Genomic DNA, 57,671 nt, shown 5'->3' with positions numbered 1-57,671 from the left:
GATCTCCGCGGACTGGGCGAGATCGCTGGTCCAGCCACCCCACCGGGGCATGACCAGCGTGAACCCGGTGCGCACCAGGTGGCGGGCGAAGAACCGGCTCATCCGGCGGTACTCGGCGGGCTCCCGGGAGGCCGTGAACCGGGCGCGCCACCGGGGCAGCAGCGCTGCCAGGTCGCCGTTGGTCTCGCGGGCGAGCAGGCTGTCCGGCCGGTACCGGGGGAGGTGCTCGGCCAGGTCGGCTCCGAGCAGGGGAGTGCACAGGCAGGCGAGGAACCAGCCCAGGTCGTGACGTTCCCGCTCGCTCAGCAGCGTGTCCTTGCCGTACAGCAGGATGCCGACGCCGTCGATCTGCGGGAACTCCTCGTCCAGCCTCCGCCCGAGCACCTCGGCCGTGTCCCGGTCCTCGTCGGTGGGCTCCCGGTGCAGGGCCAGCAGCAGATCGAGGTCGGAGCGCCCCGGCCGGGCGGTCCCGCGCGGCACGGACCCGTAGAGGTAGGCGCTGTGCAGCCGGCTCCCGTAGGCCTCGGCGATCCGGGCCCGCGCGGCCGCGACGAGGTCCGTGAACGGCGCCCGCACCCGCCCGAGCGAACCCTCCCGCTCGAAGTACCCGTACGAGTCCAGCCCTGTGCGCTCCATGGCCCTTACTGTGCCGCCCGGACGCTGCCCCGCCCACGCGTTTACGGCCCCGTGGCGCTGTCCCCGGACATGCGGAAGGGGCCCTGCCCGGCTTGCGGGCAGGACCCCTTCACGACGGTACGACGAGAGCCGGCGTCAGCGCGAGCGCTTCGCCAGCCGCTCCACGTCCAGCAGGATCACGGCACGCGCTTCCAGGCGGAGCCAGCCGCGCCCCGCGAAGTCGGCCAGAGCCTTGTTCACGGTCTCGCGGGAGGCGCCGACGAGCTGCGCCAGCTCCTCCTGCGTCAGGTCGTGGACGACGTGGATGCCCTCCTCCGACTGCACGCCGAAGCGGCGCGACAGGTCGAGGAGCGCCCGGGCGACACGGCCGGGAACGTCGGAGAAGACCAGGTCGGACATCTGGTCGTTGGTCTTGCGCAGGCGCCGGGCGACGGCGCGCAGCAGCGCGGTCGCGACCTCGGGCCGGGCGTTGAGCCACGGCTGGAGGTCACCGTGCCCGAGGCCGAGCAGCTTGACCTCGGTCAGGGCGGTGGCGGTGGCGGTACGCGGGCCCGGGTCGAACAGCGACAGCTCGCCGATCAGCTCACCGGGGCCGAGGACGGCCAGCATGTTCTCGCGGCCGTCGGGGGAGGTGCGGTGCAGCTTCACCTTGCCCTCGGTCACGACATACAGCCGGTCGCCGGGGTCGCCCTCGTGGAACAGGGCGTCACCGCGTGCGAGGGTCACCTCGCCCATGGAGGCGCGGAGCTCCGCGGCCTGCTCGTCATCGAGCGCCGCGAAGAGCGGGGCGCGCCGCAGAACGTCGTCCACGAGTCTCTCTCCTATGTCGACCTGCTCAGGGGACCGCTCCCCATTTTGCCGGACGGCTCAAACAGTGCGATCAATCACAAGGATGCCGGACGTACGGGCGTGCTGTGCGGCGAGAGCCCCATCGGAGTGGTGTTACCTGAGGTCCGGGCGGGTGTCAGCGCCCGGCCTTAGGCTGGCCGGGTGTCCAACAAGCCGGTGAGAGCACAGGCCAAGGGGTCCGCGGCAGTGACCGCGCCCCATAATTCAGCCATGGGCGAACAGGCCTCCATGGAGCCGTCTGCGACGGTCCTGCCCGCCCCCCAGGGCAAAGCTTCGGCCAAGAAACCGAAGGCGGTGGCGTCCGCGAAGCCGGAATCCCGCCTCGCCATGATCCGCAGGGCCCGCCGCATCAACCGCGAGCTGGCCGAGCTGTACCCGTACGCCCATCCGGAGCTGGATTTCCGCAATCCCTTCGAGCTCCTGGTCGCCACCGTCCTCTCGGCGCAGACGACGGACCTACGGGTGAACCAGACGACCCCGGCGCTGTTCGCCGCCTACCCGGCGCCCGAGGACATGGCGGCGGCCCCTCCGGAACATCTGGAGGAGCTGATCCGGCCGACCGGGTTCTTCCGGGCCAAGTCGAAGGCCCTCATCGGCCTCTCGCAGGCCCTGCGGGACAACTTCGGCGGGGAGGTGCCGGGCCGGATAGAAGACCTGGTGACCCTGCCGGGGGTCGGCCGCAAAACGGCGAACGTGGTCCTCGGCAACGCCTTCGGAGTCCCCGGGATCACCGTCGACACGCACTTCGGCCGGCTGGTGCGCCGCTGGAAGTGGACCGAGCAGCAGGACCCGGAGAAGGTCGAGGCGGAGATCTGCGCGATCTTCCCCAAGAGCGAGTGGACGATGCTCTCGCACCGGGTCGTCTTCCACGGCCGCCGGGTCTGCCATGCGCGCAGGCCCGCCTGCGGCGCCTGCCCCATCGCCCCGCTCTGCCCGGCGTACGGGGAGGGCGAGACCGACCCGGAGAAGGCGAAGAAGCTGCTGAAGTACGAGATGGGCGGCTATCCGGGGCAGCGCCTGAACCCGCCGCCCGACTACCCGGGCCTCCCGGCCCCGCCGCTGGGAGCTCCTACGACGGCCTGAGCGCGGCACGACGGCCCGAGGGCGGCGCAGGGAGGCCCTCGGAACGAATCGGTACCCGGACCGCGTTCAGCGGTGTGGGAGAACACGGACAGGGGTGCCTATGACACGCGGTACACGGGACGAAACCACGGCGCCGGCCCGTGAGGGCGACGGCCTGACCCTCACCACCACAGGCCTGCCCGCCTGGCTCGACCCCGTGGCGGCCGCCGCGCGGACCGTCCAGCCCCGCCAGCTCAGCCGCTTCCTGCCCCCCGAGGACGGCCGCGGCCGCCAGTCCGCCGTGCTGATCCTCTTCGGTGAGGGCCCGCGCGGCCCGGAGCTGCTGCTCCAGGAGCGTGCGGGCAGCCTGCGCTCGCATGCCGGCCAGCCGTCCTTCCCGGGCGGCGCGCTCGATCCGCAGGACGGCGATCCGCAGACCACCGGCCCGCTGCGCGCCGCGCTGCGGGAGGCGCAGGAGGAGACCGGCCTGGATCCGGCCGGTGTGCAGCTCTTCGGGGTGCTGCCCCGGCTCTACATCCCGGTCAGCGAGTTCGTCGTGACCCCGGTGCTCGGCTGGTGGCGCGCCCCTTCCCCGGTCGGCGCGGTGGACCCGGCGGAGACGGCCCGCGTGTTCACGGTTCCGGTGGCGGACCTCACGGATCCGGACCACCGGGTCACCGTGGTGCATCCGAGCGGCCATCAGGGCCCGGCGTTCACCGTCGAATCGGCGCTGGTCTGGGGCTTCACCGCGGGCGTGATCGACCGGATCCTGCACTTCGCGGGCTGGGAGCGTCCGTGGGACCGCTCACGTCACGTCCCGCTCGACTGGCGCGCGTGAGACGGTGACCACGTGAACGTGCTGGACATCCTGTTGCTGCTCGCCGCCGTGTGGTTCGCGATCGTCGGCTACCGCCAGGGGTTCGTCGTCGGCATCCTGTCGGTGATCGGCTTCCTCGGCGGTGGCCTCGTCGCCGTGTCCCTGCTGCCTCTGATCTGGGACCAGGTGACCGACAACGGCACCGAGGCGTCCACCACGGTGGTCGTCATCGCCGTGGTGGTGATCATCATCTGCGCCTCGATCGGCCAGGCCCTGACCACCCACCTCGGCAGCCGGCTCCGGCGGTCCATCACGTGGTCACCGGCCCGCGCGCTCGACGCGACCGGCGGGGCGCTGGTCAACGTCGTCGCGATGTTGCTGGTGGCCTGGCTGATCGGCTCGGCGCTCGCCGGGACCTCCTTGCCGACGCTGGGCAAGGAGGTCCGTAACTCCAAGGTGCTGCTGGGCGTGTCGCGGGTGCTCCCCGATCAGGCCGACACCTGGTTCTCGGACTTCAGTTCGACTCTTGCCCGCAACGGCTTCCCACAGGTCTTCAGTCCGTTCTCGAACGAGCCCATCACCGAGGTGAAGGCGCCCGACCCGGCGCTCGCCCAGAACGGTGTCGCGGAGCGGGCCAAGCTCTCGATCGTGAAGGTCGTCGGCACGGCGCCCAGTTGCAGCAAGGTTCTGGAGGGCACCGGCTTCGTCTTCGCACCCGGCAAGGTGATGACGAACGCGCACGTCGTCGGCGGGGTCGGCGAGCCGACCGTGCAGATCGGCGGCGAGGGCAAGCTCTACGACGGCACCGTCGTGCTCTACGACTGGGAGCGCGACATCGCCGTCCTGGACGTGCCCAAGCTGAAGGCCCCGGTGCTGGAATTCACCGAGAAGGACGCGGTCGGCGGCAGCGACGCGATCGTCGCCGGCTTCCCCGAGAACGGCGCGTACGACGTCCGCGCGGCGCGCGTCCGCGGCCGGATCAACGCCAACGGCCCGGACATCTACCACCAGGGCACCGTCCGGCGCGACGTCTACTCGCTCTACGCGACCGTCCGCCAGGGCAACTCCGGCGGACCGCTGCTGGCGCCCGACGGCAAGGTGTACGGGGTCGTCTTCGCGAAGTCGCTCGACGACCCGAACACCGGCTACGCCCTGACGGTGGACGAGATCCGCGAGGACATCCGCATCGGGAAGACCGCCGACCGGCGGGTCGACAGCCGGGGCTGCGCCCTCTGACCGTACGAGGGACGCCTCCCACGGGAGCGTCGCCTACGCGTCTACATGCGGGGATGGCGCAGCCGGGCCGAAACCCAGCGGGCCCGGCGGCGCAGGATGCGTGGGATCCCGAGCCGGAGGTCGTGGGCGACCTGGTCGGCCCTGTCGTGATCGCCAGGCGCTGTGGCCGGGCGGCGTTCGCGTGCGGTGTCACGGTGGTCGTGCGTCCAGCTCATACAACGAGCTGTGCCCGGGGCCCAAGGTCCATAACCCCGTCCCGCGCGGCTAATTGGCCTATGCGCCGGGCAATTGAATGGTTGTAAGACAGGCGCATGACCAACCTGTCGGTCCATCAGCCGGTCCATCAGCGGTCCGGCTCAGGGTCCTTGAGCCAGTTCACCAGCTCGGTCGAGAAGGCGGCCGGATCCTCCTCGTGCGGGAAGTGCCCCAGACCGTCGAAGAGCCGCCAGCGGTAAGGGGCTTCGACGTACTCGCCCGAACCCGCCGCGCTGCGCGTACGCATCACCGGGTCCAGCGAGCCGTGCAGATGCAGCGTCGGGACCCGTACGGGCCGCTTCATCCGCCGGTTGAACTGCAGCCCGTCCGGCCTGGCCATCGACCGCATCATCCAGCGGTACGGCTCGATCGAGCAGTGCGCGGTGGACGGGATGCACATCGCCCGCCGGTACGCGGCGAGCGCCTCCTCGTTCCCGGCGTCCGTGTCCGCCAGCCGCCGGGGCCCGGACCAGTCCTGGATCAGCTCCCCTACGAGAGCCCCGTGGTCCGCGACGAGCTTGCGCTCGGGGATGAACGGCCGCTGGAAGCCCCAGATGTGCGAACTGGCCCGCGTCTGCCCGAAGTCGGCCAGCATCGCCGAGCGCCAGCGGCGCGGGTGCGGCATGGAGGAGACCACCAGGCGCCGCACCAGCTTGGGGCGCATCACGGCCGCCGTCCAGGCGAGGTATCCGCCGAGGTCGTGACCGACCAGGGCGGCGTCCGGTTCGCCGAGGGACCGTACGACCCCGGTGATGTCGAGGGCGAGGTTCGCGGGGTCGTAGCCGCGCGGGGTGCGGTCGCTGCCGCCCACCCCGCGCAGGTCCATCGCTACGGCGCGGTATCCGGCGTCGGCGAGCGCGGTCAGCTGGTGCCGCCACGTCCACCAGAACTGCGGGAAGCCGTGCAGCAGCAGCACGAGCGGGCCGTCACCCAGCTCGGCGACGTGGAAGCGGGCACCGTTGGCCGCGACGTCCCGGTGCGTCACCGCCCGCCCGCCGGGGATGGCGAGCCGGACCGCCGAGGCAGCGGTGGGAGGAGTGCTGGAGTCCGGCGTGGGCGCTGTCATGAGGACGAGCGTGCCACACCCACAGCCTTGTCACTCACCGGTCGCTGATGCGGTTTGACGGTCCCGACGAGCGCCGCGGTCTGCTTGACGGAGGCGATGGTCCTCTCCGGCGGCTTGACCTTCTTGATCTTCATCCAGGCAAAGAGCCCGAGCAGGACCGCGATCAGCACGAACGCCGCGCCGACGATCAGGAAGGAGGCCCAGAGCGGCAGCCCGAAATTGTGGATCCCGTACGCCGCGGCGAAGCTCAGCACCGGGAGTGCGAAGAGTACGAGCGCCCCCGCGACGACAGCTGCACCCCCGCCGATGCCCGCGCGCTTGACGTCCAGGCGGAGTTCCGCCTTCGCGAGGGAGATCTCGTCGTGCACCAGGGCGGACATCTCGGCGGTGGCCGAGGCGACCAGCTGGCCGAGTGTGCGCTCGGCTCCCCGCGCCTCTTGGTCCACTGCGCTCATCTCTGACTCCCTCTTTCGTCTGCTGCCGGCGGCTGTCCTCCGTCGTCAGTCAGATCATGCCGGACCGCCGCCCTCCTTGCTGGACCCGGCCGCGGCCATCTCGGCCTTGCGGCGGTGCTCCGCGGCCCTCTCCTCGTAGATCTTGGCCATCCGGAGGTGGTAGTCGGGCTGGTCCTCCTCGTAGATGTCCGGGATGCCGTCGTGGTCCTCGTCCCGCTCCTCCGCCTCGATGAGCGCCTTGTACGTGCGGTTGCGGAGCTTGAGCATGACGCCCGCCATCAGGGCGGCGATGAGGGAGCCGATCAGGACGGCGGCCTTGACCTCGTCGGTGAGGGTGGCATCCCCGGCGAACGCCAGTTCGCCGATCAGGAGGGAGACGGTGAAGCCGATGCCGGCGAGCGTGGCCACGGCGAGTACGTCGGGCCAGGCGAGGTCCTCGTTCAGTTCGGCCTTGGTGAACCGGGCGGCCAGCCAGGTGCCGCCGAAGATGCCGACGGCCTTGCCGACGACGAGGCCGAGGACCACGCCGAGGGTCTCGGGCCGGCTGAAGACCTCCCCGATGGACTCGCCGGAGAGGGAGACTCCGGCGGCGAACAGCGCGAAGAGGGGCACGGCCAGACCGGCCGAGAGGGGTCGGACCAGGTGCTCGATGTGCTCGCCGGGGGAGTGCTCCTCGCCGTCCTTGCGGGTGCAGCGGAGCATCAGGCCCATCGCCACGCCCGCGATGGTGGCGTGCACACCGCTGTTGTACATCAGGCCCCAGATGACCAGGGCGAGCGGGACGTAGACGTACCAGCCGCGGATCTCCCGGCGCAGCAGGAACCAGAACAGGACGAGGCCGGCGGCCGCGCCGCCGAGTGCCAGGAAGTTGATGTCGCTGGTGAAGAACACCGCGATGATCAGGATGGCGAAGAGGTCGTCGACGACCGCGAGCGTCAGGAGGAAGGCGCGCAGGGCGGACGGCAGCGAGGTGCCGATGACCGCGAGGACGGCGAGGGCGAAGGCGATGTCGGTGGCGGTCGGGACCGCCCAGCCGTTCATCGAGCCGTTGCCGAAGGTGTTGACCAGTACGTAGACCAGCGCGGGCACGGCCATGCCGCAGAGGGCGGCGATCACCGGGAGCGCGGCGGCCTTGGGGTCGCGCAGATCGCCCGCCACCAGCTCGCGCTTGAGCTCGATGCCGGCGACGAAGAAGAAGACGGCGAGCAGGCCGTCGGCCGCCCAGTGCTGGAGGGAGAGGTCCAGGCCGAGGGAGGCGGGGCCGATGTGGAAGGACCGGACGCTGTCGTAGCCGCTCGCGAAGGCGGGAACGTTCGCCCAGACCAGAGCGGCGATGGCGGCCACGAGCAGCAGTACGCCGCCGACGGTCTCGGTGCGCAGGGCATCGGCGACGAAGCGACGCTCGGGGAGGGAGAGCCGGCCGAGCAGCTTGCGGCTGGGCGTCGGTGTGCGCGTGGGCGTGTCCACGGTAGGACCTCCGGTTGGTCGACGGCATGACGAATGCAGTTGCCGACCAGACTTCCCGGCGCGCCCTGTGGGTATCGAACGTATCGAACGATCCGAACGTCAGTATTGACGAGTTGTTTACTTTACAGGGTGCGCGCAGTCGTATCGGGTGATCTTCACCTTAAACGGGAGGAGGGTGTCCGGCGCGTTGTGCGCCGGACACCCTCCAGGCCTGTGGCCCCGCTCCGTCAGTCCTCGCTGGAGGCGTCGGGCAGCTTGCTCTGGATCAGGTCCATGACCGAGGAATCGGCCAGCGTGGTGACGTCACCCACCGCGCGGTTCTCCGCCACGTCGCGCAGCAGGCGCCGCATGATCTTGCCCGAGCGGGTCTTCGGCAGCTCCTGCACGGGCAGGATCCGCTTCGGCTTGGCGATCGGGCCGAGCGTGGCGCCGACGTGGTTACGGAGCTCGGAGACCAGGGTGTCGGTCTCGGAGGCGCTGCCGCGCAGGATGACGAAGGCCACGATCGCCTGACCGGTGGTCTCGTCGGCCGCGCCGACGACCGCCGCCTCGGCCACGGAGGGATGCGAGACGAGCGCCGACTCGACCTCGGTCGTCGAGATGTTGTGGCCGGACACCAGCATGACGTCGTCGACCCGGCCGAGCAGCCAGATGTCGCCGTCGTCGTCCTTCTTGGCGCCGTCACCCGCGAAGTACTTGCCCTCGAAGCGCGACCAGTACGTGTCGATGAAGCGCTGGTCGTCACCCCAGATCGTGCGCAGCATCGAGGGCCACGGCTCGGTGAGGACCAGGTAGCCGCCTCCGCCGTTCGGGACCTCGTTCGCCTCGTCGTCCACGACGGTGGCGGAGATTCCGGGCAGGGCGCGCTGCGCCGAGCCCGGCTTGGTCTCGGTGACACCCGGCAGCGGGGAGATCATCATCGCGCCGGTCTCGGTCTGCCACCACGTGTCCACGATCGGGCAGCGGTCGCCGCCGATGTGCTTGCGGTACCAGATCCAGGCCTCGGGATTGATCGGCTCGCCGACCGAGCCCAGCACGCGCAGGCTCGACAGGTCGAACTTCGCGGGGATGTCGTCGCCCCACTTCATGAACGTACGGATCGCCGTGGGCGCGGTGTAGAGGATGGTGACGCCGTACTTCTGCACGACCTCCCAGAACCGGCCCTGGTGCGGGGTGTCCGGGGTGCCCTCGTACATCACCTGGGTGGCGCCGTTGGCGAGCGGCCCGTAGACGATGTACGAGTGCCCGGTCACCCAGCCGATGTCGGCGGTGCACCAGTAGACGTCGGTCTCCGGCTTCAGGTCGAAGACGGCCTGGTGGGTGTACGCGGCCTGGGTGAGGTAGCCGCCGGAGGTGTGCAGGATGCCCTTCGGCTTACCCGTGGTCCCCGAGGTGTACAGGATGAAGAGCGGGTGCTCGGCGTCGAAGGCCTGCGGGGTGTGCTCGGCGGACTGCCGCTCGACGATCTCGTGCCACCAGACGTCCCGGCCCTCGGTGAAGGCGGTGTCCTGGCCGGTACGGCGTACGACGAGGACGTGCTCGACCTGCGGGCACTTGGTGACGGCCTCGTCGATGGCGGGCTTGAGGGCGCTGGGCTTGCCGCGGCGGTATCCGCCGTCGGAGGTGATCACCAGCTTGGCGTCGGCGTCCTGGATGCGGGAGGCGACGGCGTCGGCGGAGAAGCCGCCGAAGACCACGGAGTGCGCGGCGCCGACGCGGGCGCACGCGAGCATCGCGACGACCGCCTCCGGGATCATCGGCAGGTAGACGGCGACCCGGTCTCCGGCCTGCACGCCCAGCTCGGTCAGGGCGTTGGCGGCCTTGGAGACCTCGTCCTTGAGCTCGGCGTACGTGATCGTGCGGCTGTCGCCCGGCTCACCCTCGAAGTGGAGGGCGACGCGGTCGCCGTTGCCGGCCTCGACGTGGCGGTCCACGCAGTTGTACGCGACGTTCAGCTTGCCGTCCGCGAACCACTTCGCGAAGGGCGGATTGCTCCAGTCGAGCGTCTCCGTCGGCTCGGTGGCCCAGGCGAGCCGCCGAGCCTGCTCGGCCCAGAAGCCCAGCCGGTCCGCGTCGGCCTGTGCGTACGCCGCCTCGGTCACGTTGGCGGTGGCGGCCAGATCGGCAGGCGGTGCGAACCGCCGCTCCTCCTTGAGCAGATTGGCCAGGCTGTCATTGCTCACGACATCTCCCTTTCCCAGGGTGTCCGTTGTGTCCCCGGGGCATAGCTCATCAGTTCAGACGCCCAGGTGACAAGGGGTAGCCGAGAATTGGTTTAGACCTATAGCACGGCTGGGCCTCGCGTGGGAACGGCGTACGAAGGCCCCTTCCCGCTGCAGGGTGCGGGAAGGGGCCAACAGCTTGCACGGATACGGGAGGGTATCGGTTCAGAGCTTGTGCGGATCAGGCGTTGTGGCCGACGCTGTCGAAAACCCGACAGTCGAAAAAGTCCTCTCCCTCGGACAGCAGATACGCCTGCGCCTCGCCCACGTGGAAGTACATGCCGTGCAGCTCCAGCGTGCCCTCGGCCAGCCGCCGACCCACCGATTCGTGGGCCCGTAGATGCTCCAGCTGCTGCACCACATTGGTCAGGCACAGCTGCTCCACGGCGTCGGCCGGGAGCCGTCCCGAGATCCGGGCCCAGGCGTGGTGCCGGCTGGCCATCCGCTCCAGGCTGGGCTGGCCGTGCCGCAGCCAGCGGCGCAGCGGGGTCATCGGGGCTCCCGGGCGGGAGTTCAGCAGGGCCTGCATGGCCCCGCAGCCCGAGTGGCCGCAGACGGTGATGCTGTCGACCTGGAGCACGTCCACCGCGTACTCGATGGCGGCCGCCACCGAGTCGTCCGTCGCCTCCGCGCCGGGCGGGGGGACCAGATTGCCGACGTTGCGGACGGTGAACAGGTCGCCGGGGCCGCTGGCCGTGATCATGCTGGTCACCAGGCGGGAGTCCGCGCAGGTCAGGAAGAGCTGTGAGGGCCGCTGTCCTTCGCGCGCGAGTCGGGCCAGCTCGTCGCGCACGCGGGGCGCGGTGTCCCGCTGGAAGGCGCTGATCCCGCTGGCCAGTTGCCCGGCCCCGCGCCGCCGGGCCGGGGCCTGCGCGACGCCTGCCGCGTCCTGCGTGCCGGGCGCGCCTGACTGCGTACGGTCGCCCGCGCCGCTGGGGCTGCCGTGGCCGCCGTGGCTCCCGTGGCCGCCGGAGCTGCCTGAGCCGCCGGGGCCGTCGGTGGTGCCGGAGCCGCCTGTGGTGCGCGTGTCGTCAGCGGTGGGCGTGGCACGGTGGGCGCAGTGGTTCTTCCAGGGCGTCCACGGGCGACAGCAGTGATGCCCTCCGCGCGACGCCCCCCGCTGGGCCGGGTGGTCGGTGCCGTCGCCGCCGAGGGAGCGGCCGGTGAGCTCCAGGGATCCGCCGTGCGCCAGATGGGACTCCTGCCAGTCCTGCAGGGTCTCGTAGGCGGCGTGGTCCATGAACGAGCCGTCGAGCTCGATCACCGCGTGCCCCTGCTGCGGAAGCTGGTTCAGCACCCGGCTCAGCCGGGGCACCGCGAGGAAGGTCAACTGCCCCCGGGCCCGTACCCGGTGGACGCCGTCCCGCTCCTCCACCGTGATCCGGGTCCTGGCCAGCCGGTGGAGGGACACTGCGACGGCCACCGCGATTCCGACGGCCACCCCCTCCAGCACCCCGCCCAGCACCACGGCCACGATCGTCGTCGCGTAGACCAGGGCCTCGCGGTGCCGGGTGACCGTACGCAGGTGCGTGATGCTGACCATCTGGACGCCGACGGCCATCACCAGGGCGGCCAGCGCCGCGAGCGGGATCATGTCGAGGACCGGGACGAACAGCCCGGCCGCGACCAGTACCCACAGCCCGTGCAACATGGCTGATTTCCGGCTGACCGCACCGGCCTTGACGTTGGCCACGCTGCGGACGGCCACACCGGTGACCGGCAGCCCGCCCAGCGCGCCGGAGACGATGTTCGCCGCGCCCTGGCCGCGCAGTTCGCGGTTGAGGTCGGCGCGGGGCGGACGGTCGGCCGTACCCCGCTCGGCGGCGATCAGCTTGTCGGTGGCGACCGTGGACAGCAGGGATTCCACACTGCCGACCAGTGTGATGGTCAGGACCGCGGCGATCAGCCCGAGCACCGGCCCCTCGGGCAGTTCGGGCATCGCGTGGCTGCGCCAGGACGGCAGATCGACGCGGGGCAGGCTGAGCCCCGCCAGGGCCGCGAAGGCGGTGGCCGTGGCGACGGCGGCCAGCGCGGCCGGGATCCTGCGCAGGGCGCGGCCCGTCCGTCCCGGCAGCCGGGGCCATCCCAGCAGCACGCACAGGGTCAACGCGCTCATCCCGAGTGCTGCCGGATGCAGGTCGGCCAACTGGGCGGGCAGCCCGGCCACATTGGCCACGACGGAACTCTGCGGGGTGCCGCCCAGCACGATGTGCAGCTGGGCCACCGCGATGGTCACGCCGATTCCCGCGAGCATGCCGTGCACGATCGCCGGACTCACCATGAGCGCCGACCGGGCGGTGCGCAGGAAGGCGAGCACGAGCTGGCAGCAGCCGGCGAGCACGGTGATGGCACACGTGGTGCGCCACCCGTAGTGCTGGATCAACTCGGCGGTCACCACCGTCAGTCCGGCGGCGGGCCCGCTGACCTGAAGGGGAGCGCCGCCCAGCCGTCCGGCCACGATCCCGCCGACGGCCGCTGCCACCAGCCCGGCCTGAAGGGGGGCTCCGGTGGCCAGTGCGATGCCGAGCGAGAGCGGCAGGGCGATCAGGAAGACGGCGATGGAGGCCGACAGGTCCGCGGAGAAGGTCTTGCGGGGGTCTTCGGTGCTCTTGGTGGCGGCGGTAAGGGCTCGGGCTGTGACGTCTGGGGCTGTCATAGGTTCCCGTCTCCTCTGGGGAGGGATGAAGCGGCGGGAGTCAACACTCAGTAAATGGACGGTAATGGAGAGTAAAGATGAGTGGCGGATAATTCGGGCAAATGGCCTACGAATTAGCACCCAAGGGTGATTAAGCATTTTGTCCGGCTTGTCATACCTTCCTCAAAGTCGACCACGTGGGACGTTGCGGAACGGAAGTCCGCGAGGGAACTGCGAGGGAGAGGTGTGCGGATGATCGCCGCCACGAAGAAGATCGCCGGCGGCCTGGTCGCCACGGCCCTGGTACTCGGTGCCGCCGGATGCGGCGGCTCCGAGCCCGCGAAGTCCGCAGGCCCTGGTGGCCAGAACGCCGGGGCCGGCGCCCCGGGGGCACCCGGCAGCGTCCTCAAGCTCATCGGCGACGGTTCGACCGCGTACACCGGCCCGCAGCCCAAGGTGGAGAAGCCGCAGAAGCTGAAGCCGGGCGAAAAGCCGCCGCAGTTCGTGGTGTTCTCGTGGGACGGGGCCGGCGAGGACAGCCAGAAGCTCTTCTCGCACTTCCGCGATGTCGGCAAGAAGTACAACGCCCGAATGACCTACTTCCTCAGCGGCGTGTACCTGCTGCCGGAGGAGAAACGTTCCCTCTACACGGCTCCCCAGCACGGCTCGGGCCGCTCCGACATCGGCTTCGGCGACCTCGAAGGCATCAAGGACACCGCCACCCAGGTCCGCGCGGCCTGGCTGGACGGCAACGAGATCGGCACCCACTTCAACGGCCACTTCTGCGGTCCCGACGGCGGCGTCGGCACCTGGTCCGTGGACGAGTGGAAGAGCGAGATCAACCAGGCCAAGGCCTTCGTCAAGAACTGGAAGACGAACGCCGGCCTGAAGGGCATGGAGCCGCTGCCCTTCGACTACGACAAGGAACTCGTCGGCGCCCGCACGCCCTGCCTCGAAGGGCAGAAGAACTTCATGCTGGCCGCCAAGGACATGGGCTTCCGCTACGACTCCAGCGGCATCAGCAAGCAGATCTGGCCCAAGAAGACGGACGGGCTCTGGGACATCCCGCTCCAACTGGTGCCCATTCCCGGCCGCGCCTTCGAGACGCTGAGCATGGACTACAACTTCATGGTCAACCAGTCGGGGACCACCTCGCAGGGCGACCCCTCGCAGCACCGGTACTGGGGCGACCAGATGCGCGACGGCCTGCGACAAGCCTTCGACCGCGCCTATCAGGGCAACCGCGCACCGCTGATCATCGGCAACCACTTCGAGTCGTGGAACGGCGGCACCTACATGCGCGCCGTCGAGGAGTCCATCAAGAGCATGTGCACCCAGAAGGAGGTCCGCTGCGTGCCGTTCCGCGAGCTGGCCGACTGGCTGGACGCCCAGGACCCCAAGGTCGTCACGTGGATGCGCACCCTCGACGTCGGTGAGTCACCGCAGCAGGGGTGGGCGAAGTTCCTCACCGCGGGGCCGCCGGCGCCGCCGGCCGCCCCCTCGGCTCCCGGCACGGTCAAGCCGGCTGCGGAGTCGGACGAGGACTGACGAGGTTCCGTCCCTCCTGAAGGACGAACCCGGGGTCGACCTGGTCCGCCAGGTCGACCCCGGTCTTGGCGTTCCCCCAGCTCTCCGCGTTGCGCAGGTGGAAGTGCACCATCTGCTCGGTGTACTTCGCCCAGTCACGGTCGGCGTACGAGTCCTCGGCCGCGTCCTGGAGCGCCTGCAGCGCGAGCCGGTTCGTGGCCTCCAGCAGCTCGAACGGAGCCGGGCGGCCCTTCTCCATCGCCCGCACCCAGTCGGAATGCCCGAAGGTGACCAGCAGGTCCTCGCCCACCTCGTCCTGGAGGAACTCGATGTCCTCCGGCCCCTGGACCTTGTTGCCGACCACCTTGAGCGCGACCCCGAAGTCCCGGGCGTACTCCTTGTACTGGCGGTAGACGGAGACGCCCTTGCGGGTGGGCTCGGCGACCAGGAAGGTCACGTCGAAGCGGGTGAACATGCCGGAGGCGAAGGAGTCGGAACCGGCGGTCATGTCGACGACGACGTACTCGTCCGGGCCGTCGACCAGGTGGTTGAGGCACAGCTCGACCGCGCCGACCTTGGAGTGGTAGCAGGCCACGCCGAGATCGGCCTCGGTGAACGGTCCGGTGGCCATCAGTCGTACGGGGTCCCCGTCGAGGAGCAGCGTGCGCGCGCAGGCCTCGTAGACCGGGTTGTCCTCGGTCACCCGCAGCAGGCGGGAACCGGCGCCGGGGGGCGTGGTCTTGATCATGCTGTCGGTGGACGTGATGCGCGGGTTGGACCCGCGCAGGTACTCCTTGATCAGGGGCAGGTGCGCCCCGAGGGCGGGCAGTGCGGCGGCCTCGTCGTCGGCGAGTCCGAGGGCGGGGCCCAGGTGCTGGTTGATGTCGGCGTCCACCGCGACGACGGGGGCTTCATTGGCTGCGAGGTGGCGGATGAAGAGGGAGGACAGCGTCGTCTTGCCGCTGCCGCCCTTTCCCACGAAAGCGATCTTCATGTTCACCAAGGGTAGTGGAACGGTAGCGTCCCGTGGTCAAGCCGAGTGAAGAAGACCACTCCAAGGAGGGGTCGGTGCCAAGGGTCCGCAGTGCGTAGGCTCCTTACTTATGAGTAGCGCTTCTGACCCGCTGGCCTCGCTGGCCGGGCTTCCGGGTGTCGCCGAGTCCGTGGATTCCGTACGCAAGGCAGTGGACCGGGTCTACGGGCACCGGGTGATGCGCCGGCGCAGCGGGGAGATCACCTCGGAGGCCGCGCTGCGCGGTGCTCGGGGCAGCGCCGCCCTGTCCGGGGCCGACTGGGCGCTGGAGGAGGTGCGCCGCCGGACCGACTTCAGTGCGGAGGCGGAGGCGCGGACGGTGGGCGCGGCCCTGCGTCTGACGGCCGAGGCCGGTCAGCTGCTGAGCATCTGGCGCCAGTCGCCGCTACGGGTCCTCGCGCGCCTGCACCTGGTCGCCTCGGGGTCGACCGAGGCCGGGGACGTGGTGGGCCGGCCGCGGCTGGCGGGTGAACCGGTGGACGAGCCCCTGGTGGACCTTCCGCTGCCCAGCGCGGACGAGGTCGCGGGCCGGCTGGACGGGCTGTCCCGGCTGATCATCGCGGGCGGTTCCGCTCCCGCCTTGATCACGGGGGCCGTGGTGCACGGGGAGCTGCTGGCCCTGCGGCCCTTCGGCTCGTACAACGGGCTGGTCGCGCGTGCTGCCGAGCGGATCGTGCTGATCAACAGCGGCCTCGACCCCAAGGCGATCTGTCCGGCGGAGGTGGGTCACGCGGAGCAGGGGCGCGCGGCGTACCTGACGGCCTTCGAGGGGTACGTCTCCGGCACCGCGGAAGGAATGGCGGCCTGGATCGCGCACTGCGGCCGGGCGATCGAACTCGGAGTCCGCGAGTCGACGGCGGTCTGCGAGGCGCTCCAGCGGGGCGCGGCCTGAGCCTGAGCTCCCACCAAGGTGGCCGGGAATGGGTTGCGGCGACACCGTCTTGCGTTGGTGTCGCCGCTGGCATTCACGCCGAGTTACCAAGCGTCCTCGATGGTTGCCCATCAGGTCGGGGACTTTGCCCGTCACCTGGTGCGGCTGGCCCGTAATCGACGGGTCGACGTCGCGTGGGTGCTCGGCGTTCATGCTTCGGTCCGTGGGCCTTACTGCGTTTTAAAGATGATCCTCTCGGATGTTCTTTGGTCTCGCGGGCCGTTAACTCATTTGTACTCCGCCGCGGTCCGGAGCGAAACCCCTGGCCTGAGTTCTTTACCTTTCGGGGCAAATCCAATTGAACGGGACATCCTGTATCCCCATGGGTCGGGACAGCCCCCAGGTGGTCGCCGGCCGGGAGTCGGGCAGATTCAGGAGGTCGCGGCGGCGATCATGGCCCGACGCCGGCTCGCGTACCAGACCAGTCCGGCGGTGGCCGCTGCCGCTCCGACCGCCGCGGCGGCGACGAGCGCGGGTCGCGCGGGCATCGACAGCCCCGGCAGCCGCTGCTTGAGCCGTACGGGCTTGTTGAACACCAGCACCGGCCACTCCCGCGCGACCGCCTCGCGCCTGAGCGCCCGGTCGGGATTGACCGCGTGCGGGTGCCCCACGGCCTCCAGCATCGGCACGTCGGTGATCGAGTCGCTGTAGGCGTAGCAGCGCGCGAGGTCGTACCCCTCGGACTCCGCGAGCTCGCGGACGGCTTCCGCCTTCGTGGGGCCGTAGGCGTAGTACGCGATCTCTCCGGTGAAGCAGCCGTCCTCGCCGACCACCATGCGGGTGGCGACGACCCGGTCCGCACCGAGCATCTCCCCGATCGGCTCGACGACTTCGGCGCCGGAGGTCGACACGATCACCACGTCACGCCCGGCGGTGTGGTGGGCCTCGATCAGCGACGCGGCCTCGTCGTAGATGATGGGGTCGATCAGGTCGTGCAGCGCTTCGGCGACGATCTCCCGCACCTGCTGCACGTTCCACCCCTTGCACAAGGCGGACAGGTACTCGCGCATGCGCTCCATCTGGTCGTGGTCGGCGCCGCCGGCCAGGAAGATGAACTGGGTGTACGCGGTCCGCAGCACGGCCCGCCGGTTGATCAGGCCGCCCTGGTAGAAGGACTTGCTGAACGTCAGAGTGCTGGACTTCGCAATGACCGTCTTGTCCAGGTCGAAGAAGGCGGCGGTCCGAGGCGAGGAGTGCGGCAAGGGCTGATTTTCCACGAGCCGAGCATATGCGCCCACCATTCGGCGTAAGGTGTGGCGCGTGGGTTTGCCTGAGAGGGCTCTCGGGTACACCATGGAAGTCACGGATCGTTCGCGACCGTGCTAACCCGGTCTGGCTCCTCCCCCCCCGAGTCGGACCGTGGGGACGACCCCCGCTCTCCCCCCCGGCGGGGGTCGTCGCATGTCCGGACGCGGTTTGCGTCCCATGCCTTCGGCCTTCAGAGACCATCTGCCCGGCCCTTCCCCTTCAGTGGGCCCGCACGGCGAAGGCCCTCACCCTCTCGAACTCGTCACGCTCCGTAGTGGTTCCGCCGCGCTGTGGAACTCACCTGATGGGGTGGCGAAGTTATTCACAACCGGCCTCTTGTCCACAGTTTTCGACCAAGATCCACTTCATTTTCCGGAACCCTGCACGGTGATTCCAGCCGCGAAGTCCGCGGCTCGTGGATTTGCGGTGAGAAGGGGGCGGAGATCGTGGCTGGATCGAAGTCGTGTGAAGTACCGGAGCCCGTGGTGGCCGGTGGGGGCGCGCTGTCGCCCCGTGCGGGCGGCGTGGGACCAGGCGGCGGGCGGCCGCTGATCATCACCGAGGATCCGCTGCTGCTGGACGATCTGCTGCGGCTGTGCGCCGCCGCGGGCGCCGAGCCGCATGTGCACCATGCGGTGCCCGAGCAAAGCGGAGCCGGTGGTGACCTGGGTTCTGGGGGTGACGGGAGCGGTCCGAGCGCCGCAGCAGCGCGCGGGAGCGTCGGCTGGGAGTCCGCCCCGCTCGTGCTGGTCGGGGACGACGCCGCCCGCCGGGTGCGCGGAGCGCCGCGCCGGGACGGGGTGTTCCTCGTCGGCCGTGACCTCGACGACCCCCAGGTGTGGCAGCGGGCGGTGGAGATCGGCGCGCAGGAGGTGCTGCGGCTGCCCGACGCCGAGAACCGGCTGGTCGACCGCATCGCCGATGTGGTGGAAGGGGCCGGGCGTCCCGCCCTCACGGTCGGCGTGATCGGCGGCAGCGGCGGGGCCGGCGCGTCCACGCTCGCCTGCGCCCTCGCCCTGCGTGCCGCCCGCGTCGGCGAGCGCACCATCCTCATCGACGGGGATCCGCTCGGCGGCGGCATGGACGTGCTGCTCGGCGGTGAGAGCGCCGAGGGGCTGCGCTGGCCCGACTTCGCCGCCTCGCGCGGCCGGGTCGGGGCCGGGGCGCTGGAGGAGTCCCTGCCCGAACTGCACGCGCTGCGGGTGCTGAGCTGGGACCGCGGCGACCGGGTGGTCGTGCCGCCCGCCGCCGTGCGGTCCGTGGTGGCCGCCGCCCGCCGCAGGGGCGGGGTGGTGGTCGTCGACCTGCCCCGCCGGGTGGACGAGGCCGTGGCGGAGGTGCTGGCCCAGCTGGACCTGGTGCTGATGGTGGTGCCGGGCGAACTGCGCTCGGTGGCCGCCGCCGGGAGGGTGGCGGCCGGGGTTCGGATGGTGGCCCGGGACGTCCGGGTGGTCGTACGGGGCCGCTGCCCGGACGGGCTCGACGCCGAGGCCGTGGCGCGGCTGCTGGGGGCGCCGCTGGCCGGTGAGGTGCCGGTCGAGGTGGGGCTCCCGGGGCGGGTGGCCGAAGGGGAACCGCCGGGAGCGCGGGGCACGCTGGCCCGGTTCTGCGACGGCTTCTGGCAGCGGGCGCTCGGCTCCGCCCAGGGGGTGCCGGCATGAGCGCGGTGCTGCTGGACGCGGTGCGCCAACGCCTGGCCGAGAGCGGCGCCGAGCCGACACCGGCCCGGGTCGCGGCGGCCCTGCGGGCCCAGGGCCGGCTGCTCGGAGACACGGAAGTGCTGGGCGTGGCCGCCGAATTACGCTCAGAGCTGGTCGGCGCCGGCCCGCTGGAACGCCTCCTCGCCGACCCGGAGGTCACCGATGTGCTGGTGGCCGCCCCGGACCGGGTGTGGGTGGACCGGGGTGGCGGGCTGGAGCTGACCGCGGTGACCTTCACCGACGCCGAGGCCGTGCGCAGGCTGGCCCAGCGGCTGGCCGCCGTCGCGGGGCGGCGACTGGACGACGCCAGGCCCTGGGTGGACGCCCGGATGCCTGACGGCACCCGGCTGCATGCCGTGCTGCCTCCGGTGGCGGTCGGGTCGGCGTGCCTCTCTCTGCGGGTGGTGCGGCCGAAGGCGTTCACGCTGGAGGAACTGGTGGCGGCGGGGACCCTGCCGCCGGGCGGCCAGCGACTGCTGCGGGCGATGGTCGAGGCACGGCTGTCGTTCCTCGTCTCCGGTGGGACGGGGACGGGCAAGACCACTCTGCTCAGCGCCTTGCTGGGGCTGGTCGGGCCGGGTGAGCGGATCGTGCTGGCCGAGGACTCGGCCGAGCTGCGCCCCGACCATCCGCATGTGGTGAGGCTGGAGTCGCGGCCCGCGAACCAGGAGGGGGCGGGGCTGGTCACCCTGGCGGATCTGGTCCGCCAGGCGCTGCGGATGCGGCCCGACCGGCTGGTGGTCGGCGAGGTGCGGGGCGCTGAGGTGGCGGACCTGCTCGCCGCGCTGAACACCGGGCACGAAGGTGGCTGCGGCACGGTGCACGCCAATGCCGCCGCGCACGTCCCGGCCCGGCTGGAGGCGCTGGGGACGGCTGCGGGGCTCGACCGCGCCGCGCTGCACAGCCAGTTGGCGGCGGCGCTGACCCTGGTGATTCACCTGGTGCGTGACCGTACCGGGCGCCGCCGGGTGGCCGAGGTGCATGTGCTGGAGCGGGATCAGGCCGGGCTGGTGGTGACCGTCCCGGCGTTGCGCTGGGCGGCGCGCGGCTTCGTACGGGAGCCGGGCTGGGCGCGGCTGGCGCCGCTGCTGGGAGGTGTCCGGTGAGCGCCGGGCCGTTCGGGTCGGTGGCGGTGTTCGCCGGGGTGCTGTGCGCCGGTGCGGCCGCCTGGGTGCTGGCCGGGGGTGACCACGTGTCCCGGAGGGCCCGGTTGGTGCTGGCAGGGGGAGGTCCGGTGGTGCCGGGTGGACCGGCGTACGGGCAGCGGTTGCTCGCCTTGGTGCGGGTACGGGCGGGGCGATCGCGGGAGTGGGCCGCTCTCCTGGCCGGGCTGGTGGTCGCCCTGCTGGGCGGGTCCGTGATCCCGCTGGTGCTGGGAGCGGCCTCGGTGCCGCTGCTGCGGCGCTGGCTGCGGGCCAGGGACCGGGAACGGGCGCGCGGCGCCCGTGCCGCCGAGGTGGTGGCGCTGTGCGGGGCCGTGGTGGGGGAGTTGCGGGCCGGGGCGCAGCCCGGCCAGGCCTTGCTGGCGGCGATGCGCCGTACGGCCGCGGGCCCCGGGGGCCCGGGCGCGGTGGAGGCGGGCGTACTGGCCGCCGCGGCGTTCGGCGGTGATGTGGCCGGGGCACTGCGCGAGGCGTCCCGGGAGCCGGGCGCGGAGGGACTGGCCGGGATGGCGGCCTGCTGGCGGGTATCGGTGGACGGCGGAGCCGGCCTGGCGGCCGGACTGGATCGGATGGAGGGGGCGTTGCGGGCCGAGCGGGACCGTGAGGAGTCCCTGCGGGCCCAGTTGGCGGGAGCCAGATCGACTGCCGTTGTGCTCGCGCTGCTGCCGCTGGTGGGGCTGTTGATCGGTACGGGGCTGGGGGCGGATCCGCTGCGGGTGCTGCTGCACTCCCCGGTGGGGTGGGGCTGCCTGATGGCCGGCGGGGTGCTGGAGGCGCTGGGACTGCTGTGGTGTCGGCGGATCGTACGGGCGGGGGAGCGGTGATGGGCGGGTCAGTGGTCCACAGGCTGGGGATGGCGTGGTGCCTCCTGGCGGCGGTGTGGTGCGTGGTGTCGGTGGTGTGGGCGCGGCTGCGCCGGCGGGCGGCGCGGCGAAGGCTCAGGGGACTGTTCCGGGCGGAACCGGTGCGGGGCGGGCCGGTGTGGGGGCGCCGGATACGGGCGGCGTCGGTGACGTGGGCCGGACCGTTCGGGGCGTTGCTGGCCGGCTGGGTGCTGATCGGCGGAGGGCTGGGGGTGCTGGTCGGCTGCGGTGCGGCCTTCGGAGTGCGGCGCCTGCTCACCCGGGCGCGGCCGTCGGCCGGGTTCGATGCGCGGGAAGCGGAGCGGCAGTTGCCGTTCGCTGCGGATCTGCTGGCCGCCTGCCTGGCGGCTGGTGCGGGGCCGGTGGAGGCGGCCGAGGTGGTGGGGGACTCGCTCGGTGGCCCGGTGGGAGAGCGGCTGGCGCGAGCGGGGGCGGAGCTGCGGCTCGGCGGGGAACCGGGCGCCGCGTGGGGGAGGTTGGCCGAGATACCGGGCGCCCGGGGGTTGGCGGAATGCCTGGAGCGGGCCGCCCGGACGGGGGCGCCGGCCGCGGAGCCGGTATCCCGCCTGGCGGCGGCCCTCCGGGCGGACCGGTCCCGGCAGGCGGGCGCCAGGGCGCAGCGGGCGGCGGTGCTCGTCACCGCGCCGGTGGGGCTCTGTTTCCTCCCCGCGTTCCTGGCGGTCGGAGTGGCGCCGGTGGTGATCGGAATGGCCTCCGGGTTGCTGTCGGGCAGCTGAAAGGCGGGGCACTCAAAAGACGTACTGATCAAAAGCTGAAAACACATCAAGAACGAAAATCCACAGGAGGTTGTCATGAGGATCATCTGGTTTCGGATGAGGGCGGCGCTGGTCGGCCGCAAGGGCGATGCCGGAATGTCGACGTCGGAATACGCCATGGGCACGATCGCGGCGTGTGCGTTCGCCGCGGTTCTGTACAAGGTGGTGACGAGCGAGGTGGTCTCGACGGCGCTGCAGTCGACCATCGGGAAGGCGCTCGATGCGCCGTTCTGAGCGAAAGCCGCCGGGAATCGGGGACGGCGGATATGTGACGGCGGAGGCGGCTCTGGTCATCCCGGCGCTGGTGCTGTTCGCGGCGCTGCTGGTGTGGGCGCTGATGGCTGCGGCCGCGCAGATCCGGTGTGTGGACGCCGCTCGGGCCGGTGCCCGGGCGGCGGCCCGCTCGGAGCCGGCGGAGGTGGCGCTCGGGGCGGCCAGGGAGGCCGCACCGCCGGGGGCGCGGGTGGAGCTGGAGCGGTCGGGCGACCTGTGGCGGGTCCGGGTGGCGGCGCCCGCGCCGGGCCCGGGTGGGCTGCGGGTACGGCTCGGGGCGCAGGCGGTGGCCCTGGCCGAGGACAGCGTGGGGCCGCCGCCGTGAACCGGGACCGGGGCTCGGCGACGGTGTGGGCCATGGTGGTGGTCACGGTGCTGGGAACGGTGTTCGGAGGCGTGCTGCTGCTCGGTCAGGCCGTCGGTGCCCGCCACAGGGCCGGTGCGGCGGCCGACCTGGCGGCCCTCGCGGCGGCGGCTACCTGGGCCCACGGCCCCGAGGCGGCCTGCGCCACGGCGGTCCGCGTGGCCCGGGCGCAGGACGCGACGGTGATCGCGTGCCGCGTCGAGGGGGAAGTGGCGGAAGTCACAGCCCGAGTCCGGGCGGGCCCGTTCGCCCCGGCTCTCCCGGCCCGCGCCGGTCCGCCGCTGCGGCCGGGCTGACCGGGGTGGCGGGGCGCCGTCACCCGAGCGGCCCAGCGGTCCTCAGCCGGCCGGTGGCTGCTCTTCGGCGGCGTCTGGATCCGGCGTCGCGGCGTCGGGGGCCGGGGCGAGGAGACGGGTGAGGAGACGGATGGCGCCGCGTTTGTGGAGGGGGTCGTTGCCGTTGCCGCACTTGGGGGACTGGACGCAGGAGGGGCAGCCCGCCTCGCACTCGCAGGCGGCGATGGCGTCACGGGTGGCCGTCAGCCAGGCGTGGGCCGTGTGGAAGCCCCGCTCCGCGAAGCCGGCGCCGCCGGGGTGGCCGTCGTAGACGAACACCGTGGGCAGCAGGGTGTCGGGATGCAGCGGCACGGAGACGCCGCCGATGTCCCAGCGGTCGCAGGTCGCGAACAGCGGGAGGAGGCCGATGGAGGCGTGCTCGGCGGCGTGCAGGGCGCCGCCGAGGATCTCCGGGTTGATCCGGGCCTCGTCGAGCTGGTCCTCCGTGACCGTCCACCACACGGCCCGGGTGCGCAGGGTGCGAGGCGGCAGGTCCAGCTTGGCCTCGCCGAGCACCTCGCCGGTGATCAGTTTGCGGCGCAGGTAGGAGACGACCTGGTTGGTGACCTCGACGGAACCGAAGCAGAGCCGGGCCGCGCCCCACGGGATCTCGGTCTCGGTCTCCAGGATGGAGATGGAGGTGGTGTCGCGGGCGGTGGTGGAGAACGGCGGATTCGATTCCTCGACGAGGGCGACCGAATCCTCCAGGTCCAGGTGTTTCACCAGGTAGGCGCGGCCCTGGTGGAGATGGACGGCCCCGTCGTGGACGGCGGTGTGGGAGGCCGCTTCGTCGACCGTGCCCAGCAGCCGGCCGGTCGAGGCCTCCACGATCTGCACGGGCCGGCCGCCCCCGCCCCGGATGTCGGTCAGGTCCGAGGCCCGCTCCCGCCTGGTCCAGTGCCAGGCCGTGGCCCGGCGGCGCAGCAGCTTCGCCGCCTCCAGCTGCGGAAGGAGTTCGCGGGTCGCCGGGCCGAAGAGTTCCAGGTCGGGTTCCGTGAGCGGAAGCTCCGCGGCTGCCGCGCACAGGTGCGGGGCCAGGACGTACGGGTTGTCCGGGTCCAGGACGGTGGCCTCCACCGGCTGCTGAAACAGCGCCTCGGGGTGGTGGACCAGGTAGGTGTCCAGCGGGTCGTCCCGGGCGACCAGGACGGCCAGGGCGCCCTGGCCCGAACGGCCGGCCCGCCCGGCCTGCTGCCACAGCGAGGCGCGGGTGCCCGGGTATCCGGTGATCAGGACGGCGTCGAGGCCGGAGACGTCCACGCCCAGCTCCAGGGCGGTCGTGGCGGCCAGGCCGAGCAGCTCACCGGAGTGCAGGGCCCGCTCCAGGGCCCGCCGCTCCTCGGGCAGGTAGCCGCCCCGGTAGGCCGCGACACGCCCGGGCAGCGAGCGGTCCACCCCCGCGAGCCGCTCCTGGGCGATGACGGCGATCAGCTCGGCCCCGCGCCGGGACCGTACGAAGGCCACCGTACGGACGCCCTGGACGACCAGATCCGTCAGCAGGTCGGCGGTCTCGGCGGTGGCGGTACGGCGTACCGGAGCGCCCTTCTCGCCCTTGAGGTCGGTCAGCGGCGGCTCCCACAGGGCGAAGACCACCTCCCCGCGCGGCGAGGCGTCGTCGGTGACCTCGATGACCGGCACCCCGGTCAGCCGGGAGGCGGCGGCCGCCGGCTCGCTCGCGGTGGCGGAGGCCAGCAGGAAGACGGGCTCGGAGCCGTAGCGGGCGCACAGCCGCCGCAGCCGGCGCAGGACCTGGGCGACGTGGGAGCCGAAGACCCCGCGGTAGGTGTGGCACTCGTCGATCACGACGTAGCGCAGGGCCCGCAGGAAGGAGGACCAGCGCGGGTGGGCAGGGAGGATCCCGCGGTGCAGCATGTCGGGGTTGGTGAGGACGTAATTGGCGTACTGGCGCACCCATTCGCGTTCTTCTACGGGCGTGTCGCCGTCGTAGACGGCGGGACGGACCGCGTTGCCGAGCGGGGCGGCCAGCTCGCGTACGGCGCGCCGCTGATCGGCGGCCAGCGCCTTGGTGGGGGCCAGGTACAGGGCGGTCGCGCCCCTCCCGTTCGGGGCCTGCGCCCCCTCCACGAGGGCGGAGAGCACGGGCGCGAGGTAGGCCAGGGACTTGCCCGAGGCGGTGCCGGTGGCGACGACCACGGACTGCCCGTCCAGGGCGTGCTCGGCGGCCGTGGCCTGGTGTTCCCACGGATGTTCGATCCCCGCGGCTTGGATGGCGGCTACGACATCCGTTCGGATGAGGTCGGGCCAGACCGCATGACGACCCTCCCGAGGGGGCAAGTGCTCCGTATGAGTGATGCGCGCAGCTCGGGAAGACCCCCGTGACAGACGGTCCAGGACCGTGCCGGGGGTGGGTCGTGGATCCGCGGGTACCGTGGGCCGACCGGGGCGGTGAGTGCTGGCCATTGGAACCGAGTGTGTCACTGGCGTGCGGGACAATGGCCCCAAGGCGTCGTGCGCGCCTGCCGGTAAGTGATTGAATGCCATCGCGGCAGCCGATCCCTCCCCTACCTTCGGGTGGGGAGGCCCCTGGGGGGCGCCGCTCGATAGCAAGGTGCTGGAGGATCCGTGGACCTGTCCCTGTCGACTCGCACTGTCGGCGACCGCACGGTCGTAGAGGTCGGTGGCGAGATTGATGTGTATACCGCGCCCAAGCTGCGCGAGCAGTTGGTGGAGTTGGTGAACGACGGCAGCTACCACTTGGTTGTCGACATGGAGCGAGTGGACTTCCTCGACTCCACCGGCCTCGGTGTGCTCGTGGGAGGCCTCAAGCGTGTTCGCGCGCACGAGGGCTCGCTGCGTCTGGTCTGCAACCAGGAGCGCATCCTGAAGATCTTCCGAATCACCGGTCTGACCAAGGTGTTCCCGATCCACACGTCTGTGGAAGACGCCGTCAGCGCCACCGACTGACGGCTCCTGGCGACGGCCGCCGAGGCGGCGCAGGAGCCTGGAGGAGCGGGGGTACCGGACCACGGGTGGTCCGGGCCCCTGTCAAGGCACGCCCGTAGTCCGAGGGGGACGCACATGGCCACCGTTGAACTGCGCTTCAGCGCCCAGCCCGAACACGTCCGGACGGCCCGCCTGGTCGCGGCCGCCGTGGCGCGCCGGGCGGGGGTGGAGGAAGCCGTCCTCGACGAGGTCCGCCTCGCCGTGGGCGAGGCCTGTTCGCGCGCTGTCGGGCTGCATCGGAGCAATGGACTGACCGCGCCCGTCCGGGTGGTGCTGACCGAGGAGGAGAAGGTGTTCTCCATCGAGGTCGCCGACGAGGTCCCCGGACCGGTCGGCGGTTCCTCCCAGGCCGTGCCCGGCACGGCCGCCGCCTTGGACCCGGATGGCGACGGCGAGGACGAGATGGGTCTGGCGGTGATCAGCGGGCTCGTCGACGACGTCGCGGTGACCGCGGGGGAATCCGGCGGAACCATCCGGATGAGCTGGCCCGTCGCCACGGCCTCGGATCCTTCGTAGCGCCGCGCCGGCACGTCCCCAGCGCCTCCCGTACGCCACCGGACGGCTTGGGTGGCGTTGCCTCCGTCATATCTTCCGATCTTTATCAAGGCCCTGCTGAGCAGGGCCTTTTCTCTTTTCCGGGAAAATTCTCTTGATCGCCGACCGGCCGGTGACTGATCGTCAATGCTTTTGTCCCATTACCTCTTTCGGGGGTAATGAAGTGACGCGATCTATTGCTGAGGAGCGAGTGCAGGCCAATTCCGTTTCACGCCCACTGTTTTGATCAGGTCGCGCTCCCTACAATCCGTCCACATCTTGAGCTCATCGCGTCAAGGAGGACGAATGACGGGGCTCTTCACCCCTATCGCGCCGGATCACGCAAATGATCTGGCAGCCGCAGTACTCACCGATGACAATCGGCTCATCGTGATCGTCATCGCGGCCGTCGCACTGGCCGCACTCGTCGTCGCGCAGATCCTGGTCCGCCAGGTCCTCGCCGCCGACGAGGGAACCGACAGTATGAAGAAGATCGCCGCGGCCGTGCAGGAAGGCGCCAACGCCTACCTGGGCCGCCAGTTGCGCACGCTCGGCGTCTTCGCCGTCGTGGTCTTCTTCCTGCTCTTCCTGCTCCCCGCCGACGACTGGACGCAGCGGGCGGGCCGTTCCGCCTTCTTCCTCGTCGGCGCACTCTTCTCGGCCGCCACCGGCTACATCGGCATGCGGCTCGCGGTCCGCGCCAACGTCCGCGTCGCCGCCGCCGCACGCGAGGCCACCCCCGCCGAGGGCGAACCCGCCAAGGACCTGACCGAGGTCTCCCACAAGGCCATGAAGATCGCCTTCCGCACAGGCGGTGTGGTCGGCATGTTCACCGTCGGACTCGGTCTGCTCGGCGCCTCCTGCGTCGTGCTGGTGTACGCCGCGGACGCGCCCAAGGTGCTGGAGGGCTTCGGCCTCGGCGCCGCCCTGATCGCGATGTTCATGCGCGTGGGCGGCGGCATCTTCACCAAGGCCGCCGACGTCGGCGCCGACCTGGTCGGCAAGGTCGAGCAGGGCATTCCGGAGGACGATCCGCGCAATGCCGCGACCATCGCCGACAACGTGGGCGACAACGTCGGCGACTGCGCGGGGATGGCGGCCGACCTCTTCGAGTCGTACGCCGTCACCCTCGTGGCCGCGCTCATCCTCGGCAAGGCCGCCTTCGGCGACCTCGGCCTGGCCTTCCCGCTGATCGTGCCCGCCATCGGTGTCGTCACCGCCATGATCGGGATCTTCGCGGTCTCCCCGCGCCGCTCCGACCGCAGCGGGATGACGGCCATCAACCGCGGCTTCTTCATCTCCGCCGTGATCTCCCTGGTGCTGGTCGCGATCGCGGTCTACGCGTACCTGCCGGCCACCTACAAGGAGCTCGTCGGCGTCGAGGACGCCGCCATCGCGAACCACCCCGGGGACCCCCGGGTCCTGGCCGTCGTCGCCGTCGCCATCGGCATCGTCCTCGCGGCCCTGATCCAGCAGCTGACCGGCTACTTCACCGAGACCAACCGCCGTCCCGTCCGGGACATCGGCAAGTCCTCCCTGACCGGCGCGGCCACCGTGGTCCTCGCCGGCATCTCCGTCGGCCTGGAGTCCGCCGTCTACACGGCGCTGCTCATCGGCCTCGGCGTCTACGGGGCGTTCCTGCTCGGCGGCACCTCGATCATGCTGGCGCTCTTCGCCGTGGCCCTGGCCGGCACCGGCCTGCTCACCACCGTCGGTGTCATCGTCGCGATGGACACCTTCGGCCCGGTCTCGGACAACGCCCAGGGCATCGCGGAGATGTCCGGCGACGTCACGGGTGCGGGCGCGCAGGTCCTGACCGACCTGGACGCGGTCGGCAACACCACCAAGGCCATCACCAAGGGCATCGCCATCGCCACGGCGGTGCTCGCCGCGTCGGCCCTCTTCGGCTCGTACAACGACGCGATCGCCAACGCCGTGAAGGAAGTCGGCGCCAAGGCCGGGGAGATGAACCTCAGCCTCGACATCGCCCAGCCCAACAACCTGGTCGGGCTGATCCTGGGCGCGGCCGTCGTGTTCCTCTTCTCGGGTCTGGCCATCAACGCCGTCTCCCGTTCCGCGGGCGCCGTCGTCTACGAGGTGCGCCGTCAGTTCCGCGAGCACCCCGGGATCATGGACTACACCGAGAAGCCCGAGTACGGGCGCGTGGTGGACATCTGCACCAAGGACGCCCTGCGCGAGCTCGCCACGCCCGGCCTGCTCGCCGTCCTCACCCCGATCGCGGTCGGGTTCTCCCTCGGCGTCGGAGCGCTCGGCTCCTTCCTCGCGGGCGCCATCGGCACGGGCACGCTGATGGCGGTCTTCCTCGCCAACTCCGGTGGCGCGTGGGACAACGCGAAGAAGCTCGTCGAGGACGGCCATCACGGCGGCAAGGGCAGCGAGGCCCATGCCGCGGTGGTCATCGGAGACACGGTCGGCGACCCGTTCAAGGACACCGCCGGCCCGGCCATCAACCCGCTGCTCAAGGTCATGAACCTGGTGGCGCTGCTGATCGCCCCCGCGATCGTTCAGTTCAGCTACGGCGACGACACCAGCCCGGTCGTACGGGCCGTCGTCGCGTTCCTCGCGATCGCGGTCATCATCGGCGCGGTCTACGTCTCCAAGCGCCGCGGCATCGCCGTCGGCGACGACAGCGAGGGGGCGCCCGCGGAGCGGGTGGGGCAGTCGGCCGACCCGGCGGTGGCTTCCTGAGGCCCCGGATTCCGGTGGCCTGACTCCGGGACCTGATCCTCGGCGCTGATCTCCAGGCCTGGCCTCGGAGTTGCGGTCGTGGGCCGACGGGATCGAAGATACGCCCGAACGGCGGACGGGCGGCGCGGACTGACGCGCCGTCTGTCCGCCTTTGCGCGTCCCCGGATGGAGGGCGTGTATCTTCCGGGCCGAGAGCCTTCGAAGGGACCAATCCGGTGAACAAGAAGCTTGCGGCCGCGGTGTCCGGCGGTGCGGTACTGATGCTCGTCCTGTCCGGCTGCGGCGGTGAGGACGACGGGGACAAGAAGGCCGAAGCCTGGGCCAAGAAGGTCTGCGACAAGTGGGAGCCAGAGCTCAACAAGATCAAGACGACCAACGACGAACTGAAGCGGGTGGCCACGCAGAGCAGTAAGCCAGAGGAGGTCCAGGCGACCGACTCGGCCGCCTTCCAGACCCTGTCCGAGGCCTACAAGAACATGGGCGGCGCGCTGAAGGACGCCGGTGTCGCGCCGGTCGAGGGGGGCAAGGCGGCCCAGGACTCGGTGGTGAAGAGCTACGAGGAGATCTCGAAGACCTACACCGGCCTCAAGACCAAGATCGACACGCTCGACCCCAAGGACCAGTCGAAGTTCGCCGCTGGCCTCCAGGAGGTCGCCGACGGCATGAACGAGGTCGCGGCGAACGAGACGGCGAGCAAGCAGCGGCTCAACTCGACCGGCCTGAAGGTGATCTACACCCAGAAGGGCTGCCAGATCACCGCCCCGGCGCCCACGATGAGCTGACCGCCGACGGCGCCCGTCTGCGCGCCGTCGCGCCGTCGCGGCGTCCTCGTCCAGGGCGGCAGGGTCTCGAACGGACCCCGCCGCCCTGCCGCGTGTCGCGCGTCGCACGGATTGTCGGTGTCAGCGGCCACAATGGACGGGTGAGTACCACCAGCCTTCCCTCGTCCGACCACGCCGCCGAATTCCGTGCCGCCCTGCTCGCCGCCGGCTTCACCGCCGACGGGTTGCTCGATCTGCTCGGCGCCCCCGCCTACGCCGCGCTGGCCCGCAGCGAGACGGTCCCCGCCCTGCGGGCCGCCCGCGGGCAGGGTGACCGCCCGCTCGCGAGCCTGGTCCGGCTGTTCCTGCTCCAGGAGCCCGTGCCCTACGCGCACGCCGCGGCCGCGCTGCCCGTCGAGGCCGCGATCGCCGACGGATGGCTGCGGCGGGAGGGTGACGAAGTCCACGCCACCGTCGACGTACGCCCGTACGGCGGCCCGGACGGCGAGGACTGGTTCATCGTCTCCGACCTCGGCTGCGCCGTGGGCGGGGCCGGCGGGGTCGGCAGCCGGGGGCGTCAGCCAGGCACAGCCGTCGTGCTCGGCGTGGGCGGAGCTTCGACCACCCTGGCCGGGATCACCGTGCGCACGCCCGTCGGCACGGCCCTGGACCTCGGCACCGGATCCGGGATCCAGGCACTGCACGCGTCCCGGCACGCCACCCGGGTCACCGCCACCGATGTCAACCCGCGCGCCCTGGAATTCACCCGGTTGACGCTGGCGCTCTCCGGGGTGCCGGAGGCCGAGCTGCTGACCGGGTCCCTGTTCGAGCCCGTCGGCGACGCGACGTACGACCTCATCGTGTCGAACCCGCCCTTCGTGATCTCTCCCGGTGCCCGGCTCACCTACCGGGACGGCGGCATGGGCGGGGACGACCTGTGCCGGACGCTGGTGCAGGAGGCCGGCGCCCACCTCAACCCGGGCGGATACGCGCAGTTCCTCGGCAACTGGCAGCACGTGGAGGGCGAGGACTGGCACGACCGGCTCCGCTCCTGGGTGCCGCGCGGCTGTGACGCGTGGATCGTGCAGCGTGACGTGCAGGACGTGACGCAGTACGCGGAGCTGTGGCTGCGTGACGCCGGCGACCACCACACCGACCCGGCCGCGTACGCGCGGCGCTACGAGGAGTGGCTGGACGAGTTCGAGGCCCGCAAGACCAAGGCCGTCGGCTTCGGCTGGATCACCCTGCGCCGCAGCGACGCCGCGGAGCCCTCGATCGTGGTCGAGGAGTGGCCGCACTCGGTGGAGCAGCCGCTCGGCGAGACCGTACTGGCGCACTTCGCCCGGCAGGACTACCTGCGCGACCACGACGACGCGGCGCTGCTGGCGGGGTATTTCCAGCTGGGCGCCGAGGTCGTCCAGGAGCAGGTCGGCGCGCCCGGCGCGGAGGACCCGGAGCATGTGGTCCTCCGGCAGAACCGCGGGATGCGGCGGGCGACGAAGGTCGACACGGTCGGGGCGGGCTTCGCCGGAGTGTGCGACGGCTCACTCAGCGCGGGCCGGATCCTCGACGCGATCGCGCAGCTGGTGGACGAGGATCCGGTCGTTCTGCGCGACCGGACGCCGGAGGCGATCCGGATGCTGGTGGAGCAGGGCTTCCTGGATCCCGTACAGGGGCCCACAGCGTCGTAGCGGAGGCCGCGGGGGTTCTCGTAGCCACGATGTAACCCGGGGTTCGCCTGCTGTATCCCCACGGCTGTCAAGCTCCGGGACACGGGGATCCGGGGGGATCCCCGAGCGGCTCAGGGGAAATGGGGAACGGCATGGAACGCGGTCCGGCGATCTTCGCGGCGACCGTGTTCCTGCTGTTCGGAGCCGCTCTGCTGGCCTGGACGGGGGCACGCGCACTGCACCGGGCACCGGTGGCTGATGGCGTGCGCCCCGTCGTGGCCGTACCGCTGGCGCTGCTGGTCGGCGCGGGGTCGCTGGCGCTCGGAGTCTGGTGCCTCGAGCGGTTCTGAGGCGACCGCCCGCGATGATCTCCGTAGGGGTGTGAAACCCGACGTCGCGACGGGTGCGGGAGCGGGGCCAGACGGCCCTTCGGCCACCCTGCCCAGTGATCGGGAAGCGGCCGCCGCGGCATCCGGGCGGCAGAAACGGCACTTGTCGGGTTACCGTTCGAGTGGCCGTTGCGGGCTTGTGCCGTTTGACACGGGGGCGGGTTGTACCGTCACACTCCGCAGCGTCGCCGTACTGCGACCGAGTGCCGACCGGAGAGAAGAGCCAAGTTGTCCCCGACTAGCGAGACCGCAAAGGGCGGCCGCCGACTCGTCATCGTCGAGTCCCCTGCCAAGGCGAAGACGATCAAGGGCTACCTCGGCCCGGGATACGTCGTCGAGGCGAGCGTCGGGCACATCCGCGACCTGCCGAGCGGCGCGGCCGAGGTTCCCGACAAGTACACGGGCGAGGTCCGTCGCCTCGGTGTGGACGTCGAACACGACTTCCAGCCGATCTACGTCGTCAACGCGGACAAGAAGGCGCAGGTCCGCAAGCTCAAGGACCTGCTGGCCGAGTCCGACGAACTCTTCCTCGCCACCGATGAGGACCGCGAGGGCGAAGCCATCGCGTGGCACCTGCAGGAAGTCCTCAAGCCCAAGGTCCCCGTCCACCGGATGGTCTTCCACGAGATCACCAAGGACGCGATCCGCGACGCCGTCGCCAACCCGCGCGAGCTGAACCAGCGCATGGTCGACGCCCAGGAGACCCGCCGAATCCTCGACCGCCTCTACGGCTACGAGGTCTCGCCGGTCCTGTGGAAGAAGGTCATGCCGAAGCTGTCGGCGGGCCGCGTGCAGTCGGTGGCCACCCGCCTCGTCGTCGAGCGGGAGCGCGAGCGCATCGCCTTCCGTTCCGCCGAGTACTGGGACCTGACCGGCACCTTCTCCACCGGCCGCGCCGGTGACGCCTCCGACCCCTCGACGCTGGTCGCCCGCCTGAACACGGTGGACGGCAAGCGCGTGGCGCAGGGCCGCGACTTCGGCTCGACCGGGCAGCTCAAGAGCGAGGTGCTGCACCTCGACGAGGGAGGCGCCCGGGCGCTGGCCGCCGCGCTGGAGGGTGCCTCGTTCGCCGTCCGCTCGGTGGAGTCCAAGCCGTACCGCCGTTCCCCGTACGCCCCGTTCCGTACGACGACGCTCCAGCAGGAGGCCTCGCGCAAGCTCGGCTTCGGTGCGAAGGCGACGATGCAGGTGGCCCAGAAGCTGTACGAGAACGGCTTCATCACCTACATGCGTACGGACTCCACGACGCTCTCCGAGACCGCCGTCACGGCGGCTCGGGCGCAGGTCACCCAGCTGTACGGGTCCGACTACCTGCCGGAGAAGCCGCGCGTCTACGCCGCGAAGGTCAAGAACGCGCAGGAGGCGCACGAGGCGATCCGCCCTTCAGGTGATCGTTTCCGCACCCCGGCCGAGACGGGTCTGAGCGGCGACCAGTTCCGCCTGTACGAGCTGATCTGGAAGCGGACCGTCGCCTCCCAGATGAAGGACGCGGTCGGCAACTCGGTGACCGTGAAGATCGGTGGGCGGGCGTCGGACGGCCGGGACGCCGAGTTCTCCGCGTCCGGCAAGACGATCACTTTCCACGGCTTCATGAAGGCCTACGTCGAGGGCGCGGACGACCCGAACGCCGAGCTGGACGACCGCGAGAAGCGGCTGCCGCAGGTCGCCGAGGGCGACGCGCTGTCGGCCGAGGAGATCACGGTCGACGGCCACTCCACCAAGCCGCCGGCCCGGTACACCGAGGCCTCGCTGGTCAAGGAGCTGGAGGAGCGGGAGATCGGCCGCCCGTCGACGTACGCGTCGATCATCGGCACGATCCTCGACCGCGGCTACGTCTTCAAGAAGGGCACGGCGCTCGTGCCGTCCTTCCTGTCCTTCGCCGTCGTGAACCTGCTGGAGACGCACTTCGGGCGGCTCGTCGACTACGACTTCACCGCGAAGATGGAGGACGACCTCGACCGCATCGCGCGCGGCGAGGCCAAGTCCGTGCCGTGGCTGAAGCGCTTCTACTTCGGTGCGGAGGACGCGTCGGAGGTCGTGCCGGCGGACGGCGACGCCCTCGGCGGCCTGAAGGAGCTGGTCACGGACCTGGGCGCGATCGACGCCCGCGAGATCTCCTCCTTCCCGGTCGGCGAAGGCATCGTGCTGCGGGTCGGCCGCTACGGGCCGTACGTGGAGCGGGGCGAGAAGGACGCGGAAGGCCACCAGCGGGCCGACGTACCGGAGGAGCTCGCTCCGGACGAGCTGACGGTGGAGTACGCGGAGGAGCTGTTCGCGAAGCCGAGCGGCGAATTCGCACTGGGCACCGACCCGGTGAGCGGGAACGAAATCGTCGCGAAGGACGGTCGCTACGGGCCGTACGTGACGGAGATCCTGCCCGAGGGCACGCCGAAGACGGGCAAGAACGCGGTCAAGCCGCGGACGGCCTCGCTGTTCCAGTCGATGAGCCTGGACACGGTCACCCTCGACGACGCGCTGAAGCTCATGTCGCTGCCGCGCGTGGTGGGCGTGGACGCGGAGGGCGTGGAGATCACGGCCCAGAACGGCCGCTACGGCCCGTACCTGAAGAAGGGCACGGACTCGCGGTCGCTGGAGAGCGAGGACCAGCTCTTCTCGATCACGCTGGACGAGGCGCTCGCCATCTACGCGCAGCCCAAGCAGCGCGGCCGGGCTGCGGCCAAGCCGCCGCTGAAGGAACTGGGCACCGACCCGGTGAGCGAGAAGCCGGTAGTGGTCAAGGACGGCCGCTTCGGGCCGTACGTGACGGACGGCGAGACGAACGCGACGCTGCGGCGGGACGACGACGTCGAGACGATCACGCCGGAGCGGGGCTACGAGCTGCTCGCGGAGAAGCGGGCCAAGAGCCCGGTGAAGAAGACCGCGAAGAAGGCTCCCGCCAAGAAGGCCCCGGCGAAGAAGGCGACGGCGACCAAGACCGCCGCGGCGAAGAAGACGACGGCGGCCAAGAAGACGACGGCAGCGGTGAAGAAGACCGCCGCCAAGAAGGTTCCGGCGAAGAAGGCGACGGCGGCGAAGGCCGCTGCGGCGGACGAGTAGTCGTCGGCCGTTCAGGATCGGTGGGACCGGCACAGGGGCCCCGTGCGCGCCGCACGGGGCCCCTGTGCGTCCGGCTGCCGGGGTACGGGCGGCGGGCCGGAGAGGGGTGGGTTCCGGGTCACACCCGAGGTTGTCCACAGGCCCCCGCAGCGGCTGAGCACAGCGGATAGGCTGGGCGGATGACGCGAGCCGAGCAGCCGAGGGTCGTGACCGCCTCCGAGACCCCGACCTACGACGAAGCCCTAGCCGCGGACTCCCGCGAGCGAGCGGTGCGCGCCCTGCTGCGCACGCCCAGGCTGCGCAGGCTGTGGAGCGCCCAGTTGGTGAGCGGCATCGGTGACGCCCTCGCCCTGCTGGCCCTCGTGCTGCTCACCCTGCAGGCTGCCGTGGCCTCGGCCCCGGCGGGGCTGTTCGGCGGCGGATACCGGGGCGCGGCCTTCGCCGTCGCCGCCGTCTTCGGGGTGCGGGTCCTCGCCACCGTGCTGTTCGGCGCGGTGCTGCTCGGCCCGCTGGCCAAGCTCACCGCCCCCGGCGGCAAGCTGGACCGCCGCTGGACGATGGTCGGCGCCGACGGGCTGCGGATCGGCCTCTTCGTCGTGGCGCCGCTCTGGCTCGACTGGATCCCGGCGCACGCCACGACCGCGCTCCTCGCCACCGTCTTCGTATCCGGCGCCGCCGAGCGGGTGTGGACGCTGGCCAAGGAGAGCGCCGCTCCCGCCCTGCTGCCGACGCCGCCGCCGGAGGGGGCGACCGTACGGCCGCTCCCGGACCACCTGGACACCCTGCGGCGCCTGACGCTGCGTACGGCCTTCGCGGCGCTGCCCGTCGCGGCCGCCGCGCTGCTCGCCGCGACGCTGGTCGGGCGGGCGCTCGGCCTCGGCGTGGACTGGTTCGCCGCGAACCAGGCGGCGCTGGGCTCGTACGTGGCCGCAGGCCTGTTCGCCGCGTCCGTCTCGCTGCTGCTGCCCCTGACACTGCCGGCCACCAAGACGCCGCGGCCGCGCTCCCCGCTGGAGGGCCTGCGGGCCCCCAGGGCGGGGGACCGGCCCGACAAGGGGCGTACGGGCGCCATCCCGGTGCTCGTCCTCGCCTGCGCCGCGATCGCCGGAGCGGTGGCTTCCGCCGCCTCCGTCGCCGTCCTGCACGCCTTCGACCTGGGCGGCGGCCCGTCCTCGTACGCCCTGCTGGTGCTCGCCCTCGTCGGCGGCACCGCCCTCGGCATCCGCGCCACTCAGGCCGGCAAGGTGCTGCCCGCCCTGTCCCGTCGCCGGCTGCTTGCCCTCGCCATGGCGGTGACGGGGCTCGCGCTGCTGCTCGCCGGGCTGGTCCCGGACACGGCGACGGTCCTGTTCCTGGCGCTGCTCGGCGGCACCGCCGCGGGCGTCGCGGCCAACACCGCGCACACGCTGCTGGACCAGGAGACGGAGGAGTTCCGCCGGGCCCGGGTCACCGAACACCTCCAGGCCGTCGTACGGGTCGCCGTGGCCGTGGGAGCGGTCGCCGCCCCGCTGGTGGCCGCGGCGATCGGCCCGCACCGGCTGGCCGGCGGCGGGGTCGTGTTCTCGCACGGCGGCGCGGCCTTCACGCTGATGCTGGTCGGGGCCGTGCTGCTGCCCGTCGCCGTGGGGGTCCTCGCCAAGGCCGACGACCGTGGCGGCGTACCGCTGCGCCGCGACCTGCGCGAGGCGCTGCGGGGCGGGGAGCCGCTACAGGCGGCGTCCACCACCGGATTCTTCATCGCCCTGGAGGGCGGCGACGGTGCCGGAAAGTCCACCCAGGTGGAGGCGCTGGCCGACTGGATACGTGGCAAGGGCCACGAAGTCGTCGTGACACGGGAGCCCGGGGCCACCCCGGTCGGCAAGCGGCTGCGCTCGATCCTGCTGGACGTGTCCTCGGCCGGGCTGTCGAACCGCGCCGAGGCGCTGCTGTACGCCGCCGACCGCGCCGAGCACGTGGACACGGTGGTCCGGCCCGCGCTGGAGCGGGGTGCCGTGGTCATCACCGACCGCTACATCGACTCCTCGGTGGCCTATCAGGGCGCCGGGCGCGACCTCTCCCCGACCGAGATCGCCCGGATCTCGCGCTGGGCCACGGGCGGGCTCGTACCGAACCTGACCGTGCTGCTCGACGTGTCGCCGGAGGCGGCGCGGGAGCGCTTCACGGAGGCGCCGGACCGGCTGGAGTCGGAGCCGGCGGAGTTCCACCGGCGCGTGCGGGCCGGGTTCCTGACCCTCGCCGCGGCCGATCCCGGGCGCTACCTGGTGGTCGACGCCGGCCAGGACCCGGGCTCGGTGACCACCGTCGTACGACACCGCCTGGACCGGATGCTGCCGCTCTCGGAGGCGGAGGTGGCGGCGCAGATCGAGGCCCGGCGACTCGCGGAGGAAGAGGCGCGGCGCAGGGCCGAGGAAGAGGCGGCGCGCAAGGCGGAGGAAGCCCGGCTGAGGGCCGAGGAGGAAGCCCGGCTGGCCCGCGAGGCCGAGGAAGCCCGGATCAAGGCCGAGGCCGAGGCCGCCCGGAAGGCGGAGGAGGAGCGGCTACGCGCCGAGGAGGAGGCCCGCGCCCGGGCCGAGGCCGAGCGGCTGCGCGTGGAGGCCGAGGAGAGGGCCCGCGCCGAGGAGCAGGAGCGGATCCGCCTCCAGGAGGCGGAGGAGGCGCGCCTGCGCGCCGAGGCCGAGCAGCGGAGGCTGGAGAAGCAGCGGCGCGCGGAGGAGGCCCTGCTGAGGGCGGAGGAGGCGCGCCGACTGGCGGAGGCCTCGGCGGCGGCCGCCGCCGCGGAGGCTGCTGCCGCCGCGGAGGCTGCTGCCCGCGCCCCCAGGGTGGAGATGCGCAAGGAACCGCTGCCGGACGATGCCGTCACCGTCGAGACTCCTGTGGTCAGGGGGGTCGCGCAGCCGGACGACGTGACGCAGACGGTTCCGGTGCCGAAGGCGGATCCTGCTGCCGGTCCGGCGGACGAGACGGCGGTACTGCCGCCCGTGCCGGGGCGGCAGGCGCCGCAGGCACCGCAGGCTCGGCAGACGCCGCCCGCGGATTCGGCGGGCCGGAGGGGCTCGGCGGCGCGGCCGACGGCCCGTCGCCCCGAGGAGAACCCGGCCGACCGGGTACCGCCGGGCATCTTCCGGGACGCCGGGAACGACGTGACCCGCGAGCTGCCCGTCGTCGGTGACGACGGCAGACAGCGCCGGGCCCGCCCCGACTGGGCCGAGGCGACGCCGATGGACGATCTGCCGACCCTGGCGGACGAGCTGCTCGGCCCGCGCCGGGACGACGAGGGCGACGAGGGCGAAGGCCGGCGCCGCCGCCGCTGAAGCGGTCGGACGGGATGTGAGGGGACGGGACTGTCAGCGGACGGGACTGTCAGTGGTGCGCGCCACAATGTGTGCGGGACGTGTCGACGGACAGCGAGACGACGAACAGCAGACGACGGACAGCAGACGACGACGGACAGTGAAAGGCGGTGGCGGGAATGCCCGTATGGGACGACCTGGTAGGACAGGAACGCGTGCAGGCGCAGTTGGCCGCCGCCGCCCGTGACGCCGACGCCCTGGTCACGGCCACCTCGGCCGGCACGTCGTCGCCGCCGTCGTCGAAGATGACCCACGCCTGGCTGTTCACCGGGCCGCCCGGCTCGGGGCGGTCCACCGCCGCCCGTGCCTTCGCGGCCGCCCTCCAGTGCGTCAGCCCCGACCGCGCCCTCGGCGGTGAACCGGGCTGCGGGTTCTGCGAGGGCTGCCACACCACCCTGATCGGTACGCACTCCGATGTGGAGATCGTCCGCACCGATCTGCTGTCCATCGGTGTGAAGGAGACCCGCGACCTGGTCCGCCGGGCCCAGCTCTCACCGGCTGTGGGGCGCTGGCAGGTCATCGTCCTGGAGGACGCCGACCGGCTCACCGAGGGCGCGGGCAACGTACTGCTCAAGGCCGTGGAAGAGCCCGCCCCGCGCACGGTGTGGCTGCTGTGCGCGCCCTCGCTGGAGGACGTGCTGCCCACCATCCGCTCCCGCTGCCGGCACCTGACCCTGCGCACCCCGTCGGTGGCGGCGGTGGCCGATGTGCTGGTGCGGCGTGACGGCGTCGAGCCCGCCGCCGCCGCGGCCGCCGCCCGCGCGACGCAGGGCCACATCGGCCGGGCCCGCCGGCTCGCCACCGACGAGGCCGCCCGGTCCCGCCGGGCCACCGTCCTGAGGCTTCCGCTCCGGGTGGACGACGTGGGCAGCTGCCTCAAGGCCGCGCAGGAGCTCGTCGACGCCGCCGCCGAGGACGCCAAGCAGATGGCGGAGGAGGTCGACACCAAGGAGACCGAGAACCTGCGGACCGCGCTCGGTGCCGGAGCGGGCGGCTCGGGCAGCCGTATGCCGCGCGGCACGGCGGGCGCGATGAAGGAGCTCGAGGACCGGCAGAAGCGCCGACGTACCCGTACCCAGCGCGACAGCCTCGACCTGGCGCTCACCGAGCTCACGGGCTTCTACCGTGACGTGCTGGCGCTCCAGCTCGGCTCGGGCCTGGCCATCGCGAACGAGGAGATACGGCCGGACCTCGACCGGATCGCCCGCGCCTCGGGCCCCGAGCGCACCCTCAGACGTATCGAAGCGATCATCGCGTGCCGCGACGCCCTCGACCGGAACGTGGCGCCGCTGCTCGCGGTCGAGGCGATGACGATGGCGCTGCGCGCGGGATGATCCGCTCGTCGTCGCCTGCTCGCTCCGTTTGACCGGTTCACCCGTATGAGCGATCCGGGGCGGGGCAGGGGAGGAGGCCGGTCGGGGCGGGGCGGCGGTTCCTTCCGGATCGCTCGCAGCCTGCCCGGTCCGGGCAGGCCGGACAGGGCGGCCGGACAGCACGTAGGCTCGCGGCATGGACACCAGTCGCCTGCTGCGTACCACCGGCATCGTGATCGCGGCCACCGGGCTGCTGCTCTCCGGATGCACCTCCGGCGGTTCGGGGGCCTCGGCCGAGCCGACCACGTCCCCGTCCTCGGCCGACCCGAGCGCGGCCGCGGCCGCGCTGCGCCCGTACTACGAGCAGAAGCTGAGCTGGCGCGAGTGCGGTGTCCCCGGGTTCGAGTGCTCGACCATGAAGGCGCCGCTGGACTACGCGAAACCCGACGCCGGCCAGGACGTCGACCTCGCGGTGGCCCGCCGCCTGGCCACCGGCCCCGGCAAGCGGCTGGGCTCCCTGGTGGTCAACCCGGGCGGCCCGGGAGGCTCCGGCATCGGCTACCTCCAGGCGTACGCGGGCATCGGCTACCCGGCCGCCGTGCGCGCCCAGTACGACATGGTCTCCTTCGACCCGCGCGGCGTGGAGCGCAGCACGCCCGTCGAATGCCTGTCCGGTCCGGCGATGGACGCGTTCACGCAGGTGGACCAGACGCCGGACGACGCGGCGGAGCGGGGCCGGCTGGTGGCCGCGTTCAAGGAGTTCGCGGCGGGCTGCCAGGCGCGTTCGCAGCGGATCCTGCCGCACGTCTCCACGGTCGACTCCGCCCGCGACATGGACATGCTCCGCGCGGTGCTCGGTGACGAGAAGCTGACCTACGTCGGGGCCTCGTACGGGACGTTCCTCGGGGCGACGTACGCGGACCTCTTCCCCGACCGGGTCGGCCGACTGGTCCTGGACGGCGCGATGGACCCCTCCCGGCCGGCGATCGACCTCAACCGCGACCAGACGGCGGGCTTCGAGACCGCCTTCCGCTCCTTCGCCAAGGACTGCGCGAAGCAGTCGGACTGCCCGCTGGGCCAGGGCGGGCCGGACGCGGTGGCGCAGCGCCTGAAGGAGTTCTTCCGCAAGGCCGACGCCCAGCCGGTGCCGTCGGGTGAACCGTCCCGCCCGCTGGGCGAGTCCCTCGCGACGACCGGCGTGATCGCGGCGCTGTACGACGAGAGCGCGTGGCCGCAGCTGCGCGAGGCGCTCGCCGACGCCATCGACGGCGACGGGGCAGCGCTGCTGGCGCTGGCGGACAGCTACTACGAGCGCCAGGGGGACGGTAAGTACGCCAACCTCATGTACGCGAACGCCGCCGTGAACTGCCTGGACCAGCCGGCCGCCTTCGCCGGGCCGGACGCGGTCGTCGCCGCGCTGCCGTCCTTCGAGAAGGCCTCGCCGGTCTTCGGCGCGGGCCTGGCCTGGGCCTCGCTGAACTGCACGTACTGGCCGGTCAAGGCCACGGGCACGGCCCGACCCCTCACGGCGAAGGGCGCCGCCCCGATCGTGGTGGTCGGCACCACCAGGGACCCGGCCACCCCGTACAAGTGGGCCCAGGCCCTGGCGGCCCAGCTCGACTCGGGCACTCTGCTGACGTACGACGGCGACGGCCACACGGCGTACGGCCGCGGCAGCGACTGCATCGACAGCGCGATCAACCGCTACCTCCTCCAGGGCAAGCCCCCACAGGACGGCAAGCGCTGCTGACCAGCACACCGCCCGACCGCACCCGGTTCGGGGCACCCGGTTTAACCCTGTAGACTGAGCGCCGCTGCTGATGAGAACCTCCCTTCGGGGCAGCTCTCGTCGTCCCAGCGGTGCCGCCTTAGCTCAGTTGGCCAGAGCAACGCACTCGTAATGCGTAGGTCTCGGGTTCGAATCCCGAAGGCGGCTCCGGAAAACCCCAGGACTCACTCGCCGTGACCTGGGGTTTTTCCTTTTCCTTGACTTTCTGCCCGAAGTCTCACCGGAGTTGTCAGACGGCTGCGAGGGGCTCCGGTGGACAAGCGTGCGTGACGGGTGCACGGGCGGTGACATGGGGCAGGCGACTTTGCTCAGGCGGAGTCTCGGCCGGTTGTCCGAACTCGACAACGCGTGCGCTCACCGGGGAAGGAAATCGACCCCGGCCGCTCATGACTCCGGGCACAATGAGCCCGTGCGTGAACGTGGTTACCCCGCCGGCCATCGCTCCGAGGAGCAGAGGAAGAAGGCCGCAGCGGACCCGCTGGGCTTCGACTTCGAGGGCGCGGCCGGCCGTGCGATCGCCCGACTGTCAGGTGAGACCGTCGTGATTCAGGACGACAACAGCGTTGACGGCATGCCGGATCTGCGGATCGACCTCGATCCTTCAGCTGCCGTGATCGCTTGATCGACGGCGCCCAGGGCCAGGTCGCCTCGATCCGCAGCCAGCTGCGGCGGGCGTGCTCGGTCAGCTTCGCCGGCGGATGGTAGGGGCGGAAGCGCATCGTTGCGGGCTCGGCGTCGAAAAGATCCCCGACGTCGTGCAGGGCCGGCAGACGTACCCAGGCATCGAGATCGGCGGCGATGTCCGCGGCGAGCATCCAGCCGCGGTTCACATCCCAGGCCTGGGAGGGGAGGTTGTGCAGGCCCATCGCCTTGTTCGTCCGCACCCGGTTCTGGACTTCGGCGTGGTCGCGGTGGAGGGCATCGAGGAACTGGGGCTGGGAGGGGAGCCGGCGATGCCCCACATGTGCCGGACGTTCGTCGCGGTGATGCTGCGGCGCCAGCCGGTCCGCCGCTCGAACGCGGTCAGCTTCTTGATCTGGCGTCCACAAGGGCGGACCTGCCGCACGATCAGGCGCATCTCCTGCCGCCAGCCCGCGCGGGTGTTCAGGTCGGTCAACTCGGCGACGAAGTAGCCCTCCTGGCGACCGCTGTTCTGCTCGTCGTCGGCGACCTGGTCGCCAACGCAGTGTTGCTGTGGGGGGCTCCGGTGGGGCTCCGGTGGTTGTCCTTCGGGTGCCGAGCCTGGGTGCATGGGCGCGGGACGGGGGGTGGGTGGTCGGGTGGGCCAGGGGTGAGGGGTTCCGGCGGGCGGGGCGGGGCGGCGGGACGCGGCGGTGAGGGAGGGGCTGAGCTGCGGGGACGGCTTCGGGGAGGGACCGGACTCACGAGGCGGGGGCGCCCGCGGGCGGCGGGAGCCGGGCCCGGCGGGAGCGGGCGTGGAGCCGGCTTCGAGCGGGCACCGCGGTCCGCGATAACCGCGCGATACGGGGCTCATATCCGGCGCCATCACAGTGGAGCCGATCTCGTTCATCCCCCTGCTGCCGCCCGTCCCCCGCCTGAGGACCCGCACACGTCGCCGGGACAGGCTGCTGATCCGAGACTTCTTCCCTAACAGAGGTGACAAGCCGTGAGCATTGACCCCAAGACGATCGTGCACGGGATCCTGGCCGACGACCTGGAAGTGGACCCCGCGGAGATCGCCGACAACGTCCTCTTGCGCACCCTTGAGCTGGATTCCCTCGCCATCGCCGAGCTGATCGTCCGCATCAAGGAGGAGACGGGCGCTGACCTCGGCGGCGACGAGAGCCGCATGGTGGACTTCACGGTCGGGGACGTCGTCGCCCTGGCCCACTCCGCCCTGGAAGCCGCGTGACCGGAGGACCCGTCGTCATCACCGGCACCGGCCTGGTGACTCCCGCGGGCACGGACGTCGACGCGACCTGGGACGCACTGCGCGAGGCCCGGTCGCCCGAGTCCGGCGACCCGGAGCCGCTGGCGGGTACGGGGGTGTGGCACAGCTTGAGGGTGCCCCCGCTGGGGGAGCAGCTGACCGGCCGGGGCACCGCGCGTACCGACCCCTTCATACGGTTCGCGCTGGTGGCGGTGGAGCAGGCGCTCGCCGAGGCGGGGCTGGATCCGCAGTCCTGGGACGGCAGCCGCATCGGCGTCGTGGTGGGCTGCGGGCTGGGCGGGGTGACCACCCTGGAGGAGGGTCACCAGCGGATGTCGCAGCGCGGCCCCGGGATGGTCTCGCCGTACCTGCACCCGCGTTCGCTGATCAACATGGCGGCGGGCACGATCGCGATGCGCCTGGGAATCACCGGGCCCAGCCACACGGTGGTCGCGGCCTGCGCCTCGGGAGCCGCCGCGATCGGCCTGGCCAAGACGCTCCTGGACGCCGGGATTTCTGACACGGTCATCGCCTGTGGCACGGACGCGGGGGTCACCCCGCTCGTGGTCTCCGGCTTCGCCCGGATGGGAGCCCTGTCGCAGCACAAGGGGCTGGACGCCTCCCGGCCGTTCGCCGAGGACCGCGACGGTTTCGTCATCTCCGAAGGGGCGGGGGCCGTGGTCATGGAGCGCCCGGCGACCGCCCGGGCCCGCCACGCCCGGGTGCTCGGCCGGCTGCTCGGCTACGGCAGCACCTCCGACGCGTACCACCCGGTCTCCCCGCATCCCGAAGGGGTGGGTGCCGAGGCGGCCGTCCGGCAGGCGCTCGCCCAGGCGGGCCTTGCCCCGAAGGACGTCGGGACCTTCAACGCACATGGCACGTCCACGCCGCAGAACGACCGGTCGGAGGCCCAGCTCATCGCCCGGGTGTTCCCCCACGGGCCGTCGGTGACGGCGAACAAGGGGCTGCTCGGGCACACCCTCGGCGCCTCCGGCGCCATCGAAGCCGTTCTGACGCTGCGCAGCCTGCGCACGGGAACGGTCCCGCCGATCGCGCACACGGTCCGGGCCGATCCGGACCTGCCCGACATCGACCTCGTGCTGGGGAGCGCGCGCCGCCACGGCGCGTCCGTCGCCGTGAGCACGTCCTTCGGTTTCGGCGGCAGCAACTCGGCGCTGGTGCTGGACGTCTGACCCATCCACAGATCCGTGCGACCCGACCCACCCCAGGGGAGTCATGACGCAACGCGAAGAGGAATTGGCCCGCGTTCTCGCCGGGCCCGAGTTCGCCATCACCCGACCGGTCGACCAGAGCGTCCGCGACTACAGTCTGCTGACCCTCCGCCGTGCGAAGCTCCTCAACCAGGCGGGTTTCACCTCGAATTCACACTGGCTGGGCCGCGGTGACAGTGCCGGGTTCCCCGGCTTCCTGCGCACCATGGGCTGGATCGGCGCGTACGACCTGTCCCTGCTCAACGTCCTCGTCTCCCATCAGATCGCCGGGGACGCGCTGCTCAGTCACGCGGGACCGGTCCAGCTGCGCAGTTACGGCCCGGAGATCGACAGCATGGGCAAGGTCTACTGCTTCGCGGCCTCCGAGCTGCACGCCGGGTCCGACCTGAAGCGGGTGCGCACCACCGCGACGTACAGCTCGCAGGACCGGGAGCTGATCCTCAGCACTCCAGGGCCGGCCGACAGCAAGGTCTGGATCGGCAACAGCCTGCACTCGGGCGACGTCGCCATGGTGCTCGCCCGGCTCGTGGTCGCCGGCCGCGACGAGGGCCACCACTGGATACGGGTGCCCCTGAGGGCCGGCGGGAAGGTGCTGCCCGGCGTGAGCATCGGGCGGGCGGAGCCGAAGGGTGGGGTCACGGCCAACCAGACCGGGGTTCTGTCCTTCACGGACTGCCGGCTTCCGGTGTCGGCCCTGATGAACCGGTGGGCGTCGATCGACGCCGACGGCACCTACAGTTCTCCGCTGCCCCGCCACCGGCGCTTCGAGGAGTGCCTGGCGACCTTCACCCACGAGCGGCTGTTCCCGTCGGTGGGCGCCGCGCACGCGCAGCGCCTCGCCTGCGCGGTCACCACCCGGTTCGCGGCCGTGAAGCAGTCCTTCGGGTCCCCGCTCCTCGGCCACGCCCACTACCGTACGCGGCTGACGACCGCGGTGGGCCGGGCGCTCGCTTCCCGGTACGCCTTGGAGGCGCTGGCGGACATCGCGGTCGCCCGCGCCTCGGACGGCCCGCCGGCCGGCGACCAGGTGCTGCACGCCCTGATCTCCTGTGGCAAGTCCGGGTCCACCGGCGACGCCCGGCACACCCTCGCCGAGACGCGCGAGTTGTGCGGCGGGCTCGGCTACCACGACGCGAACCAGATCGCCCCGCTGCTGCACGACTACGAGATAGCCGTCACCTTCGGCGGGGACAACACCGTCCTCGGCTATCAGGCCACCCGCTACGCCCTGCGGCAGCGCAAGGAGTTCGACGCGGCGCTCGACGAGGCCGTCGCAGCCGCCGGCGGCCTGGACTGCGTACACCGGCTGCGCGCGATCTGCGACGCCCTGCTGGACCACGTCGACGAGCACGGTCCGGGTGAGGCCACCACGCGGTGGACGCGGGCGGTCCACCAGCTCCTGGCGCTGGGGTGGTGGGCGGCGCAGGCCGGGACCCCGCTGGAGAACCGGCTGCTGGGCCAGTACGCGGCGAGTTGTGTGCTGGAGCACGCGCTGGCCGGCCTCCGGGCCGGGATCCTGGACCAGGACGACGTCCTGCGTCTGGAAGCCGAGCGCCAGGAGGCGGCCGGCGCCGCGTTCGACGCCGGTGAACTGCTGGAGCTGCTCGCGGTGCCCGAGGAGCTGATCACCGCTCCCATCGCCCGCCCGGACTTCGCGGAACGCCATGTGGCCGCGGCCTACGAGGGGCGGATGCTGTCCGCCGTGGGCTCGTCGGCGTACGGAGAGGAGTTCGTCCATGACCGGTCCGCATGACGGTGGCGGCGCGGTCATCACCGGTATCGGCACCTGTCTGCCGGATTCCGTGGTCACCAATGACGAGGTGTCACGGAACCTGGACACCGACCACGCGTGGATCCACAGCCGCACGGGCATCGCGACGCGGCGCCGGGTCGCCCCCGGGATCCAGACGGGCGACCTCGCGGTCGCCGCCGGCGCGGCCGCGCTGAAGTCGGCCGGGCGGGACCACTGCGACCTGGTCCTGCTGGCGACCACCACCCCGGACCGGCGCTGTCCGGCCACCGCACCGCGGGTGGCGTCCGAACTGGGGCTCCAGGCCGCCGCGTTCGACCTGGCCGCCGTCTGCTCGGGCTTCGTCTACGGGCTCTCCGTGGCCGGGTCGATGATCAATGCGGGGAGCTGCGACAGTGTCCTGCTCATCGGCGCGGACGTCTACTCCTCGATCGTGGATCCCGACGACCGGGTGACGGCCCCCCTGTTCGGAGACGGGGCCGGCGCGGTCCTGCTGGAGCGGGGCCGCGCGGACGAACCGGGTGCGGTGCTCCGTACGGAGCTGGGCAGCGACGGCACAGGGGACGGACTCATCACGATTCCCAAGGACTCCGCCTACCTGACCATGGACGGGCCCGAGGTCTACAAACGGGCCGTGACGACCATGGCGGAATCCGCCCGGTCCGTTGCCGGGCGGGTGGGCTGGGATCTCGCGGATATCGACGCCTTTATCGGGCACCAGGCGAACATTCGCATCCTGAAGGCGGTGGCAAAACGCCTGGGGCTGCCGGCGGAACGCGTGATCTCGAATATCGAGGACGTGGGGAATACGGCTGCGGCCTCCATTCCGCTGGCGTTGGCCGACGCCGCCGTGGCAGGCCGGATCAAGGAGGGTGACCGGCTGCTGCTGACGGCCTTCGGGGGCGGCCTCACCTGGGGATCTTCAGCCGTCGTCTGGACGGGTGCGGAACCGGTGTGCGACGTACGGGGCTGATCCGGAGCGCCGCTGAACGGTGGCGCGGACGCAACGATGGTCATGTTGACTCGATACGTGCCCGATAACGCACCTCAATAGCTTTTCAAGGGCACGGTACATCACGGTGGACGGAGGCTTGGAAGATGGCGGTGACAGCCGGACATCCGGCGAATTCCTACGATGTGACGCTCGACGCGAAAGACGCGGAAATGGTCGAGGAAATCGCCTGGAAACTCGTCACGCATGCGTCGGGACAGACCGACGACCCCGCCTGGGTGGCGGCTGCCAGGAACTCCTGGCACGAACTGCCGGTCGCGCTGCGCCGGACCCTGGCCGACTTCCGGCGCGATTCGGGCCCCGGCGGCGGGCTGCTGCTGCGTGGGCTGCCGGTCGGCGCCCTGGACCTCCCGGTGACCCCGGACGTCAAGGGATCGGTCCAGCGGGAGCCGTCCATCGGGGCCGCCGTGCTGCTGATGATCGCCTGCGGCTTGGGCGATCCCGGGGCGTTCCGGCCGGAGAAGGGCGGGGCCCTCGTCCAGGACGTCGTGCCCGTCCCCGGCATGGAGGAGTTCCAGGGCAACGCGGGCTCTACGCTCCTGACGTTCCACAACGAGAACGTCTTCCACGAGCACCGTCCCGACTTCGTGATGCTGCTGTGCCTGCGCGCCGACCCCGAGGGCCGGGCGGGCCTGCGGACGGCCAGCATCCGCCAGGTGCTGCCGCTGCTCTCCGCCCGGACCGTCGAGGCCTTGTGGGCGCCGGAGTTCATCAGCGAGCCGCCCCCCTCCTTCGGTATGAGCGACTTCCGGGCCGAGCCGGCGCCGGTGCTCAGCGGCGACCCGCTGGATCCCGACGTCCGCGTCGACCTGTCCGCGACCACCGCGGCCACCGCGCGGGCCGCCGAGGCCCTGCGCGTCCTGCAGGAGCAGTTCGACCGCAACGCGACGACCCACCGCCTCGATCCGGGCGAGCTGGCCATCGTCGACAACCGGGTCACCGTGCACGGCCGCACCGAGTTCACCCCGCGATACGACGGCACCGACCGCTGGCTCCAGCGCACCTTCGTGATGACCGACCTGCGTCGGTCGCGAGGGCTGCGTCCGGCCGACGGATACGTGCTGGGAGACCTTCCGTAGCCGCCGCCTCCTCCCGGGCGAACCACCGGCAGTGAGCGATGAGTTGGAGTGCGATGACGAGCATGCAGACCAGGCTGAGGCCGTCCGCTCCGGATACCTCGGCGCAGCCACCTCAGAAGGTCCCGTCCCAGGCGCCGCCCGAGAAAGAGGTCGGGCTGCGTTCCCTGTTCCCCTATCTCCAGGGGCGCTGGCGCACCCTGGGGGTCGTCGCGGTGCTCTCCCTGGCGACGACCCTGCTCACCCTCAGCCAGCCGGTGATGACCCGTGAGGTGCTGGCCAACATCGAGGCGGGAAAACCGGTCGGGTCACTGGTGGCGCTGCTGGTCGCGGCGCTGCTGGTGGTGGCCGTGCTCAGCGGGTTCCGCGACTACATGCTCCAGCGCGCCGCCGAGGGCCTGGTGCTCACCGCCCGCCGCCGGCTGGTGGCCCGGCTGCTGCGGATGCCCATCATCGAGTACGACCAGCGCCGTACCGGGGACCTCCTGTCGCGGGTCGGCGCCGACACCACCCTGCTGCGGGCGGTGGTCACTTCCGGCCTGTTCGACACCGTCACCAACGTCCTCATGGTCCTGGGCTCCGCGGGCATGATGTTCATCATCGACCCGACCCTGTTCGCGGCTACGGCCCTCGGGATCGGCGCGGGCGTCGCCGGGGTGCTCGGCCTCGCCCGCCGGGTCCGCGGGGCCTCCCGGGACGCACAGGACCGCATCGGTGAGATGACCTCCGCGGTCGAGCGCGCGATCTCCGCGGTACGCACCATCCGCGCCAGCGGAGCCGAGGAGCGCGAGGCCCGGGCCGTGGACGGCTACGCCAAGGACGCCTTCGACGCGGGCATGCACATCGCCAAGCTCCAGGCGATGATCAACCCGATCACGTCCACCACGATCCAGCTGGCGTTCCTGGTCGTGCTGGGCCTGGGCGGCGCCCGGGTGGCCAGCGGCGCGATCCAGGTCGGGGACCTGGTCGCCTTCGTGCTCTTCCTCTTCATGCTCTGGTTCCCGCTCGGCCGCGCCCTGACCGGCTACGCCCGGCTCCAGACCGGGCTCGGTGCCCTGCAGCGTATCGAGGAAGTGCTGCGGCTCCCGCAGGAGACCGACCCGGCGGATCCCGCCGACCTCGCCGCCGGACAGGCTCCCGGCCACGGTCCGCTCTCGGTCCGGGAGCGCACCGAGCCGCAGGCCGCCGCAGCCGCCGCGCCCGCGATCGAGTTCGACCGGGTCTCCTTCGGCTACGGCAACGGCGAGACCGTCCTGCGTGACGTCTCGCTCACGGTGCCGCGCGGCACCCGCACCGCGCTGGTCGGCCCCTCGGGCGCGGGCAAGTCCACGCTGCTCTCCCTGGTGGAGCGGTTCTACGACGTCACCTCGGGCGCGGTGCGGGTCGGCGGTACCGACGTACGCGAACTGCCGCGCCCGCAGCTGCGCCACTCGCTCGGCTACGTCGAGCAGTCGGCGCCGGTCCTCGCGGGAACCGTGCGGGACAACCTGTCCCTGGCGTCCCCCGACGCGTCGGACGAGGAGATGCGGGAGGTGCTGCGCTCGGTCAACCTGGAGCAGGTGATCATGCGCGCTCCCCTCGGCCTGGACACTCAGGTCGGCGAAGGCGGTGTCCTGCTCTCCGGCGGGGAACGCCAGCGGCTTGCCCTGGCCCGCACCTTCCTGGCCTCCCCGCCGATCATGCTGCTCGACGAGGCGACCAGCAACCTCGACGCCCGCAACGAGGTGCTCATGAGGAACGCGATCAACGAGGTCATCGCCGACCGCAGCCTGCTCGTGGTGGCGCACCGGCTGTCCACCGTCGTGGACAGCGATCAGATCGTGGTGCTCGAACATGGTGAGGTCGTCGCGACCGGAAGCCACGACGAACTCACCGACAGCAGCCCGCTCTACCGTGAACTGGCGAGCCACCAGCTGCTCATCAAATAGCGAAGCTCCAACGGCCCCCGCCGAAGGGCAGTCCCCACTCCACCTGACCAAAGTCAGGGGCGGGCGCCTGTCCTTCGGTCATAGTGCGGGCCGGGTACGTACCGTACGGTCAGCCGCGGACGGGGGTACTCGTGCCGGCGGCCAGGCCCCGGCCATCGGGAACGTGGAGGAAGAGACTCATGAGCGAACCGTGGGGGAGCGCTGACGAGCAACCGCCCTGTCCGGCCGGGCCGATGTCCGTACTCGCCTTCCCGGCGGTCCGGGGCATCGGCCTCTCCACGGAGCAAGTGGCCTTGAGGACCGACGGCGGGCGGACCGCTGACGATCCCGCCCCCGGCGCACGCGTCCTCGGCGCGCTGGTACGAGCCCACCTCTTCACCCGCGTCAACGCGGTCGCCGGCCTGCTGTGCGTGGCCATCGCGTTCACCGGCCCCGTCCAGGACGCGCTGTTCGTCGTCGTCATGGCGGCCGCCACGGCCCTCGGCGTGATCCAGGAGTTCCGTGCCCGGCGGACCACGGAGCGGCTGGCCGCCGCCGGGGAGAGCCGGCCGCGGGGCTGGCGCGACGGGAAGCTGGTCCCGCTCGGCGCCCGGGAGCTCGTCCTCGACGACGTCGTCGAACTCGAACCCGGGGACCGGGTCCTGGTGGACGGGCGGATCGTCGGCGCAGAGGACCTGGAGGTCGACGAGTCCCCGGTACCCGGCGAGGCCGATCCGGTCGTCAAACAGCGGGGCGACCCCGTACGGTCGGGCGGCTTCGTCGTCGCCGGCACCGGGGCGTACGTCGTCACCGGGGCCGGCGCCCGCGCCGCCCGGTTCGCCGCGGAGCCCGCACGCTTCACCCTCGCCGACTCCGAACTGGGCCGGAGCGTCATCACGCACCTCATGCACGCCGGGTACGTGCTCGTCCCCGCTTCGATCGCGCTGGTCATCGGCCAGTTGACGGTCGGCCGGGGCGACCTGCGCGAAGCCGTCCGCGACATGGTGGGCGCGCTGCTGCCGATGCTGCCCGGGGGGCTGGTGCTGTTCACCTCGATGGCCTTCTCCGTCGCCGTCATACGCCTGGGGCGCCAGCGATGTCTGGTGCGGCAGGTGCCCGGGATCGAGCGCATCGGCCGGGTGGACACCGTCTGCATGGGCACCGCCGCCCCACTCACCGAGGCCGCGATGGACGTCGAGGCGGTGCACACCCTGGACGAGGACGCGCCCGTCGCCGAACTGCTGGGCGCCCTGAGCCGCGCCGAGGACCGGCCAGACGCGAGCATGCGGGCAATCGCCGGCCGCTTCCCCGCCCCCGCCGGCCGGCAGATCCTCGAAAGCCGGTCCTGCCGCCCGTCCCTGGACCCCGGATGGAGCGGAGCGACCGTCAGCTGCGACCACGGCCGTGCGCAGACGTGGCTGCTCGGCGCACCCGACCTGCTCCTGCCCGGCTGGCACTCGCTGCGTGTCGTTGCCGACTCGTACGACGCCAAGGGCATGCACGTCCTGCTCCTCGCCCGGTCCGACACGGGCCTGGCCGCCCTGCTCGCCGCCCCGGACGCGGTGCCCGAGTACGCGGACCCCGTCGCGCTGGTGGTCGTCAGGCAGCGGGTCGGCCCGGAGGCAGCCGAGACCCTGCGCCGCCTGGACGGGCAGGCTGTGGCCGTGGAGACCGTGTCCGAGCGGACCGGGCCGCAGCGCAGGCGGGCCGTCGTCGGGGAGCTCCAGGCGCGCGGTCACCGCGTCGCGATGGTCGGTCACGGCGTCGAGGACCTGCCGGCGCTCCGGCAGTCCGACACCGCCGTCTCCTCGGGATCGGGCACCGCCGCCGCCCGCAGCGCAGCGCAGCTCGTCCTGCCCGGGCCCTCCCTCTCGGCCCTGCCCTCGGTCATCGCCGAAGGCAGGCGGCTCATCGGCAGCGTCGAGCGGATCGCCGCCCTCTTCCTGACCAAGGCGGTGTTCGGCGCGCTGCTGGCGCTCGCAGTCGTGGTCGCGGACGTCCCCTACCCCTTCCTGCCGCGGCAGCACACCCTGATCGCCTTCCTGGGCGTGGTCCTCCCGGCGCTGTTCCTGGTGTTCGCCCGGGGGACGGACCGCCTCGCACCGCCCTTCGCCGGCCGAGGACTGCGGTTCGCCGCCCCCGCGGGCGCCCTGGCCGCGGCCGCCACCTGCGCCGCGTACGTGACGGCGCGCACGGTCCACGGCGGCGATCCCCGGGCCGCGGCCTCCGCCGGCCTGCTGAGCCTCTTCCTCGCCACCCTCTGGGTCCTGGCCGTAGTCGTACGGCCCTTCGGGCGGCGCGGGCTGCTGCTGGTCGCCGGCGTGGGCCTGGTGTTCCTGGCCGTGCTGCTGGCGCCGCCCCTGCGGGAGTTCTTCCGGATCGCCCCCCTCGGAGCCGGGGCGACCTGGACCGCCGTGGCCGCCGCCGCGGCCGCCGGCCTCGGGCTGGAGACCGTGTGGGCCGGCCTGCGCCGCCGGGCCGCGCGGGTGGAGCCCGTACACGAGGAGGGGCCTCCCGGCCCTCGGACCGGGAGGCCCCCGCGCGCCTTCCCCGCGCCCGTCAGCCCGCGCAGGTGTGAACCCGTTCGCGGATCAGGTTCCAGGCGGCGTCCAGCCGTACGGCGCGGGCCCGCGACGCGTCGTCGGTGAAGCGGGTGTGCGCCCGCCGCTCGCGGTAGAGCAGCAGGGTCAGATTCACCAGGAACCCGGCGGCCTCCTCGCGGGGGGCTCCGGGCCCGGCGGCCACCGCGTCGATCCGGTCACGGGCCCGGGGCACGTCACCCAGCAGCAGCCACAGCTGGGCCAGGTCGGCGCCGGGCAGGAACACGGCGCTGCTCGCCCAGTCGATCAGGGCGTGACCGCTGCCGGTGCGCACCACGTTCGCGAGCACCAGGTCCCCGTGCCCGATCTCCCGCGGCGGCCCGGCCAGCTCCAGCAGCCGGGCCGTGGCCGCCCCGTGCGCCTCGTCGAGGACGCCCTGGGCGCGAATGCCCTCCAGCATCGGCCGGTAGTCGACGCGCCAGGACTCCGGTACGCGGGGGCGCCAGCCGCGCAGCCGACGCACGGCGGCGAGCACCCCCGTCAGGTCGGCGTCCGACACCGGAGCGGCCGGGAACCGCTCCGGTGCCACCACCTCGCCCGGCAGCCGCTCCAGGACCAGCACCGCGTGCTCCCGGTCGGAGGCGAAGCGCCGCGGCACCGCCACCGGTGGCGGCGAGGCCTCGAAGAGGTCGTACGCCTCGATCTCGCGCAGGCTCTGGCGGCGCCACTCGGGCGTGCGCACCTTCGCGACCACCTCCGTGCCCTCCAGCTCACCGGAGACCACCAGGGAGGTGCGGCTGCGGTAGACGACCGAGGCCGGCCGGAGCGCGGGGCACACCTCCAGCACCCGGCCCAGCAGCTCCTGTTCGCCCTCGGCCAGGCCGTCGATGAGTTCTTCCGTCAGCATGGGGTCCTCCTCACGTCCGCAGGAATTCGATGAGGCTCTTGTTCACGGCTTCCGGTGCCTCCAGGTAGCCGTAGTGCCCGCAGTCCGGCACGATCTCGAACTCCGCGCCGGGGATCGCCTCGGCCACCTCCCGGCCGAGCCGGGGCGGGGAGATGAGGTCGTCCTGGAAGGCGATGACCCGGGTCGGCACCCGGATGCCCCGGTAGGCCGCACGCCGGTCCGACCGCACGGTGATGCCCAGCTGGGCCCGGTGGCCGGGCCCGGAGGCCCGGGTCAGCTCCAGCACGTCGAGCCAGTCACGGGCGCGCTGGTCGTCGTCGAGGGTGCTGGGCGAGAGCATCTGCATCGCCTCGACGACCGCCTCGTAGGACGCGGGCAGCCGCACTCCCGAGTCGTACAGTTCGATCTCCGCGCGGGAGAGCGCGCCGCGCACCGCGTCCGCGCGGCCCCGGGTGGCCATGAGCACCATGCGGTCCACGAGTTCGGGCCGCGCCAGGGCGAGCTCCTGGGCGATGTACGCGCCCATCGAGGTCCCGGCGACCAGGCAGGGGCCCAGCCGCAGTTCCTCGATCAGCGCGGCCGTGTCGGCGACCAGGTCGTCCAGGCCGAAGCCGCCGGGGCACTCGTCGCTCGGGGCGATGCCCCGGTTGTCGAAGGTGACGACGCGGAAGCCCGCGTCGACCAGGGCGGGCACCTGGTGCAGGTGCCATGCCCGGCCCTTGCTGCCCGAGCCCATGATGAGCAGCACGGCGGGCGCGGAGCGGCCGGAGCCGGGAGGTGCGTCGTCGTAGTAGCTGAGGCGGATGCCGTTGACGTCGATGAGGGGCATGGCGTCAGGCGGTTTCGTTCGGGAGGGACATGGCGGTGACTCCTTCGGTCGGCAGAAGCCGTTCGGACAGGGCATGGGCGATCCGGGCGAGCGCGGCGTCCGACTGCACGAGCCCGAGGTGGTCGGAGTCGACGCCGACGCGGTCGATCCGGCCCGTCACGTGGGGGCGCCACGACTGGTCGTCGCGGCGCGCCAGCTTCTGCGCGGACACCCGTTCCGCCGACACGACCAGCACGTCGCCGTCGAACCGGCCCGGGGCGTGGCCGCGCATCAGCCGCGCGTTGTTCATGAACACATCGAGCACCGCCCGCAGTTCGGCCTCGTCGAGGCGGCCCATCGGGTCGCCGGTGGCGTGCAGGAACTCCCGGTAGCGGGCTGCGGGGAAGGCTCCGCCGGCCAGCTCCTGCGGGGCGACGTCGAAGCCGGCGTCGCGCAGGTTGTGGGCGAACACCTCGGCAAGGGGCGGCTCCGCGCCCGCCGCCCGGCGCCGCGGGTAGGCGTCCAGGAAGGTCAGCAGCTCCACCTCCTGGCCGCGCCGACGCAGCTCGGTGGCCATGGCGAAGGCCACGTTCCCGCCGAGTGACCAGCCGAGCAGCCGGTACGGCCCCTCCGGCTGCACCTGCCGGATCAGGTCGGCGTACTCGGCGGCCATCTCCTCCAGGGTGGCGGGCAGCGCGCCGTCGCCGTCGAGCCCCGAGGCCTGGATCGCGTACACCGGGATCTCGGCGGGCAGATGGCGTACGAGCCCCGAGTAGCACCAACTCATCCCGGAACCGGGGTGGACGCAGAACACCGGACGTTCGGAGCCCGAGGCCCGCAGCGGCAGCAGTCGTTCCATCGGCTCCCGGGCGCCGCGGGCGGCGAGCCGCGCCGTGAGGTCCGCGACGGACGGCGCGGCGAACAGGTCCCGCACGGCCATCTCCACACCCAGCTCGCTCCTGGCCCGCTCCACGAGCCGGATCGCCAGCAGGGAGTGGCCGCCGAGGTCGAAGAACCCGTCGTCGGGACCGACCAGGTCCAGTTCCAGCACCTCGGCGAACAGCCGACACAGGGCCTCTTCGCGCGGAGTGCGCGGGGCCCGGCCGCTTGTGGCGTGGTACGCGGGCACGGGCAGGGCGCGGTGGTCGAGCTTGCCGTTCGTCGTCAGCGGCAGCGCGGGCAGGACAGTGACGGCCGCGGGCACCATGTACTCGGGCAGCAGCTCCCGCAGCCGCCGGCGCAGCGCCGCGGGGTCCGCGGCGGTGCCCGGCTCCGGGACCGCGTAGCCGACCAGCCGGCGCTCGCCCGGCGTGTCCTCTCGGACCAGCACCGCGGCCTGCGCGATCCCGGGCAGGCGGGTCATGGCCACTTCGATCTCGGCCGGCTCGATGCGCATGCCGCGCAGCTTGACCTGGGTGTCGGTGCGGCCCAGGTACTCCAGCTGGCCGTCCCGGTTCCAGCGGACCAGGTCGCCGGTGCGGTACATGCGGCTGCCGGGCGGCCCGTAGGGGTTGGCGACGAAGCGCTCGCCGCTGAGGGAGGGCCGGCCCAGGTAGCCGCGGGCGAGGCCGGGGCCGCTCACGTACAGCTCGGCGGGCACGCCGGGCGCCACGGGCTGTAGGGCTTCGTCCAGGGCGTAGACCGAGGTGTCGGCCACCGGGCCGCCGATCGGCGGGGTGACCGCGCCCGCCAGGGGCCCGCTCATGGTGGCGCAGACCGTCGCCTCGGACGGGCCGTACGAGTTGAGCATCAGCCGTCCTGCGGACCAGCGCCGGACCAGCTCGGGCGGGCAGCTCTCGGCTGCCACGACCAGCGTCATGTCGGCGGGCAGCGCCCCTTCGGGGATCAGCTGGAGCACCGCCGGCGGGATCGCGGCGTGGGTGACGCACTCGCGTACCGCCAGCTCCGCGAGCTCGCGGCCCGGGACGGTCTCCGGGGGTGCGATGACCAGCGTCGATCCGGTCAGCAGTCCCATGGACAGCTCCCAGACCGCGCCGTCGAAGGCGGGGGAGAGGTGGTGCAGGACCCGGCTGCCCGGGACGACCGCGGCGTGCGAGGTGAAGATGTCCACGAGGCCGGGCAGGCCCGCGTGGGTCACCGTCACCCCCTTGGGGCGGCCGGTCGTGCCCGAGGTGTAGATGACGTAGGCCGGGTGGAGCGGGGTGAGCGGGGCCGTCCGGTCGGCGTCGGTCAGGTCGTCCGTGTCCTGGCCGGCGAGCAGCACAGCCGTCGCGGGGGTGTCCAGCACCAGCCGGGGCACGGCGGTGGCCGCAAGTGCGCTGTCGGTGCTGCTCGTCGTCACGAGGACCACAGGCGCCGCGTCCTGGAGTGTGCCGGTGATCCGCTCCGTGGGATGCCCGGGATCGAGCGGCAGGAAGGCGGCGCCGGTCTTGGCGGCCGCCAAGACCGCCACGGCCAGTTCGGTGGAGCGCGGCAGCGCCAGGGCGACCAGCCGCTCCGGCCCGGCCCCGTGCGAGATCAGCAGCCCGGCCAGACGGTTGGCGCGCGTGTTGAGCTCCGCGTAGCTCAGCGACTGGTTGCGCAGGACGAGCGCCTCGGCGTCCGGCCGCTGCCGGACGTGCCGCTCGAAGAGCTCCGCGAAGGTGGCCGGAGCGAGCTCCTTGGCCGGGCCGTTCGCCTGCCGGAGCACCCGGTGGCGCTCCTCGGGCCCCAGTACGTCGATCCGGCTCAGCGGTTGTGCGGGATGCGCGGCCGCCTCACTGAGCACCCGGACGAACCGGTCGACCAGGGCCTGGGCCGTCGAGCGGTCGAAGAGGTCGGTGCTGTAGTCGAGGACGCCCGTGATCCCGGCCGGGGCGTTGTCCTCGCCGCGGCGTTCCGACACCGAGAAGCCGAGGTCCACCTTGGCCGCGGTCGCCGTCCCGCCGGCGCGGGAGATCGTCAGACCGCCCGGCAGGGTGGGGCCGCCCTGTGCCCCGGCTCCCCTCGGCCCGGTGTTCTGCAGCGAGAGCACCACCTGGAAGAGGGGGTGGTGGGAGAGGGAGCGGGTGGGGTTGAGGGCTTCGACGAGGCGTTCGAAGGGGAGGTCTTGGTGGGCGTAGGCGGCGAGGTCGTTTTCGCGGACTCGGTCGAGGAGTT

44 protein-coding genes and 1 tRNA gene (1 of these 45 running past the window's edge) are annotated in these 57,671 nt (G+C 72.1%); 32 read left to right on the top strand and 13 right to left on the bottom strand.

Going from position 1 to position 57,671, the window contains the following annotated elements:
- Positions 1-636: the 5' portion of a nucleotidyltransferase domain-containing protein gene (locus ACWDYJ_RS21320; RefSeq protein ID WP_451567150.1), read on the bottom strand. 177 nt of this gene lie to the left of the window's left edge; the window shows 636 of its 813 coding nt (coding positions 1-636); its start codon is at positions 634-636; the stop codon falls past the left edge of the window.
- 135 nt (positions 637-771) lie between these two features.
- On the bottom strand, positions 772-1,446 hold the full coding sequence (locus ACWDYJ_RS21315) for a Crp/Fnr family transcriptional regulator (protein ID WP_003981529.1): 675 nt from the start codon (positions 1,444-1,446) through the stop codon (positions 772-774).
- Positions 1,447-1,695: 249 nt separating this feature from the next.
- Here ACWDYJ_RS21315 and nth point away from each other — a divergent pair, with 249 nt between their 5' ends.
- The 3 genes from nth to ACWDYJ_RS21300 all read left to right on the top strand — a co-directional run bounded on the left by nth (position 1,696) and on the right by ACWDYJ_RS21300 (position 4,600).
- On the top strand, positions 1,696-2,568 hold the full coding sequence (nth, locus tag ACWDYJ_RS21310; RefSeq protein WP_451567149.1) for an endonuclease III: 873 nt from the start codon (positions 1,696-1,698) through the stop codon (positions 2,566-2,568).
- Between the two features lie 100 nt (positions 2,569-2,668).
- Positions 2,669-3,385, top strand: a complete 717-nt coding sequence (locus ACWDYJ_RS21305) for an NUDIX hydrolase (protein ID WP_451567148.1) — start codon at positions 2,669-2,671, stop codon at positions 3,383-3,385.
- 12 nt (positions 3,386-3,397) lie between these two features.
- A complete protein-coding gene (locus ACWDYJ_RS21300; protein WP_451567147.1) occupies positions 3,398-4,600 on the top strand; it encodes a MarP family serine protease in 1,203 nt (400 codons plus the stop codon).
- Between the two features lie 343 nt (positions 4,601-4,943).
- On the opposite strand, the gene ACWDYJ_RS21295 is transcribed toward ACWDYJ_RS21300, so the two are convergent.
- The 5 genes from ACWDYJ_RS21295 to ACWDYJ_RS21275 all read right to left on the bottom strand — a co-directional run bounded on the left by ACWDYJ_RS21295 (position 4,944) and on the right by ACWDYJ_RS21275 (position 12,721).
- Positions 4,944-5,921 carry an alpha/beta fold hydrolase gene (locus ACWDYJ_RS21295; RefSeq protein WP_451567146.1) on the bottom strand — a complete coding sequence of 326 codons (978 nt, stop codon included), beginning with the start codon at positions 5,919-5,921 and terminating at the stop codon, positions 4,944-4,946.
- A complete protein-coding gene (locus ACWDYJ_RS21290; protein ID WP_451567145.1) occupies positions 5,918-6,376 on the bottom strand; it encodes a phage holin family protein in 459 nt (152 codons plus the stop codon). Before ACWDYJ_RS21290 ends, ACWDYJ_RS21295 begins: the two co-directional genes overlap by 4 nt.
- 54 nt (positions 6,377-6,430) lie before the next feature.
- Positions 6,431-7,843, bottom strand: coding sequence for a Na+/H+ antiporter NhaA (gene nhaA / locus ACWDYJ_RS21285; RefSeq protein WP_451567144.1), 1,413 nt, complete (start codon positions 7,841-7,843; stop codon positions 6,431-6,433).
- A gap of 227 nt (positions 7,844-8,070) precedes the next feature.
- Complete coding sequence (acs, locus tag ACWDYJ_RS21280; RefSeq protein ID WP_451567143.1) at positions 8,071-10,026, bottom strand: acetate--CoA ligase; 1,956 nt, start codon at positions 10,024-10,026, stop codon at positions 8,071-8,073.
- Between the two features lie 220 nt (positions 10,027-10,246).
- Positions 10,247-12,721, bottom strand: a complete 2,475-nt coding sequence (locus ACWDYJ_RS21275) for a SulP family inorganic anion transporter (protein WP_451567142.1) — start codon at positions 12,719-12,721, stop codon at positions 10,247-10,249.
- A 231-nt stretch (positions 12,722-12,952) separates the two neighbouring features.
- Here ACWDYJ_RS21275 and ACWDYJ_RS21270 point away from each other — a divergent pair, with 231 nt between their 5' ends.
- Positions 12,953-14,248: a hypothetical protein gene (locus tag ACWDYJ_RS21270; RefSeq protein WP_451567141.1), complete on the top strand. Its 1,296-nt coding sequence runs from the start codon at positions 12,953-12,955 to the stop codon at positions 14,246-14,248.
- Here the strand turns inward: ACWDYJ_RS21270 and ACWDYJ_RS21265 are convergent.
- Positions 14,217-15,221 (bottom strand): ATP-binding protein, encoded by a 1,005-nt coding sequence (locus ACWDYJ_RS21265; RefSeq protein ID WP_451567140.1) that lies wholly within the window; start codon positions 15,219-15,221, stop codon positions 14,217-14,219. The two genes, ACWDYJ_RS21270 and ACWDYJ_RS21265, sit on opposite strands and share 32 nt — an antisense overlap.
- Positions 15,222-15,330: 109 nt before the next feature.
- Here ACWDYJ_RS21265 and ACWDYJ_RS21260 point away from each other — a divergent pair, with 109 nt between their 5' ends.
- Positions 15,331-16,152, top strand: coding sequence for an oxidoreductase (locus ACWDYJ_RS21260; RefSeq protein ID WP_451567139.1), 822 nt, complete (start codon positions 15,331-15,333; stop codon positions 16,150-16,152).
- Between the two features lie 410 nt (positions 16,153-16,562).
- On the opposite strand, the gene ACWDYJ_RS21255 is transcribed toward ACWDYJ_RS21260, so the two are convergent.
- On the bottom strand, positions 16,563-17,432 hold the full coding sequence (locus tag ACWDYJ_RS21255; protein ID WP_451567138.1) for an HAD family hydrolase: 870 nt from the start codon (positions 17,430-17,432) through the stop codon (positions 16,563-16,565).
- A gap of 489 nt (positions 17,433-17,921) precedes the next feature.
- Here ACWDYJ_RS21255 and ssd point away from each other — a divergent pair, with 489 nt between their 5' ends.
- The 7 genes from ssd (at position 17,922) to ACWDYJ_RS21220 (ending at position 22,874) form a co-directional block, all read left to right on the top strand.
- A complete protein-coding gene (ssd, locus tag ACWDYJ_RS21250) occupies positions 17,922-19,100 on the top strand; it encodes a septum site-determining protein Ssd (RefSeq protein ID WP_451567154.1) in 1,179 nt (392 codons plus the stop codon).
- Entirely contained in the window at positions 19,097-20,245 is a 1,149-nt protein-coding gene (locus ACWDYJ_RS21245) for a TadA family conjugal transfer-associated ATPase (protein ID WP_451567137.1), read from the top strand. Before ssd ends, ACWDYJ_RS21245 begins: the two co-directional genes overlap by 4 nt.
- Positions 20,242-21,126, top strand: coding sequence for a type II secretion system F family protein (locus tag ACWDYJ_RS21240; RefSeq protein ID WP_451567136.1), 885 nt, complete (start codon positions 20,242-20,244; stop codon positions 21,124-21,126). The genes ACWDYJ_RS21245 and ACWDYJ_RS21240 overlap by 4 nt, the downstream gene beginning before the upstream one ends.
- Positions 21,126-21,902: a type II secretion system F family protein gene (locus ACWDYJ_RS21235; RefSeq protein ID WP_451567135.1), complete on the top strand. Its 777-nt coding sequence runs from the start codon at positions 21,126-21,128 to the stop codon at positions 21,900-21,902. Before ACWDYJ_RS21240 ends, ACWDYJ_RS21235 begins: the two co-directional genes overlap by 1 nt.
- A gap of 75 nt (positions 21,903-21,977) precedes the next feature.
- Entirely contained in the window at positions 21,978-22,175 is a 198-nt protein-coding gene (locus tag ACWDYJ_RS21230) for a DUF4244 domain-containing protein (RefSeq protein ID WP_451567134.1), read from the top strand.
- Positions 22,162-22,539 carry a TadE family type IV pilus minor pilin gene (locus ACWDYJ_RS21225; protein WP_451567133.1) on the top strand — a complete coding sequence of 126 codons (378 nt, stop codon included), beginning with the start codon at positions 22,162-22,164 and terminating at the stop codon, positions 22,537-22,539. The genes ACWDYJ_RS21230 and ACWDYJ_RS21225 overlap by 14 nt, the downstream gene beginning before the upstream one ends.
- Positions 22,536-22,874, top strand: a complete 339-nt coding sequence (locus ACWDYJ_RS21220; RefSeq protein ID WP_451567132.1) for an Rv3654c family TadE-like protein — start codon at positions 22,536-22,538, stop codon at positions 22,872-22,874. The genes ACWDYJ_RS21225 and ACWDYJ_RS21220 overlap by 4 nt, the downstream gene beginning before the upstream one ends.
- Before the next feature lie 42 nt (positions 22,875-22,916).
- On the opposite strand, the gene ACWDYJ_RS21215 is transcribed toward ACWDYJ_RS21220, so the two are convergent.
- Entirely contained in the window at positions 22,917-25,415 is a 2,499-nt protein-coding gene (locus ACWDYJ_RS21215) for a DEAD/DEAH box helicase (RefSeq protein WP_451567131.1), read from the bottom strand.
- An 81-nt stretch (positions 25,416-25,496) separates the two neighbouring features.
- On the opposite strand from ACWDYJ_RS21215, the gene bldG reads away from it, so the two are divergent.
- The 20 genes from bldG (at position 25,497) to ACWDYJ_RS21115 (ending at position 52,965) form a co-directional block, all read left to right on the top strand.
- A complete protein-coding gene (bldG, locus tag ACWDYJ_RS21210) occupies positions 25,497-25,838 on the top strand; it encodes an anti-sigma factor antagonist BldG (RefSeq protein ID WP_267751850.1) in 342 nt (113 codons plus the stop codon).
- Positions 25,839-25,952: 114 nt separating this feature from the next.
- Entirely contained in the window at positions 25,953-26,393 is a 441-nt protein-coding gene (locus ACWDYJ_RS21205) for an ATP-binding protein (protein WP_451567130.1), read from the top strand.
- A 324-nt stretch (positions 26,394-26,717) separates the two neighbouring features.
- Positions 26,718-29,120, top strand: a complete 2,403-nt coding sequence (locus ACWDYJ_RS21200; protein WP_451567129.1) for a sodium-translocating pyrophosphatase — start codon at positions 26,718-26,720, stop codon at positions 29,118-29,120.
- Positions 29,121-29,335: 215 nt separating this feature from the next.
- Entirely contained in the window at positions 29,336-29,902 is a 567-nt protein-coding gene (locus ACWDYJ_RS21195; protein WP_451567128.1) for a small secreted protein, read from the top strand.
- Between the two features lie 140 nt (positions 29,903-30,042).
- Complete coding sequence (locus ACWDYJ_RS21190) at positions 30,043-31,572, top strand: DUF7059 domain-containing protein (RefSeq protein ID WP_451567127.1); 1,530 nt, start codon at positions 30,043-30,045, stop codon at positions 31,570-31,572.
- 131 nt (positions 31,573-31,703) lie between these two features.
- The gene (locus ACWDYJ_RS21185; RefSeq protein WP_451567126.1) at positions 31,704-31,901 is read left to right on the top strand and encodes a hypothetical protein; all 198 of its coding nucleotides are present in this window, start codon (positions 31,704-31,706) and stop codon (positions 31,899-31,901) included.
- 267 nt (positions 31,902-32,168) lie between these two features.
- Positions 32,169-34,997 (top strand): type I DNA topoisomerase, encoded by a 2,829-nt coding sequence (gene topA / locus ACWDYJ_RS21180; RefSeq protein ID WP_451567125.1) that lies wholly within the window; start codon positions 32,169-32,171, stop codon positions 34,995-34,997.
- 179 nt (positions 34,998-35,176) lie between these two features.
- Positions 35,177-38,308 (top strand): dTMP kinase, encoded by a 3,132-nt coding sequence (tmk, locus tag ACWDYJ_RS21175; protein WP_451567124.1) that lies wholly within the window; start codon positions 35,177-35,179, stop codon positions 38,306-38,308.
- Between the two features lie 158 nt (positions 38,309-38,466).
- Positions 38,467-39,681 carry a DNA polymerase III subunit delta' gene (locus ACWDYJ_RS21170; RefSeq protein ID WP_451567123.1) on the top strand — a complete coding sequence of 405 codons (1,215 nt, stop codon included), beginning with the start codon at positions 38,467-38,469 and terminating at the stop codon, positions 39,679-39,681.
- Between the two features lie 175 nt (positions 39,682-39,856).
- The gene (locus ACWDYJ_RS21165; protein ID WP_451567122.1) at positions 39,857-41,410 is read left to right on the top strand and encodes an alpha/beta hydrolase; all 1,554 of its coding nucleotides are present in this window, start codon (positions 39,857-39,859) and stop codon (positions 41,408-41,410) included.
- A gap of 112 nt (positions 41,411-41,522) precedes the next feature.
- Positions 41,523-41,596 (top strand) — tRNA-Thr (locus tag ACWDYJ_RS21160).
- A 262-nt stretch (positions 41,597-41,858) separates the two neighbouring features.
- Complete coding sequence (locus ACWDYJ_RS21155; protein ID WP_451567121.1) at positions 41,859-42,071, top strand: hypothetical protein; 213 nt, start codon at positions 41,859-41,861, stop codon at positions 42,069-42,071.
- Between the two features lie 52 nt (positions 42,072-42,123).
- Positions 42,124-42,582: a hypothetical protein gene (locus tag ACWDYJ_RS21150; protein ID WP_451567120.1), complete on the top strand. Its 459-nt coding sequence runs from the start codon at positions 42,124-42,126 to the stop codon at positions 42,580-42,582.
- Between the two features lie 494 nt (positions 42,583-43,076).
- Complete coding sequence (locus ACWDYJ_RS21145; protein ID WP_451567119.1) at positions 43,077-43,322, top strand: phosphopantetheine-binding protein; 246 nt, start codon at positions 43,077-43,079, stop codon at positions 43,320-43,322.
- Complete coding sequence (locus ACWDYJ_RS21140; RefSeq protein WP_451567118.1) at positions 43,319-44,533, top strand: beta-ketoacyl-[acyl-carrier-protein] synthase family protein; 1,215 nt, start codon at positions 43,319-43,321, stop codon at positions 44,531-44,533. The genes ACWDYJ_RS21145 and ACWDYJ_RS21140 overlap by 4 nt, the downstream gene beginning before the upstream one ends.
- A gap of 43 nt (positions 44,534-44,576) precedes the next feature.
- Positions 44,577-46,325: an acyl-CoA dehydrogenase family protein gene (locus tag ACWDYJ_RS21135; protein WP_451567117.1), complete on the top strand. Its 1,749-nt coding sequence runs from the start codon at positions 44,577-44,579 to the stop codon at positions 46,323-46,325.
- Positions 46,309-47,295, top strand: coding sequence for a beta-ketoacyl-ACP synthase III (locus ACWDYJ_RS21130; protein ID WP_451567116.1), 987 nt, complete (start codon positions 46,309-46,311; stop codon positions 47,293-47,295). The genes ACWDYJ_RS21135 and ACWDYJ_RS21130 overlap by 17 nt, the downstream gene beginning before the upstream one ends.
- A gap of 125 nt (positions 47,296-47,420) precedes the next feature.
- Positions 47,421-48,413 carry a TauD/TfdA family dioxygenase gene (locus ACWDYJ_RS21125; protein ID WP_451567115.1) on the top strand — a complete coding sequence of 331 codons (993 nt, stop codon included), beginning with the start codon at positions 47,421-47,423 and terminating at the stop codon, positions 48,411-48,413.
- 62 nt (positions 48,414-48,475) lie between these two features.
- Positions 48,476-50,338, top strand: coding sequence for an ABC transporter ATP-binding protein (locus ACWDYJ_RS21120; RefSeq protein WP_451567114.1), 1,863 nt, complete (start codon positions 48,476-48,478; stop codon positions 50,336-50,338).
- 179 nt (positions 50,339-50,517) lie between these two features.
- Complete coding sequence (locus ACWDYJ_RS21115) at positions 50,518-52,965, top strand: P-type ATPase (RefSeq protein WP_451567113.1); 2,448 nt, start codon at positions 50,518-50,520, stop codon at positions 52,963-52,965.
- On the opposite strand, the gene ACWDYJ_RS21110 is transcribed toward ACWDYJ_RS21115, so the two are convergent.
- From ACWDYJ_RS21110 to ACWDYJ_RS21100, 3 genes are all read right to left on the bottom strand, one after another.
- Positions 52,877-53,764 (bottom strand): aminoglycoside phosphotransferase family protein, encoded by an 888-nt coding sequence (locus ACWDYJ_RS21110; protein ID WP_451567112.1) that lies wholly within the window; start codon positions 53,762-53,764, stop codon positions 52,877-52,879. The two genes, ACWDYJ_RS21115 and ACWDYJ_RS21110, sit on opposite strands and share 89 nt — an antisense overlap.
- 10 nt (positions 53,765-53,774) lie before the next feature.
- Positions 53,775-54,593 carry an alpha/beta fold hydrolase gene (locus ACWDYJ_RS21105; protein WP_451567111.1) on the bottom strand — a complete coding sequence of 273 codons (819 nt, stop codon included), beginning with the start codon at positions 54,591-54,593 and terminating at the stop codon, positions 53,775-53,777.
- Between the two features lie 4 nt (positions 54,594-54,597).
- The coding region (locus ACWDYJ_RS21100; RefSeq protein ID WP_451567110.1) for a non-ribosomal peptide synthetase at positions 54,598-57,671 on the bottom strand (3,074 nt) is incomplete at its 5' end.

The organism is Streptomyces sp. NPDC003042 (genome assembly GCF_053591315.1).
Note: the sequence above shows the minus strand (reverse complement) of the source record. Positions and strands in the feature narration are given on the sequence as shown.

Bases quoted from the DNA above. Each gene is read 5' to 3' on its own strand.
- nth (WP_451567149.1), top strand. From the start codon at position 1,696: ATGGGCGAACAGGCCTCCATGGAGCCGTCTGCGACGGTCCTGCCCGCC.
- ACWDYJ_RS21305 (WP_451567148.1), top strand. From the start codon at position 2,669: ATGACACGCGGTACACGGGACGAAACCACGGCGCCGGCCCGTGAGGGC.
- ACWDYJ_RS21295 (WP_451567146.1), bottom strand. From the start codon at position 5,921: ATGACAGCGCCCACGCCGGACTCCAGCACTCCTCCCACCGCTGCCTCG.
- ACWDYJ_RS21290 (WP_451567145.1), bottom strand. From the start codon at position 6,376: ATGAGCGCAGTGGACCAAGAGGCGCGGGGAGCCGAGCGCACACTCGGC.
- ACWDYJ_RS21275 (WP_451567142.1), bottom strand. From the start codon at position 12,721: ATGACAGCCCCAGACGTCACAGCCCGAGCCCTTACCGCCGCCACCAAG.
- ACWDYJ_RS21270 (WP_451567141.1), top strand. From the start codon at position 12,953: ATGATCGCCGCCACGAAGAAGATCGCCGGCGGCCTGGTCGCCACGGCC.
- ACWDYJ_RS21265 (WP_451567140.1), bottom strand. From the start codon at position 15,221: ATGAAGATCGCTTTCGTGGGAAAGGGCGGCAGCGGCAAGACGACGCTG.
- ACWDYJ_RS21260 (WP_451567139.1), top strand. From the start codon at position 15,331: ATGAGTAGCGCTTCTGACCCGCTGGCCTCGCTGGCCGGGCTTCCGGGT.
- ACWDYJ_RS21255 (WP_451567138.1), bottom strand. From the start codon at position 17,432: ATGGTGGGCGCATATGCTCGGCTCGTGGAAAATCAGCCCTTGCCGCAC.
- ACWDYJ_RS21245 (WP_451567137.1), top strand. From the start codon at position 19,097: ATGAGCGCGGTGCTGCTGGACGCGGTGCGCCAACGCCTGGCCGAGAGC.
- ACWDYJ_RS21235 (WP_451567135.1), top strand. From the start codon at position 21,126: ATGGGCGGGTCAGTGGTCCACAGGCTGGGGATGGCGTGGTGCCTCCTG.
- ACWDYJ_RS21230 (WP_451567134.1), top strand. From the start codon at position 21,978: ATGAGGATCATCTGGTTTCGGATGAGGGCGGCGCTGGTCGGCCGCAAG.
- ACWDYJ_RS21225 (WP_451567133.1), top strand. From the start codon at position 22,162: ATGCGCCGTTCTGAGCGAAAGCCGCCGGGAATCGGGGACGGCGGATAT.
- ACWDYJ_RS21215 (WP_451567131.1), bottom strand. From the start codon at position 25,415: ATGGCATTCAATCACTTACCGGCAGGCGCGCACGACGCCTTGGGGCCA.
- ACWDYJ_RS21205 (WP_451567130.1), top strand. From the start codon at position 25,953: ATGGCCACCGTTGAACTGCGCTTCAGCGCCCAGCCCGAACACGTCCGG.
- ACWDYJ_RS21200 (WP_451567129.1), top strand. From the start codon at position 26,718: ATGACGGGGCTCTTCACCCCTATCGCGCCGGATCACGCAAATGATCTG.
- ACWDYJ_RS21185 (WP_451567126.1), top strand. From the start codon at position 31,704: ATGGAACGCGGTCCGGCGATCTTCGCGGCGACCGTGTTCCTGCTGTTC.
- tmk (WP_451567124.1), top strand. From the start codon at position 35,177: ATGACGCGAGCCGAGCAGCCGAGGGTCGTGACCGCCTCCGAGACCCCG.
- ACWDYJ_RS21170 (WP_451567123.1), top strand. From the start codon at position 38,467: ATGCCCGTATGGGACGACCTGGTAGGACAGGAACGCGTGCAGGCGCAG.
- ACWDYJ_RS21165 (WP_451567122.1), top strand. From the start codon at position 39,857: ATGGACACCAGTCGCCTGCTGCGTACCACCGGCATCGTGATCGCGGCC.
- ACWDYJ_RS21135 (WP_451567117.1), top strand. From the start codon at position 44,577: ATGACGCAACGCGAAGAGGAATTGGCCCGCGTTCTCGCCGGGCCCGAG.
- ACWDYJ_RS21130 (WP_451567116.1), top strand. From the start codon at position 46,309: ATGACCGGTCCGCATGACGGTGGCGGCGCGGTCATCACCGGTATCGGC.
- ACWDYJ_RS21125 (WP_451567115.1), top strand. From the start codon at position 47,421: ATGGCGGTGACAGCCGGACATCCGGCGAATTCCTACGATGTGACGCTC.
- ACWDYJ_RS21120 (WP_451567114.1), top strand. From the start codon at position 48,476: ATGCAGACCAGGCTGAGGCCGTCCGCTCCGGATACCTCGGCGCAGCCA.
- ACWDYJ_RS21115 (WP_451567113.1), top strand. From the start codon at position 50,518: ATGAGCGAACCGTGGGGGAGCGCTGACGAGCAACCGCCCTGTCCGGCC.
- ACWDYJ_RS21110 (WP_451567112.1), bottom strand. From the start codon at position 53,764: ATGCTGACGGAAGAACTCATCGACGGCCTGGCCGAGGGCGAACAGGAG.
- ACWDYJ_RS21105 (WP_451567111.1), bottom strand. From the start codon at position 54,593: ATGCCCCTCATCGACGTCAACGGCATCCGCCTCAGCTACTACGACGAC.